Below are 49,728 nucleotides of genomic sequence, written 5' to 3' on the forward strand. Positions count from 1 at the left end.
CTTATAAATCTGGTGATTATGGCATGAAGGTAACACCCCTTCCCATACCGAACAGGTCGGTTAAGCTTCAATGCGCCAATGGTACTGCAGGGGTGACCTTGTGGAAGAGTAGGTTGTCGCCAGGTAAAAACATATGGATCTTTAGCTCAGCTGGTTAGAGCTACCGGCTCATAACCGGTCGGTCCGGGGTTCGAGTCCCTGAAGGTCCACCATATGTGGGGATATAGCTCAGCTGGGAGAGCACCTGCCTTGCACGCAGGGGGTCAAGGGTTCGATTCCCTTTATCTCCACCAAAAAACAGTCCAATATGGGCTGTTTTTTTATTTATAAAATTATTAACTAAAATGGATTATAATAATATGGATACAAAGGAGAGTCTAAATGTCACTATATAGAGTAAAGCAGTTTTATTGGTCCTTGGCATCTAAAATTAATGATAAAGACATAGATCTTCTTAAAATGTATTTAGATAATGATGAATTACAACTATTTAATCAATTACCTATTTATGAGCAAAAACACTGTATAAATGTAGCTAGGGATGTGAAATTAACTTGTAATCAAAGAGGGTTACAATCAAAGGATTTAACAAAGGTTGCACTACTACATGATATAGGTAAAATATATAATATAATGAATCCAATAGAGAAAGCTGTTATGGTTATAATGCATAAATTAACAAGTGGAAAGATTAGAAAATATAAGAAAAATAAAAATGTAAATGTATATTACAATCATGGAGAAATAGGATATAATCTCTTAAAAAAAGATGGATATAACGATAGATTTCTATTTTTAGTTAGAAATCACCATAATGATAATATAATGGGAGATATAGAATTAGACGTGCTAAAGGAAAGCGATAATAGAAATTAGGAAGCTAGAAAGTAGTTTCTTTTTTTGTTTCTAATAATATATTAATAGTGATAGAATATAATTAAATACAATTGATAGGAGGGTAAAATGAATTCAAAAGAAAGAAGAGAATGTATTGAAAATTTACTAACTAAAAATAATATTACATATAAAGGTCAGCTACTTGCAAAGGAGCTAGGTGTTACAAGGCAGGTTATAGTAAAAGATATTGCAATTATAAGAGCCACGGGAGTAAATATAATTGCTACACCAGAAGGTTATTTAATGCCTAGTGAAGAAAATAATTATGTAAAGAGAGTAATTGCAGTTTCACATGGTAAAGAGGACATATACAATGAGCTTGAGTGCATTGTTAAGTTTGGAGGGATAGTGGAGGATGTAACAGTAGAACACTCTTTATATGGCGAGATAAGAGCCATGCTAATGATAAAAACAATTATGGATATTGAAGAATTTACGAAGAAGCTTGAAGAATTTAGTGCCCAGCCATTATCTTCTTTAACTAAAGGGATACATTTACATACAATAAGAGCTGATAATAATGAAATTATAGAACTTATTATAAAAGAATTAAAAGATAAAAATTATCTGGTTTGTGATTAATATATTTTGATTAGATTAAGTGAGTTATACTTCCAGAGGATATAAACATACTTGGCGAAAAGATAGAGTCTATGAAAATAAAAGGTTTTAAGTTATGTCGAAAGGGTTAAAAATCGAGACATATTAAATCCTAAATGGAATATGTATGAATGTATAAGATGTTTTTGTTGTCAGGAATTATGACCTGTGTGTAATTGAAACAAAATATTTAAGGTTAGGTAAATTACTTAAACTAGATAAGAGGTGATTTTTATAAAAAACAAAAAAAAGATAGCTGTTTTTTTAGTATTAATTATAATAATCATAGCGTTCTTAGGGAATATAGTTAATTTAGCAATAAATATACAATGGTTTAACGAAGTAGGATATATATCGGTGTATTTTACAAAATTGTTAACAATTTTAAAGCTAATGTTACCTATATTTATATTAAGTTATACTGTAATATGGGTATATTATAAATCATTTAAAGGCAGTTTTTTAAGATTACGAAAGTACTGTGAAGTGAGCAAAAAGAAAGGGAAATCAGAAAGTATAATTAGTGTTTTAATAAATATTACAATTTCTTTTACAATTTCTTTTACTTTTGCAACGAATTACTGGTATAAGATACTTCAATTTGTAAGTAGTACAAATTTTAAAGTAAATGACCCATTATTTAAAAAAGATATTTCATTTTTTATATTCAAACTACCGTTAATTGAATCACTAAATAAGGCACTATTAACAATACTTATTGTATTAATAAGCATTACTATAATAATATACATCGTACTAACCGCAAAGGATCATATAGTACATCATAATAAAGAAAGCGATATATTCAAATTTAAAAACTTTAAAAAATTTAGTAGTGGAGTTACAAAATTTGCAGGGAGGCAGTTTGCAATAATAGCTTCATTAGTAATGTTATTAATAGCATTAGGCTATTTAATAAAATCATGGAATTTAGTGTATTCACCAAGAGGATTAGTATTTGGTGCAAGTTATACAGATGTACATGTGACCTTAAGGTTTTATCGGGTAATAGCAGGGGCATGTTTAATGGCCGCAATTATAACATTTATAAGTATTTTGACATATAAAAAAAATCTTATGATAACATCTTATATTGTAATATTAGTTTTAGTTTTTGGAGAGCATTTAACATCAACCGTAGTTCAAAAATATGAAGTTAATTCAAATCAAAAAACTTTAGAACAACCATATATTAAGTATAATATAGACAGTACAAGAAAAGCTTTTAATATTGACAACGTACATGAAATACCATTTGAAATAAATAATAATTTAACTAAAGAAGATGTTAGTGAAAATAAAGATACTATTGATAATATAAAGGTTAATTCTTATAAGCCAGCACTAGAATTCTATAATCAATTTCAATATTTAAGATATTATTATGAATTTAACGATATAGATATTGATAGATATAATATTAATGGAAAGAGAGAGCAAGTATTTATTGCGCCAAGGGAAATTAATTTAGATACATTACAAGGTAATTCAAATACTTGGCAGAATAGACATTTAGTATATACGCATGGTTATGGAATTGTTATGAGTAAGACAAGTTCTGTAACTAGTGAAGGTCAACCGGATTTTATGATTAATAATATACCTTTAGACAATAAAACAAACATAAAATTAGATAATCCCAGAATATATTTTGGTGAAAACACTAATGATTATAGTATAGTTAATACAAAAATTGGAGAATTAGATTATCCTAGTGGTGGAGAAAATAAAATGAATAACTATGAAGGTAGTGCTGGAATAAAGATGAACATTATAAACAGGATTCTATTTTCAATTAATAAAAAAAGTACTAAGTTTTTATTATCTGGCGACATAACTCCTGATAGTAAAATATTAATTAATAAAAATATAATTGAGAGAGTAAAAAAGATTGCTCCATTTATAACGTATGATAGTGATCCATACGTTATAATAAATGAAGGTAAAATATATTGGATTATAGATGCGTATACAAGTTCCAATAGATATCCATTCTCACAGCCACAAAATGGTGTAAATTATATTAGGAATTCTGTTAAAGTTGTTATTGATGCAGTAGATGGAAAACCAGAGTTTTATATAGTTGATAAAAAAGATCCTATTGCTAGTAGTTATTTAAAAATATTTCCAAAACTGTTTAAAAACTCCGAGGTAATTCCTTCTGGTATAAAGGAACACTTTAAATACCCAGAAGGTTTATTTAGCGTGCAATGCAACCTACTAAATAAATATCATATAACAGATTCAGGAGTATTTTATAATGGAGATGATGTGTGGTCTATAGCAACAAATCAAGAAAAGGTTGAGGATGAAAACGAGAAAAATGAAGCATCTCACTTAATGATGAAACTACCTAATGAAGATAAACAGGAAATGGTTTTACTTGAATACTTTAATACTAAAGGGCGAAATAACATGGTATCTTTATTTGGAGTTCGAATGGATGGCAATAATTATGGGAAAATGGTTCTGTATAAATTGCCATCAAAAGAAACGATATATAGCCCGGTACTATTTACGCAAAAGATAAATCAAGATACTGAAATATCAAAAGAATTATCACTTTGGAATACGCAAGGGTCAGAAGTTCAATTTGGTGAAACATTAATTATACCAATTAAAAACTCCTTGATTTATGTGCAACCTATGTATCTAAGAGCTAAAGGAGAGAAAAGCATTCCAGAGATGAAAAAAGTTATAGTATCTTATGATGATAAAATAATTTTGGATGACAATATTAAATCAGCTCTAGAGCAAATATTTGATGCTAAAGATAAAGCTTATATAACAAAATATGTAGATAATTTCGGTAAAGATGAAGAAATTCTTAAAAATGTAAGAAGTGCTAAAGATTTATATAACAAAGCATTAGAAGCTCAAAAAAGTGGAAAGTGGACCGAATATGGAACATTTATAAAAGAACTAGGTGATATACTAAATAAAATAAGTGATTAGAACGTTATCATGGGACATATATTATTATATGTCTTTTTTTTATAGTATAAATGATTTATATTACTAAAAGAATGTATAAAACCTAATACATATTGTATAAAACAAAGGAAATTAAGATAATATGTCGAATAAATTATATATGCGTGATTATGAAGGGTATAGGTGTATTTTATGAAATATATAGATAATAATTTATATAAGTTCAGTGATTTATTTCAAACATTAATTATTATATATATAAATAAAGAAATTCAATTTACTGATAAAAATGAAATAGATAAAGCTATATGGATGCTCCAGTCTAATTCATTATTAAAACACCAGAATAAAAAATTAGTTTTATTTAATGACATTTTTTCAAATATAGCTAAAAATATAGATGTAAATAACTTTAGAGAAATTGTAATGAGTAAAGTTAAGGATGTTTGTGACATAGGTTTTTGCATTTTTCATAGTTCAGTTAAACACCGAGAAAGTTTAAAGGATATGGATAATTATTATAGTATATCTAAAAATCATAAATATTGTTTGATTAATAATATAGAAACAATTAAACACATTAATAATTTAAACGATTTTTCAGCAAATGATGATGACAATATATTATTTAATCTAAGTGAAATAGATAATTTAGAACTTTTAGAAAAATTCGAGGCATTAGGTATAGTAAGTTATATGGATATTAACGTAGAATATTACGATGTATCTAAAGGTGTGAACCGTTTTTTACAACCAAAGGGAATAATGGTTCAGGACTGGGGTTAAGTATTTCCTATAATATAATACTTTCACATAATGGAAGTTTGGAAATAAAAAGCGAAGAAAAGGTAGGAACTTCTTTTATTATAAAATTGCCAATATGTAAAAAAATAATTAAGAAGAATGATAGTATATCAAACTATGAGGTTTGTTTTGAAGGCAATATTCTTGTTATTGATGATCAAGAGCAAATAAGAAATGTAGTCTCTAGTATGATAAAATCAATGTCAAAATGTAAAATAAAAACATGTGGTTGTGATAACTTAGGTTCTGAGCTAAAAAGAAGAAAATATGATATAATAATATGTGATTTTACTATGCCAGGTATTAATGGATTCCAAGTTGCGCAAAAAGTTAAAGAAATAAATGTAGGTACTTATTTCTGTTTAATGACGGGTTGGGTAGGATCTTTTGAAGGTCAAGAAATGAATAATGTTGATTTTGTATTAAGTAAACCTATAAATAAAGAAACTTTAAAGCAGATGTTTTTTTGTTATAATACAAGATATTAAAATCTACTAGATGTGAATAATTATGGCTAAAGCCATTGTGAAAAGAAGAATATATGGCTGTTCTTCTTTTTTTATTGAATTTTTTTAAAAAAGTTCAATATAATGCGTCGTATGTTTAAAAAAAGGATATAATAACAATATGAAGTAAAATAGTTTTATTTAGGGTGGAGGGTTTCGATGGATTATGATGTACTTATTTTGGGCGGGGGCTTAATTGGATGCGCAGTAGCTTATGAAATATCTAAATATAATCTTAATATAGCTGTTATTGAAAAGGACTACGATATAGCAGATGATGTGGCAGTAATAAATACTGCTATGGTATATGATGGCGTTGAAAGTGAAGATACTTTAAATGCTAAACTTGAGCGTATGGGAAATAAGATGATGGATGTTATAAGCGCTAAATTTAATGTTCCATTCAAAAGGTGTGGTTCTCTTACAATTGCACAAACAGATGAAGAAGTTTCAATAATTGAAAAAATATATAAAAGAGCAATAGATAGAGGAATAAAGGATGTAGCTATTTTAGATTCTGAATATATATATGAAATGGAACCAAATTTAAATGTGGATATAAAAAAAGCATTATATTCTAAAAATACAGGTGTAATTTGTCCATTTGACTTAGCGTTATCATATGGCGAAGTAGCCTTTGATAATGGTGTTAAATTCAAATTAGAGGAAGAAGTCATAGACATTCAAAAAATACCAAAAGGATTTAGTGTTATTACAAACAAAAATAGATTCACTTGCAAGATGGTAATAAATACAACTCCATCAGAAAATTATAGTATAATGAATGAAAAGAAACATGATATAGATAGTAATGAAGGAAAATTAAAATATATACTTTTAGATAATAATGAAAAAGTAAGATTTTCTCATGCATTATTTATGATTAATTCTAAAGGAGAAAGGAGCTACATGCTTTCAACAATGGAAGGAGATACTTTAGCTGGTATTAGTACAAGAGAGGATATCAGTTATAATTCAGTAGTAGATAGAGTATCTAAGATAACAAGTGGCGTTGATGATATAGATGTTAAAATGTTTCTTGAACTACCTTTTTTTGAGCAACCTATGGTAATTGATGATAGTGGGATAGATGATGGACTTATTCAAGTTAGAGGAAAACATTATGGACAGGTAACTATGACTCCGGCTATAGCAAGTATGGTGTGTGAGAGTGTTGTTAGCATTATGAAATGTAAACTCAAGAAGGATTTTAATGATAAGAGGCGTGAGTATTATAAGTTTAGAGAATTAGGTGATGCGGAAAGGAAAAGAATTATTAAGTTAGACAACAAATATGGTAAAATAATATGTGGATGTGAGAAGGTAACTGAGGGTGAGATTGTGGATGCTATAAGAAGACCACTAGGCGCTCGAACAGTAGAAGGGGTTAAAAGAAGAACTGGTGCTGCCTTTGGAAATTGTCAAGGATCGCATTGCTTAAACAAAATTGTTTCTATTTTAGCGAGGGAAACAAATAAAGAAATGACAGAGATAGCTAAGGACTCAAAGAATTCTAATATTGTATTACATAGAATAAAGGAATTTGATAGTATGTAGGTGGTGAATTTATTTGGTAGAAGAAATTAGTTGTAATTTTAATAAAGATGAAGATATATTTACAAGTTTAGTTAGAATAAAAGGTTCTGATTTGTGCAACATAGCTCCAGTGAAAAGCAGTAAGCCTCTTAACAGGAAAATATGGATTGAATGCTCAAAAGCATTAAGTAGAATACATGTGGGTCCACCTATAAAAATAGGGGATGTAGTATGTAAGAATGTACTTAATACTGGGGTTGACATTATATGTACAAAAAACATTGAAAGAAATAAACAATAAATATAATTTTGAAATTTACTTAAATTTAAAATATTGGTTAAATTTACAAGGTTACTTAATTAATAGAGGTCATTAAAAACTTAAGGAGGAATAATTATGTTAGATTTAAAAAGAATAAGAAATAATCCGCAAGAAATAAAAGCACTTATGAAAAATAGAGGGGAAAATTTTAATTTATCAATAATTGATGAAGTGGTATCGCTTGATAAAACAAGAAGGGACATTCTAGTTGAGGTTGAAGAATTAAAAAACAATAGAAATACTCAGTCTGCACTTATACCAAAACTTAAAAAAAGTGGAGAAAATGTTGATGAAATCATGGAGAAAATGAAAAAACTTTCAGATCAAATTAAAAATTTTGATGTTAAACTATTTGAAGTTAATGAAAAAATAAAAAATGTTATGTTAAGTATTCCTAATATTCCTAGTGTTAATGTACCAGAAGGAAATACTGAGGAAGACAATGTTGAAGTAAAAAAATGGGGAGAGCCTAAAAATTTTAGTTTTGAAGCTAAAGCTCATTGGGATTTAGGAATAGACAATGATATTTTAGATTTTGAAAGAGGCGGAAAGATTACTGGTTCAAGATTTACAGTATATAAGGGCCTTGGAGCAAGACTTGAAAGAGCATTAATCAGTTATTTTTTAGATCTTCATGTGGACACAAATGGATATACAGAAATATTGCCTCCATATATGGTTAATAGGCAAAGCATGATTGGTACGGGTCAATTACCTAAATTCGAAGAAGATGCATTTAAAGTGGCTAATACGGACTATTTCTTAATACCTACTGCAGAAGTACCGGTTACAAATATTTATAGAGATGAAATATTAAATGGTAAAGATCTTCCTATAAAACATGTTGCTTATAGTGCTTGTTTTAGACAAGAAGCGGGTTCAGCAGGTAGAGATACCAGAGGACTTATAAGGCAACATCAGTTTAATAAGGTAGAACTTTTAAAATTTACAAAACCTGAAGATTCTTATGCAGAACTTGAAAAATTACTTAAAGATGCAGAGTCCGTATTACAAGGACTTGGATTGCCTTATAGAATAGTTAAGATATGCAAGGGTGATTTAGGATTTACAGCATCATTCAAATATGATATTGAGGTTTGGATGCCAAGTTACAATAAATATGTTGAAATTTCAAGTTGTAGTAATTTCGAAGACTTCCAAGCAAGACGTGCAAACATAAGATATAAAGATGATAAAAAAGATAAAGCACAATACATTCATACATTAAATGGATCAGGAGTAGCTGTTGGAAGAGCACTCGCTGCAGTACTTGAAAATTATCAAAATGAAGATGGTTCTGTAACTATACCAGAGGCATTACTATCATATATGGGTGGAAATAAAATCATTAAAAAATAAATGAATAGTTATGTATCATTAATTGCATAATAAATAAGTAGCTAATAATGTTAGTTTTAGGTTGTTTATTTATTATGCAATTATAATAATTGGTTATGTAAGATTATTTATGTAAAAGTTGTAATAATAAACTTACAAATATGTTGACAGTTACTATGTATACTGATATAATAATATTTGTTGTTGTATGGAGGGATGGTCGAGTTGGTTTAAGGCACCGGTCTTGAAAACCGACGTACGTGAAAGCGTACCGTGGGTTCGAATCCCACTTCCTCCACCATTATTTTTAAAAGTATAAAGAAACAAAATCCATGGAGAAATACTCAAGTGGCTAAAGAGGTGCCCCTGCTAAGGGTATAGACTGGGCAACCGGTGCGAGGGTTCAAATCCCTCTTTCTCCACCAAAAACATTTAACAATTGTTAGGTGTTTTTTTTATTCTAAATTTTGTTTGAAACATAAATATAACATAAGTAATAAAAATATATTGACAGGTTATAAACATGCTGATATAATAAGTCTTGTCGTTAGGACGTGGAGGGATGGTCGAGTTGGTTTAAGGCACCGGTCTTGAAAACCGACGTACGTGAAAGCGTACCGTGGGTTCGAATCCCACTTCCTCCACCATTATTTTTAAAAGTAGTAAAGAAACAAAAGTCATGGAGAAATACTCAAGTGGCTAAAGAGGTGCCCCTGCTAAGGGTATAGACTGGGCAACCGGTGCGAGGGTTCAAATCCCTCTTTCTCCACCAGAAACATCTAACTACTGTTAGGTGTTTTTTTACTTTATAATATAGATACTTAGCTTATTAAATTACAGAATTAATTGTTTATTTATCTAAAGATATAAAACTTATTTAACGACATTTCAGCTCCGCAGGAGATGATTTGATTTAATCAAAGATAAATGAAAACAAAATTATTATAATATATAAGGAGAGAATATGCTTAAAGGTAATAAAGTATTATTGAGGTGCGTAGAGAGAAGAGATCTAAATATATTTTTTAATATTTGGGCTGATGCAGATGTTAGAAGACTTGATGGTAGTTTTAGAATGCCTCCCTCAAAAGAGGATATATTAAATAATTTTAATAAATTTGTAAATCTTGATAAAAAATATCTTAGTATTATAAATGAAAAAGGGGTAGTTGTAGGATATGTAACATATAAAGAAATTGGTGATAGTAAAAATGTATATATATTAGGTATAACTATAGGTCAACCTTTTTGGAATAGAGGATATGGACAAGACTCCGTGAATGTATTATTAAAATATTTATTCATGGATATGGCTGTGCATAGAGTAGAACTAGAAGTACTAGATTTTAATTTAAGAGCAATTAATTGTTATAAAAAATGTGGTTTTATACAAGAGGGAAAAAAGAGGAAGGCATGCTTTTCAAATGGTGATTATAGGGATGTAATTATTATGGGAATCTTAAGAGAGGAATTTATAAATCATAGTTTATAAATAAAACTTTACTCTTAGTATATAATATGTTAGTATAGTAATGAAGTTTATGCGTTGGTAGCTCAGTTGGATAGAGTAGCTGGCTACGAACCAGTTGGTCGCAGGTTCGACTCCTGTCCGACGCACCATAGAAACCCAGTAACTGTAATGGTTACTGGGTTTTGTCGTCCCTAGAATATCTAAGAAAATGGCATTTGCTAACATTTTGCTAACATGAGTTTTAAATTATTATGAAAAGGATATGTACTAGTTATTAAATTGAATAAGGTAGTACCCTAATGGTGATATAAAATAATTACTCGTATTATGAATTGTATTAACGATACTATCTTAAATTTATAGTACGATCTTCCAATTCTTTTAATAACTGTCCTAAATTAATTATCGCAGAATAATTACAACCTCCATGATTTTTGTCAGTAAGGTATGCGTCTAAGAGGTCTTTACTATCATACGATAAACCCTCAATATCATTTAAAACTCTTTTACATATACCATTACAACTAGCTATATGAGTATTGAATATTAATGATTTAAATTTAAATTGACTCATAAGTTTCCTCCTCTATACAACTGTGTGTACTAATGAATAAGTTATTTAGGGTATCAGCGGCTTCCTTTTGCATATCGGGTAACACATGGGAATAGGTGTCAAGAGTAATGCTTATACCACAGTGGCCTAGTCTCTCAGAGACTATCTTGGGATTAACATTTCGGCTTAATAATAGAGTGGCATGAGTATGCCTCAAATCATGAAATCTTATCTTAGGTATTTCTAACTCAGCACTTATTACGTCCATCGTTCTCAAAAAGTGTCTTGAAATATAATCAGGATCATAGGGAGTACCATTTACTTGGGGGTATACAAGATTAAGCTTGTTATATTCAGAGCCTAGTAAAAGCTTATGTTCTATTTGGAGTTTTCTAAGATTTCTTAAGATGGGTATTGTATAGGGTAATAAAGCTATTTTTCTCTTACTCCCTGCAGTTTTAGTAGGAACTAGCTTAAATACACCATCGATTTTTTGTAGTTGGTTCACAACATATATAACACCTCCATCAAGGTCGACATTCTTCCAAGTTAATCCTAATATCTCTCCACGTCGCAATCCAGTAGTAACAGCTAATAATACCGGAATATAGAGAGAAAGGTTCTTTAATCTTTCTAGTAACATATTCGTTTGTTCAGCCGTAAGAACAAGCATCTCTTTCTTAGCTTTTTTAGGTCGTTGTACAGAAGTAGCAATATTTCTATTTAACATTTGCCATTGAACAGCATGCTTAAGTGAAACATTGATGACCTCATGGCAATGTAAGGCTGTTGTACCTGATAGGTTTAAATCGTTTTGGAGGTAGTTATAAAATGATTGTAAATCTAAAGGCTTTAGCTTATCTATCTTGATATTACCTAGCTTAGGAGCTATATAAGTTTCTATAAGTTGGTTATAGGTTTTTATAGTTTTAGGAGTAAGATTATTAATACAGTACTCATTTACCCACTTTTCGAGATAATCCTTAAAGAGCATATTTTCTGAAACAAAGTAATCTCCCTTTTCTATTTTAACGATGAGTTCACTTAATGCCTTCTCAGCTTCTTTCTTAGTTTTATAACCGCCCTTTGTTGTCTGTTTACGCTTACCGTTATCATCTCTTCCAATGTCTAGAACTATAGTGTATGTCTTGCCTCTTTTAGTAATGTTACCTCTCATAGTCTAGCCTCCTACAATTTGAATTTTACATAAGTAACTTTGCCTAGTACTTCAATACAATCTTTATTTAAATTATCTCTAGTTAGTACAAACGGTTCAAACTTGCTATTATCTGAGGTAAGAACAACATAATCTTCTTTGATGAAAACTCTTCTTAAAGTAAGCACCTTATGCAATAAGACTAAGAATATTTTAGTATTCTCAAGCTTCTCTCCATACTTTATAGTTAGTATGTCATTTTTACTAATCTTGGAATTAATCATTGAATTATCAGGAGCATAGTAATAGAAGAAGGTAGCATACATTGTATCAGCTTTATTTTCATAACCGTACTTGAGAATATTATTTTTATTAAACATACTCCTATTATTTGTCGTTATGTTTTTTAAGAATGGAATCATATCAACATCATCTAATGACTCATGAACACTACAACAATTAGAACTTTCTAGTAAGGTATCTTCTTCCTCGATAAGTTCATCCAACTCATCATTCTCTTCTGATAAGGTTTCAATATAACCTGCAGTACGCATTAGGTCATGCAAGCTTATATCGTTACGAGATGATGCTGCAATCTTGTTTAATATGTTCATAGAAGGTGGGGTTGATCTTTTAAGATTTATTAGTTCGGATATGTAACTGCTGCTAACACCACACTGTAAAGCAAACTCATTAATTCCCCTCGTTCCCTTTGCTGTAATCAATACCTTTTGAAAAGCTTCTTTATTAAAATCATTCATAGTTAAGCCTCCTAATATATAATAAACAAAGTATAACACTTATTCTCAATAATGAATAGATGTTAATAATGATTATAAAATATGTGTTTACTTTAATGAATAGTTATTGTATAGTATAGATATAAACAAATGTTAAAGCATATTAATTGTTTTGTTCCTTGTATACGTACCGGTGTCAATCACGACATCTCTATAATAATAATTTTATGAGGTGATATATTTATGTCAAAGCTATTAACCGTATACGAGGTTTCAGATCTATTACAAGTCCATTTTAACACTGTGTATGAACTTGTGAGGCAAAACAAAATTAAACATATAAGAATAGGGAAACAAATAAGAATTCCTGAGAATGCATTCAATGAATTCATTGAATGCACCAGTTAAATATAAGCGTGTTCAAACTTGGAGATGCTTATACAGTTATTTCAAGTAAGGATGTTTACTATGACTAGAAAACTTATATTTACTACAAGTAAGACTATGGAGATAGCGTTGAATCAAATTATAAATTTATCAAAATGTGAACAGGTCTAACAATTATTGTTGGTCTAAATAAGGAGAGGGATAATGTGAGTAGTATTAATGTAGAGCTTACCCAATTAATAGCAGTTACTTTATTTAAGGATAAGGTCATTGATTATCTAGAACGTGAAAAATCACTACTTAAGGAGGGCCATAAGAAATTTTTATATAATACTCATTATATGGATAGAATTTTAACTGATATCATTAGTATAAGTAAGTTAGAGGAGTTTGGGATTATTGGCTGTGGTGTGGACGATGATGAAGATATACCGTTTTAACCCTATAACACACTACTAATCTTCTTGTAATATAGTGAAGTTATTGTAGAGTTTTTATATTGATTTGAGGAGGTAAAGCTTGTATTAACAAAGCCTTGCCTCCTGTTTTAAGAAGTTAAAATGAAGTGGTGAAAAATAGGTATATTATATATATTAAGAGTATAAATATAATTACTTTACTTAGTGATAAATCATTATGGAAGACATGTTCATCAGAGTCTTTTAAAGACCGTGCATCCCATTAAGTGCATTATCAATTACCTATGTAGATGTTCTAAACATGGATAGGTATCTATCAAAAAAGACATGTATAGTAGTTAACGATGAAAATAAAATTTTAGTTAGTATAGAGAATCTACAAGAATGATTTGACTTACTTAAAAAGATAATGATACCTTGTGCAAACATAGAGTATGCTCTATCGTACAAAGGAACTACCATTGTATAGAGACTGGCAGCCATAGATTTAAAGGATTAGATCAGGAACTTGATAAACTTAAAAGTAAATAATTTAATTTAAGGAGGCAATGGATAAAGTACATTGTATATGGCCACTTAGTTTGCTTATAATAATGTGTAACGAACTTTTCTTTTAGTACTATGTGTAAGTCCTGTAGGTCTTTGTTTATAAGGCCTACAGGACTTACGTAAGGGAGGAATCGAAATGGCTAAAGATAGATTAGTTTTATTCATACAAGGCGTTGATATTAATGAAGTAAAGCAACTATATAAGTTTAGGAGAGTACAGAATGATAACACTTATTACATAAAGAGATATGGTATGAATTTAGCTAATGACGATATTCATATAGGCTATAATATGATAAACAACGATAGAGGTGATATAAGGTTATCACTAAATGTTCCCTACTTAAGCTTTAAATATGGTATGCATGGTGTTGAAACAACAACAAATGGGTTTCTTGATATATTGGCCAAAGCTATAATAGACTTCATAGACCTAGATAAGATCTCAGACTCCCATAGTATTAAGATATCTATTGATGAAACTAATTTAGATATTATACTTCCACAACAACAAATTGAGCAGATGTTGAATCTTTTATCAAAGACACAGGTACCTAGAATGAAAGTAGATAATAGGTTATTAGATAAAGGAACAGTGTATTTTTATAGTGGTAATAATATTGATAATCCAGGTTTCAAAATAAGAATCTATGATAAGACTAAAGAACTAAGGGAGAAAGGTAAAGATATTAATGAGCTTAAACTAGAGGGCAATGGATTGTTACGAATTGAACATAGTTATAGAAGGAGAAAGACCTGTAGAGAACTAAAAAAACAAGACTACCTAATTCGTTTAAGGAATAGCCCTATTGTATTAGGTACTACAAATACTAAGATACAACAGGACGCTAAAACTAGTGTAAACCGTTATGATAATATATTCAAATTAGTTAAAATGAATCAATACAAGGACAATAGGTATGTTAATAACCATAATAAATATAGTAAAGGTATTACTGAATACGTAAAATTATGGGGCGATAGTAATGAGGAACAAGTGAAGATAGCTTTTGTATCGTCACAGTTAATAGTGTTACAAAGGCAAAATAACCTTAGGGAACTAGGTAGCATATTAAGCGCTGGATATCAATCGGAATTAAGAGATACTCTAATACAAGTATTACATTTAGATAAAAAGGTTCTTACAAGAGCTGGATTAATGAACTGTATTGATAACAATGCAAAACTGTCGCCAAATGCCAAGAAAACAGCAAGAAGGATAGTAAGATACTTAAATAAAGAAATAGAGACTATAAGTGTTAGCCAGTCAACACTTGATAAATATAAGAAGCTTATACTTAGTCAGGGATACCATTATATATATTCAAAAGATGAAATAGAACCACAAAATTATACGTATGATAGTGAAATGAATCAAGTTAATAATATTAATGAATTTATTAACGTTAAGGATGACAGTAAAAGCATACAGGAGGAGCAAGAAAAGATTGTTAGTATGGTCAAGTGACATGATTGTTGATACAACTTAAGGGAGCGGTTGGTATATAAATTAGTATGCTAGAGCATTTTAGAAAAAATTTAGTGTAGTAATGTATAAGCCATTTATTTCACCTCCGAGAACTTATATGTGAGTCTGTAAGAAGCCAAATATAAGAAAGGTTGCCAGCCTTGTAGATACTGTGGCATCTTTAGTATTAGAACAGTTATAGTATCATTAGCTTATTACTCATCATACATTTCAGTTAATACGTTAGAAAAGAACTTAGACGATTCAAGCAACATAGGTTTAAATTCAGCTAGTTTTAATTTTAACTTTCGGTACCTAATTCAGTAATAGCTTAGAACTTCCTAGATGGAGTGCTTTTAGCATTTTCAATGTATCCTGCGTTAAACATCCTCTCTAAAAGTGGATAGTAGGTTCCGTGTGAAGGCCCCAAAATATTAAAACTAACACCTCTTCGAATCTCTGTTAACATTTATCCTATTGTACTCAGCCTTATAGTCATTATTAGTATTCCTTGTTAAGTGTGAAAGGTTATTTAGAAGTAATAAGAGTCCCTATACCACAGGAACTCCTCCTGAAAAGGATATTGTGTCAACACGTATGTATTATGACTATATAATTGAATTGAAAGATGAGGGTATACACATTGTTACAACCTCCTCTAATAATAACCTTATTCCAATCAAGTCACTAATTATAGGACAGCACAGATGCTACTCTTAACATCTTATTGCTAAGTATATTATATCAACAATACCTTTGGATATCAATGGTTTAGAGGTGTTTAAGGCTAGTTAATAGGAATGAATAGGCTTGTATACCACATACATTGTTGGTTACAATACTTCGTCTTAGTCGGTATATACAATTACCCTTTATACCCATAATACCAGCCTCCCTTTATAATTAATTATGCTACATTTTGTATCACAGTGTTTTTAAACTCTCACAAAACACCATCTAAAGGTACTACTGAGGGAATGACTACTAAGTCACTCATATGAGAACCGCATAGGTAGATCATCTAAATTGGCTTATAAATAATATCTTATATACATTTGTACTACTACATTTATAGTACTACAAATGTATATAGCGTTGTACTACTAATGATTGTGCTACTATAGTCGTAGTACTATATAAATCCTATTTACTTCATTGTATTATTCTTAACCAACCGTCTTATCATTGATTTGAGAGCGTTATGGCAATAGACATAGTAGAAAGCCTCTATCAAGCTTGGATTGCTTGATAGAGGCTTATTAAATACTTATAACCACTCCTTAATAATATATTGTTTGTCAAAAGTAAAGAACATACTCCTACAAGAAGTATGTTCTTTGATCTGCGTTATTAAGCGATAATAACTTTATAGAAACCTAAACAGTTCCTATAGATTTAGTATACCACATTTCTTATTTCGTGTAACTCTAAACATACAAGCCTATCGTCGATATAAACACCCATGGTAATCAAACAAAGAAGTTAGCCTCTTCTAAGCTTAGATTACTTCATAAGATGCCTAGAGGTTAATGCTGTTGTATACATCAGTTATAACTTCCTTAGTAATACCAATATACCTAAGTGTTATGGCTTGGTTACTATGGTTTAACATCTTCTGTAGTGTTGGCAGTATTAGAGGGTTATCCTTAGCATTGTTCATGTATATGTGATAGGCCCATGTCTTACGAAGACTATGAGTGCCATAGTTCCCTTTAACATTCAGATCCCTAAGTGTCCCCTTAATAATCTTATGGGTTGCCTCAACAGTCAAGTGTCCTCCTCCCTTCTGACTTCTAAATAAGTAGTCCTCTAAGGTGTATTCTTTAATGCTAGAAAGATAATACTTGATTGCTCCCCTTGCAGCTATATTAAGTGTAAGGTCCCTACTCTTACCTGTCTTCTGTTCCTTGATAAGAATTGAATCAACCACCTCTCCATTTTCAAGGACATCCCGTACCTTAAGTTCTAATAGATCCCCAGCTCTAAGACCAACATTGATCCCTACAACGAATATAATATAGTCCCTCTTATTCTCCTTCCCCTTAAGATACTGCTGAACCTTCTCAATATCCTTTAACTTCTTAATTGGTTCAACCTCCATAGGCTTTGGAATACCTCTTATGTTTAGATTGTTATTCATTTGGACCACCTCCCTATTTAGTTAAGTTATATTCAAATACCACCGTTAGTTGGCATTATGTTTATGAATTCTAGGACTGTCTTGGCTTGAATACTCTTGAAAGCTATATACACCAATACCTCACTACATTTAGATAAATGCCAACTTATATCCTTTGTTGGCATTATGCTACCCTATATTATCATTGTAATCAATGACAGTACACTTAAATCTTATAACATTGTAATATTAGCATGACAGCATACACAACCTATATTTAATAACCTCACTCATAAATTCAGTTAGAGTATCACCACCTCCTATGGAGTAGGATTACCAACTCCCCCCCTTTATCCCGTTAGGGATTAGCTTTAGCTATAGGTTTCATCATCAACCCTAATAATGACTAATATACCTTAAAGGCTGGGCTCCTTAAACTGCTTACCTGGTGTTATAACCCTCACCTCAATACATTGATCCTCAACCTTTGTAACAAGATCCTTAACTTCATCATAAATTTTAGTTAACATCTCAAGTACTTCAATGTTAGGGTTGTCCAGTTTCTCTTCAACACTTTGAATGGTAGTTGCAACAACCTTCTCTTGCTTCTCATTGTATATTTGACTTAGTATGTTAGAAAAGAACTTAGAGGACTCAATAAGCATAGTTCTAAATTCACTTCGTTTGAATATCAATTCTTGCCTTCCTATATCAGTAATGTCATAGAACTTCATAGAATTAGTAGTCTTAACATTATTAATGTATCCTGCTTTCACCATATCATCTAAGAGAGGATAGTAAGTACCATGTGAAGGCTTCCAAATATCAGTACTACCAGCCCTCTCGATCTCTGTTAGCATCTCTTTGCCATATAGAGGTTCATCACTCTTGTCTAGTAAAAACAGAGTATATATCAGTAGAAGATTTGAACTAGACATCTTAGTAGGGAACAACTTATTATACTTAGCCTTGTAGTCATGGTCAGTGTCTATCTTTACAAGCTTATACCTCCCTTTTAAACTTAACCGCTTACTTGTTCTTTTTTTATTGTTCATAATATAATGACCTCCTTCTATAATCAAGCAGTTTAAGGTCCTACTTAGGACCACTAGAAATAGACTATCCCACTAAGGAATAGCCTACAGTTATAACAGTATTGATACTAACTACTTATGATTTGAAAAAAGATATCACCCTTGCCCTGCTAAGGGCTCTTTCTCTAATAAGTCTAGGGTTAATAGTATTAGTTATTGATATATAGCTTATGTGTTGTAGCAACTTAGCGAATGTCTAAATATTAAATCTCTCTGCTGAAGGAGGATCCGTTTTGGACACCTCTTTATCTCGATTAACCAAGGGGTACGTGTTTTACGGACCCCTTGGTAATGGCTTGATACTGAATCGATTGGATTAGTATATACCAATGCTTCCACTATATAATCTTTTGCATCTAACTTAAGTCATCTCATATTGAACGTATAAGTGTTAATATCCTATCAAATTTATCAATCTACAGGATATTAGCTACAGACACATTCTTTATTTAGTCCTAGTTGACTAGAAAGGAAAAGAAAAATCACCCTTGCCCTGCTAAGGGCTCTTTCCCTATCAAGACAACGATAACCTAGACATCTGATGGAAAAAGACCATATAGGTAGCAGTATCAGTAACTATACTGAAGGCATACAAGTAGTACTAATGTTCCTATTAGCTGGCCTCTTGTATTCTCAACACTATGCTTTAAGGGTTCACATATTATTAGTTATAGATGCATTCTTAATCCAGGTGTAGTTTTCTAAGAAGTAATAAGGAGAGAGTGCCACAGCACAAAGAGAATAGCCCCCAAAGTCACTGGTAGAAGGACTGTACAACATATAAGGAAATAATATATATATATCATCCTCTAGGTATAACAGCTGTAACTCTTAGCTGAACGTTACGTTTTGTAACGTTCACACAGATCTAATAGTAGTCTACAAAGTGTTTTCAGTCATTATTGTAGTTCCATCGTTAGCTATAACCTTTAATACGCTGTCACATGAAATGAAATATAATCATTCAAGGTAAGTGGGTTCAAGGCTCTAGAGCAAAGCGATACGTTCTTTATCTAGGTGTAGTTGACTTGGAAGTAATAAAGAGAGAGTGCCACAGCACAAGTATAATAATCCCCTGTCAGTGGTTTCAAGACATACATCATAGGATTAATGCCATTATGTAGCTGTATCAGCAGATGTACCGAAGGATTACAATAGATCTATTTCTTATATATATCTCCCCATATTAGAGCACAACAGTTCCCTTTTTATAGATAGACCTATAACAAAGTGCCTATTGCATAATATAAGACACTCAAACAATAACAGGGGATAATCATCTCCACCCTCTCTAACTTTCTTTCTACAAGAGGGGTGGGGCATGAAACTAAAGAATAGTATTTATTATATATAACCTGGTACCGAGAGAAATTATATGCTATTTTTCCATGTATATAGATGTTCTTTTGAACGTAAAGTACTGTGTAGGTAGGTCTAACAACCTATGTTTAATATGCTATATGTTTTGCTACAGGGTAATTAGCGCTAGGGTATACAGGCCACCGCCTAGAATCTATATGTTAACCTTCTAGCTCATGATTCCACAATGACAAAAGACACCTTACCCTATGGGATTATAATATAAGATGACTTGATTATGATGCTTTATATGGCTAGTTCTAATGGACTGTACCTTGTCGTAACATTAATTTTCACAAAAGTTTTAAATTACATCATAGTATTTACCAAATAAATGATATAATTGAATAAACATAAGAGAGAACAAATGGAGGTCACAATACAATGGCAGAAAATACAACAACAGTAGGGTTTGAAGATAAATTATGGTTAGCAGCGGATAAGCTTAGAGGAAGTATGGATGCATCTGAATATAAGCATGTAGTACTAGGACTAATATTTTTAAAGTATGTATCAGATTCTTTTTCAGAAAAACATGATGAGCTTCTAAAAGAAGAAGAAGGATTCGAAGAAGATAAGGATGAGTATTCAGCTGAGCGAATATTTTGGGTACCGTTGGAAGCCAGGTGGAATGAGATAGCGGCACATGCTACTTCTGTAGATATAGGCAAAAAGATAGATACAGCGATGGAACTCATAGAAAAAGAAAATCAATCTTTAAAAGGGGTATTAACCAAGAACTATTCAAGACCAGAACTTGATAAAACTAGATTAGGTGAGCTAGTAACATTATTCACTAATTTTGATATAGGTAGTGATAGTGCAAAGGAAATGGATATGCTTGGACGTGTATATGAGTACTTCCTAAGTAAGTTTGCTAGTGCTGAAGGTAAATTAGGAGGAGAGTTCTATACACCGTCCTGTATTGTACGTACTTTAGTAGAAATCATAGAACCATATTCTGGTCGTGTATATGACCCATGCTGTGGTTCTGGTGGTATGTTTTGTCAATCAGCAAAATTCGTACGCGAGCATCAAGGTAATATTAATAATATATCTGTATATGGGGAAGAAAGTAATCCTACAACATGGAAACTAGCTAAAATGAATCTAGCTCTTAGGCAAATAGAAGCAGACCTTGGAACTCATAATGCTGATACATTTCATGAAGACTTACATAAAACACTAAAAGCAAATTTTATACTAGCAAACCCACCGTTTAATGTATCAGATTGGGGTGGGGATAGGATAGAAGAAGATATCAGATGGAAGTATGGTGTGCCACCAACAGGTAATGCTAACTATGCTTGGTTACAACATATGGTACATCATCTTGCACCTAATGGAGTAATGGGTTCAGTACTTGCAAATGGTTCATTAAGTTCCAATACATCTAGTGAAGGGTCAATAAGAACTGCTATGGTAAATGATGATATAGTAGATTGTATTGTAGCGATGCCAGGACAACTATTTTATTCTACAGGTATACCGGTATCATTATGGATATTACGTAAAGATAAAGGTGAAAACACTACAGGGAAAGTATTATTTATTGATGCTAGAAATCTAGGCTATATGATAAATAGGAGATTAAAGGAGCTATCTGATGATGATATTAAGAAAATAGCTGAGACGTATCATAATTGGAAAAATGATAATGGATATGAAGATACACAAGGTTTTTGTAAATCTACCAATATAGATGAAATAGCTGAACATGGGTATGTATTAACCCCTGGTAGGTATGTTGGGATAGAAGAGGTAGAAGATGATGGAATATCTTTTGAAGAAAAGATGGAAGGTTTAACAGGCGAGTTGAGTAAGCAGCTTAAAGAATCCAAAGAACTAGAGGATAAAATTAGGAAGGCTCTAGGAGGAATTGGGTATGAAGTATAGTAAATTTGAAAAGCGTAAACTAGGAGAAATACTAAATTTTAGAAGGGGACATGACTTATGTAAAAAAGATATGATACATGGCATTTACCCTGTTGTAGGTTCAAATGGTGTAATAGGTTATCATAATAAGTTCACTACAGATGCACCTTGTTTGACTATTGGTAGAAGTGGAAATATAGGTACACCACACTTTTTAAATCAGAAATGTTGGGCTCATAACACTACGCTATATGTTGATGATTTCAAAGGCAATAATCCAGAATATATATATTATTTATTGAAAACACTTGATTTAGCTCACTATGGAGGTGGAAGTGCCGTCCCAACATTAAATAGAAATCATATACATCCTGTAGACGTAATTTTTACAACCAACACTAAGGTGCAAATTAAAATAGCACGTATTCTCTCAACCATTGATAAAAAAATAGAAATGAATAACAGCATTAATGAAAACTTACAATCTATATCTCAACTACTATTTAAACGTTGGTTTGTAGATTTTGAATTTGAAAATGAAGAAGGGTTACATTATAAATCTTCTGGGGGAGATATGGTTGATAGTGAGTTAGGCATGATTCCTAAGGGATGGAAGATAGACACTATTTTTAATATTGCAGAAGTTATAGGTGGTGGTACACCACCTACTAAAAATGAGGAATACTATACTGATAACGAAATTGCATGGATAACACCAAAGGATTTATCAGGATATACTTTCAAATTCATTTCTAGAGGAAATAGAGATATAACAGAAAGTGGATTTAAAAACAGTTCAGCAAAGTTAATTCCTAAAGGTACAGTTCTTTTTAGTTCAAGAGCACCTATAGGATATATAGCAATAGCAAAGAATGAAGCTTGTACTAACCAAGGATTTAAGTCATTGGTTCCAAAGGAAGGATTCGGAACAGAGTTTATTTATAATATATTAATTTCAAATAAGGATAAAATAGAAGGATTAGCTAATGGTTCTACGTTTAAAGAAGTTTCAGGACAAACAATTAAGGAGTTTAAAATTACTGTTCCTATAAAACCAATTCTAGATAGATTTGAAGAACTAGCAAAAGACTTGAGTAAGAAGATATTAAATAATGAAGAAGAAATTATTACATTAACAAATCTTAGAGATACCCTTCTCCCAAAACTAATGAATGGAGAAATAGACCTAGATAACTTAGAAATAAATCTTTAAAAGTGAGGTGATACCAATGGCATTTACGGAAGACACCTTGGAAAAAGCAATAATAGAACAGTTTCAATCTGCAGGCTATGAACATCTATATGGACCTAGTATTGAACGTGATTATAGTGAAGTTATAATTAAAGATGAATTCTTTGAATATATTGCCAGTATAAATAAAGGAATAACACAAGATATATTAGAAGAAGCTTATAAGCAGGTAAAGAACTTAGGGTTAATTAAGCTGGTAGAAATTAATCAAGCTTTTCACAAGCGTTTAGTTGAAGGCGTTTTGATTCCTTATAAAAAGGGAGATGAGAATAAAACCTTTCAAGTTAAGCTTATAGACTTTGAAAATGTTAATGCTAATGATTTTAAAGTAGTTAATCAATATACCATCAAAGAATTTAAAACAAAGAGACCAGACATAATTATATATGTTAATGGAATCCCTTTGGTTGTTTTTGAACTTAAGAACGCTATGAAGAATGATACTACTATAGAAAATGCTTATAATCAGATAAAGAACTATCAGTTAGATATACCATCGTTGTTTTACTATAACGCCTTTAACGTTATATCAGATGGAGTGACTGCAAGCGTGGGAACTATATCAGCTGATTTTTCTAGATACATGGTATGGAAGTCTAGAGATGGAGAAGCACCTGAAGGCGTGTTTAATCCCATTGATGTGCTACTTGATGGTGTATTTAGAAAAGATAGGTTGCTAGATATTATTAGAAATTATATTTTATATCAAGATGTAAAAGGTAATAACGTAAAGATTGTGGCAGGGTATCATCAATATTTTGCTGTGACCAAGGCAATTAGCAGAACCAAGGAATCATTAGCTAATCATGATAAAAAAGTAGGGGTAGTTTGGCATACTCAGGGCAGTGGTAAAAGCTTCTCTATGGTGTTTTATACAGGATTACTTGTAACAGATCCAACGCTAAATAATCCTACAGTTGTAGTGTTAACGGATAGAAATGATTTAGATAACCAATTATACTTAACCTTTGCAGCTTGCTCAAAGCTATTACTTAGACAAGAGCCTAAACAAGCTAAGGATAGAGAACATCTTAAGGAGCTACTAAGTGTAAATGCTGGTGGAATAATATTTACAACCATTCAGAAGTTCGAGGAGAATCCTAATGAGCTATCTCTGAGAAGTAATATAATCTTTATAGCTGATGAAGCTCATCGTTCACAATATGGATTAGAGGCCAAGCTTAATAGAACTACAGGTGAATGGAAGTATGGATATGCAAAAAATATGCGTGATGCGCTTCCTAATGCTACGTTTATAGGGTTTACAGGTACACCAATAGATTTTAATGATAAATCTACAAGAGATATTTTTGGAGAATATATTGATGTATATGATATGACACAAGCTGTTGAAGATGGAGCAACTGTTCCCATTTACTATGAAAATAGAACTGCTAAATTAAAACTAGATGAAGTAGTTTTAAAGCAAATAGACACGGAGTATGCTAGAGTAGCAGAGGAAACTACTCAATATATTATAGATAAATCCATGCAAGACCTATCTAAACTAGAAACTATAATAGGTTCAAAGCAAAGACTTGAAATGCTGGCTAAAGATATAATAAAGCACTACGAGGAACGCCAATACGTACTTACAGGAAAAGCTATGATAGTATGTATGACCAGAAAGATAGCAATAAATCTTTATAATGAAATATTAGCCGAAAGGCCAAATTGGATTAACAAGGTAAAAGCGGTTATTACAGAAAGTAATCAAGACCATGAAAATTGGCATGATATCATTGGCAATAAGGAATATAGAAAGAATTTAGCTATTGAATTCAAGGATGAAAAAAGTGAAATGAAGATAGCCATAGTAGTTGATATGTGGCTAACGGGATTTGATGTTCCATCTATGGCTACTATGTATATAGACAAGCCTATGAAGGGACATAACTTAATGCAAGCAATTGCCAGGGTTAATAGAGTATATAAGGATAAAGAAGCAGGGCTTGTGGTCGACTATATAGGCATGGCAGCGGAACTTAAAAATGCATTAAACCAATATACCAACAGAGATAAAGACAAGGTGCCTGATGTGAGTATGGCGTTAAACGTAGCACTAGAGAAACTAGAGATAATGAAAGACTTCTTTTATGGTTTTGATTATAATGAATTCTTTGGAGAATCAGTTAAAGCAAGACTAGATATTTTGTTAAAGGGTATTAACTATGCCCTAGGATTTGGTGAAGAAGATTCTAAGCTATTTATTAGAGAGGCAACAGCCTTAAGTCAAGCTGAAACATTATGCAAGGCCTTGCTTAATGAAAATCAAAAGAAAGAGATAGAATATTTCAAAGGAGTAAAAGCTGGTGTATGTAAGGTAGCTAATAGAGGTAAGCTTACTGCTAATGAAGTGAATGCAAGAATAGAGGTAATAATAGAACAAGCTATACAACAAGAAGGAGTATTCAACATTTTTGAAGCTTCTAATCAAGCTAACCCTGAAATATCAATATTATCAGAGGAATACATGAATAGTATCAAAAACATGAAGCATAAGAACATAGCTGCCGAGTTGCTTAGAAAGTTACTTGAGGATAATATAAAAGTATTCCAAAGAAGCAATGTTGTTAAATCGGAGTTGTTCTCTAAAAAATTAAAAGATTTAATGAAGAAGTATAATAATAGAATGATTACAAGTGCGGAAGTAATACAAGAACTACTTAACCTTTCTAAAGACATCGTAACCGCCGTAAAAGAAGGGGAAGAGAAAGGTCTATCAGTAGAAGAATATGCCTTTTACGAGGCGCTAGTGGCTGACCCTAAAGTGCTAGAGGAGATGCAAGATACCACCTTAATAGCAATGGCTCATGAGTTAACTGAAATGGTAAGAAAGAATAAGACAATAGATTGGGACAAAAAGGAATCAGCAAGGGCCGCTATGAGAAGAATGGTTAAAAGATTACTTAGGAAATACAAATATCCCCCAGAAAGAGCAGATGGAGCTGTAAGCATAGTTATCAAACAAGCAGAGCTGATGAGTGCTGGAATATAGAGATAACGATATGATGTTATTCAGAGCATAGCAAGAGGCAAAATTGAATTTGATATCCATAAACAAAAATATTTTAACAGTCATTGGATATGAGGTGTAGTGTTACTTTAATAAAATGGAGGTACTATAAGATGGATAAACAAAACTTATCATTGATTAAAAATAGATTTGATTCAATAGTTCATAATTTAGATGAAAACACTGAGTTTTGGTATGCTCGAGAATTGCAAGGATTACTTGGATATAAGCGTTGGGAAAATTTTGAAACTACAATTAAAAGAGCATTGACTTCCTGTGAAACAAGTGGGATTGAGGCTAAAGACCATTTTCGTGACGTCACGAAAATGGTTGAACTGGGAAGTGGAACAAAAAGAAATATAGCTGATTACATGTTAACAAGATATGCTTGTTATTTAATAGCTCAAAATGGTGATACAAAAAAAGAAGAGATCGCATTTGCTCAAAGTTATTTTGCAGTGCAAACAAGAAAGCAAGAACTTATTGAAGATAGAATGAACTTTCTTGTAAGAATGGAGGCTCGTGATAGGCTAAAGGAGTCTGAAAAGCAGTTGTCTCAAAATATTTATGAGCGTGGCGTGGACGACGCAGGTTTTGGACGGATTCGTTCAAAGGGTGACAATGCTTTGTTTGGGGGCTATTCTACACGAGAAATGAAACAAAAACTTTCAGTTAAGGATAATAGGCCATTGGCAGACTTTTTACCAACGCTAACAATTGCAGCAAAAAATCTTGCAAATGAAATGTCAAATTACAATGTTAAAGAAAGTGATTTGCAAGGTGAATATAAGATTACTGTTGAACATATTCAAAACAATAAGAGTGTTAGGGATATGCTTGGTAAGAGGGGAATACAGCCAGAAAAGCTACCACCATCTGAAGATATTAAAAAATTGGAACGTAGGGTGAAGTCAGAACAAAAGAAAATAGCAAAGCAAGCGGGTAAATTACCTGAAGATAGTGAGATAGATGAATGAAGCGTGGTAAAATTTTTGATGATATCTAACAAACAGTTGGTGAGTTGAGAAAGCACTTAACTCTAAAAGACCTATTGTAAATAAATTAGTTATTATTAATGGGAGGGATGGAATATGGGTGACGTACAAATGGAAATCTCTGTTCCAACAGATAGTGATGGATTTGTCTTATTAAGATGTAGTCTATGTGGAGAATATTTCAAAATGAAACCTAGTGAAATGGAGGCCGATGACGTTATTGAAATATGGTGTCCATGTTGTGGATTAAAAAGTGAAAATTACTTGACTGATGATGTAATTGAATTGTCATTGAAAATGGCAAAGAATGTCGCAATGAATATGATATTTGATGAGATGAAAAGATGGGAAAGACAATTTAGTAGTAATACTCTTTCATTTAAAGCTGGTAATCAATCAGAAAAAGAAGCAGAGACACCTATTGTAGCGGGGGTAGAAGCTTTGGAGATACAAAAATATAGATGTTGCAAGAGAGAAGCAAAAATAAAACCATTAATAAAAATGTGTGGCAGCCATTGTCCATATTGTGGGGTGAAGTATGATTAATATAAATAAGAAGGAATTGAAAATTATTAGCTATAACTTTAACTGTAGGGCAAATAGATTGCTAAGAGTGTTGTATTTAGAAATTCCGTCTGTACTTAAAATGTTTATAAGCTATATTGAAAGCAGTTCTATAATTTATGATTATGTTAAGTCTTGTAAGAGAGAGAACTTTGAAATTGATAAAGAAATACAAGAAGTCAGTAATAGCTATGGGCGAATGATATTTAGTTTAGGAAATACAATTGAAGAGGAAGTCTATACTGTATATAATATATTAAAATATATTTATGAAAACGATATAAGTATTACGTCAATAGCGAGAAGCTATTCAGATGCTAAAGAATATCAGACAATGGTTAAAGACTTCAATAATAGTGTGTCATTAGTGCTTATAAATAATATTGAAGCATATTTAACAAGAATAGGAATTGAGATGGGTTATGATGAGGAGGCAAAGTATTTGATTACAGTTAATGGTGGACAAGTTAATATATCAAAAGGCCAGTCAACAATTAATGCAGTACAGAATAATGGTACTAATTCAGATGAGCTAATAAAATTAATAGAAGTTATTAAAACTCTCCTAAATGATAATATTTCAAGTGACGAAAAAGAAATGATCGAAGAAAACATAGAAACAATACAAGGTGAGTTACAGAATGAGTCACCTAAGAAAGGACTTGTTAAGACTTGCATAATGGGACTAAAGGTAGCTATAACTAATTTACCAACAGCAATAGAACTTTGTACCAATGTTGAAAAGTTCATAGTCTATGTGAAGACGATGATCCCTCTATAAAATTGAGGCGTTAAAGTTAAATAATGCTAACATTTTGCTAACATGACTATCCATAATACATATTACTCATTGTTAATAAAAGTTAAGTTAAAAGCCTGTAGTCGTTGGTAATACTCAATATAAAGTTAATATAAGTTAATACTTGTTAAAGATAATTAAGCGGTAAAACTAACTACGAACCAGTTGGTCGCAGGTTCGACTCCTGTCCGACGCACCAAGACGAATGTAGGTACCTCAATAATTTGGGGTGCCTATTAATTTTTTGATGTTATCTATTGATTGGCTGATACGACACCTTAGTAAAATTATTTTTAATAGTCTTATTAAGGAAAAGGAAAATCTACTTTATTTAATATTGGCATTAAATAAAGTAGATCATGGCTATAATTGCAATAGAAGTTAGCAGAGTAACATGAATAATAAAACAATTATGTTAAATTATAAAATAATCTAAAATTAGTGCTAGGAACTTTCATTGTAGATTGCATAAAAGAATTAGATCCAATGGCGTAGGGTATGTTGAAAATGATGGGAACTGTTAAAGCACCTATTACACAGAGTATGGTGAAGTAGAGTTGGATTAAATTTAACTGAAATTTAACTAAGCGATGGGAGTATAACTTAGTAATGAGGTTTTTAACAAGTATCGAGGGAAAGTATTTCAATTTAACTGTAGATGACATTAGAGAGGATGAAAATGGAGTACCAACTGTAACAGAAGAAGAGGTAAATGCTCTAATGGATTTAGTTATAATAAACAACATTTTTGCATCAGCAAATGGTAGCTTAACTGACAAGAAAGATGCTCAAATAGGTGTACAGATAGAATTTATTTCATTAACTGTTTTTTTCAAGTCACAGTTACCTTAGTGGGATGCGAAGCGGCCAATCAGAATCACACGATGTATCAAACAATTATGTGAAGTTATAGAATTAGCTAAATAAAAATAATACCAATTTTCTCTTTTTGAGATAATTGGTATTATTTTAAATTTATTAAGACTAATCCTAGAGTTTAAAAACTTCCACTGCCTGTTTCATAAATCTATTGATTAAGTCATCTATCTTAAATTCATCTTGACCAATAAGATATGATAAAACAGTGTTATTGAAGTTTTTATACCAGTGCGCAGGTACTCCCTTTATTCCTACAATGGCCCCAACTATACTGCCTGCGGTTGCAGCAGTACAATCGTTATCCAGTCCCATTGCTACAATTTCAGAAAGAACCTTTGTAACATCATTTCCTCCAATCATAAGTCCAAAAACTGTAAGGCATGCATTATTATTAGTATGAGCCCCTGCCATACCTATGAAACGCTCCTCTACAGCCAGGCGAGCTTCCTTATAATTCTTTATGTTCGTGCCAACACTTAGTGCCCATTCTATATCCTTATATAGTGCGCATTCCTGAGGAATTTCAGTTAGGCCTATTTTAATAGCATCAACAGCATTGTTAGTTACGAAGGCAGCAGACTGAGTAGCACTGAAAAACATTTCACCATAAATACCGTTCCTTCTATGACTTAGATAAGCATCTTTATATGCCATTTCTGCTGCTTTTTCTGGATAACCTGGAGCCATATAAGCCCAAGGATCTGAACGTATGTCTGCACCTATGAATTGACAATATGGATTTTCTACATCCGCAGCCTCTAAGGCAGTTATACCTTTCTTTAAGTTTTTCAAAGCAACATCTTCTGCAGTACATGCATATGGAAGATATTTTATCCAACCTTTACCTACATCCTCTGTAGTAAAGTTAACTCCTGAATCCTCAGCTATTAACAGCCCTAGAAGCGTATATACTATATCATCGTCAACTGGTACACCATTAAGTCCTTTTCGAGTATAATCATAACACTTACTTTTTTCATATCTTAAAGCTGATGGATTAGTTATCTCGGACCAATAATCTACCGGTGGAAAGGCGTCTCCAATATATTCAGCCCAGTTCTCCATACTTTCAACAGTCCAAAATTCTACTGGTGCACCTAAGGTACAGCCAGCCATCCGAGAAAGAAAGGCTCCTTCAAGCTTTTCTCTGTATGTATCCTTATCGAGACTATCCAATAACTTTCTTGGTCCTTGTGACCTAAGCCTCTTGATTGCCTCTAAATCATCAGGCTCTTTTAAAGCTAAATCGTTATCTATTGCAGCCGCCTTAACTTTAGAAAGAGCAGCATTTAAAGTCTCTTCTACTTTTGATACAATTTCTGATAAATCCTCCGATCCATATTCGCATTTGAGTCTACTGTACTCGCAAATACTATCGCTTAGAGCTTTAATATTTTCAAATTTAGAAATATCTACATATGGCATATAACTCATCCTCCCTTTATATTTTTAATATTAATTTATTCTAGTTTAACTAAGTTGCAATTTACTAGTAATACTATTATAATAAATTTAATTAATTAATTCTCCTCAGAAAGGAGCATGACTATGCATAATCAACCAAAAAATAAATATATATTTGAATATGAGCCAATAAATTTACCACAAAACTTTCCAATAGCTATATTAGATCTTCATAAACTTAGTGAGGAGGTTACCGGGCTTCATACTCATAATTGTCTTGAAATAGGATATTGTTATGAAGGTTCAGGAATTTTTATAATAAATAATAAGGTAATTCCCTTTTCTAAAGGCGATATATCAATAATTTTTAAGAACCAATTTCATAAGGCTCAGAGTGAGAAAGGTAAGGCCAGTGTATGGCATTTCATATCCTTAGATCCAGAGAAGCTTTTATCAGAAATCAGTATTAACGAGCTTTCGATGATATCTAATATTGTAAAAGGCAGTGCTGATTTTATAAATATATTATCTCCAGATAAATATCAAGATTTAGTTTACATAGTAAAAGTAATAATATCAGAGCTTACGGGATGTTCAAACTCCTATCGTTCAGTAATAAAGGGGCTTACCTGGGCATTTTTAAAAAGTATAGGTCGATTAATAAAAGTTGAAGATACTACAAGCGTTCATTCTCAGCACTTTGATATATTAAAGGTTATACCTGCAATTAATTATATTTCTAAAAACTATATGAATCAAATACAGATAGATTACTTGGCCTCCTTGTGTAATACTAGCCTTACAAGCTTTAGAAGACATTTTAAAACTGCTTTGAAGGTTTCTCCGCTTGAATATATAGTAACCCTACGGATTCAAACTGCATCTTCACTATTGGAAAGCACCGATTATTCGGTGCTTGATATTGCTCTTAAGGTGGGTTATAATTCTCTATCCAGTTTTAACAGGCATTTTAAAAGACTAAAAGGTGTAGCCCCACTTGAATGGCGTGCTGCCCATCACACTATAGGTGTAGTTTATTAACATCTCTTTGATTACTTTAGAAGAATAAATTTAATATGGTAACAACTAATAAATATAGTATATTATTAGTTGTTACCATATTTTTATATATCTATAGTCGTTTTCTGTTCTTATTACTACATATACCCCTAATAATAACATAATCTCAGTTGATTTGAGATATATTTTAGTTGATTCTAGAGATATAAAATAGTAGCTAAATGGTATATTATAAGAGTGTAAATGATTTCATAAAAAAATCTAAGATAAGAGGAAGGTGATATGAATATGAGACAAGAAATTAATGTAAAACCAAAAATGAATGGTCAAATGAAAAAAAATATCCCCTTTTCAAAAAGATTTCTCAAACAATGGGACTTGCAAATTATGGTAATACCAGCCGTAATTTTGCTTATAGTATTCGCCTATATACCTATGTGGGGTGTACTGATGTCTTTTCAGCAATATAATCTATTCAAAGGATTTACTGGAAGTCCATGGGTTGGCTTGATGCAATTTAAAATGTTGTTTAATGCTCCAGAATTCCCTATTATTATGAGAAATACACTTGTTATAAGCATATTAAAGCTTATATTTGGATTCCCAGCACCAATAATTCTTGCTTTAATGTTTAATGAAGTTAAGTCAAAAAGATTTAAAAATGCAGTGCAAACAATAACATATATGCCATATTTTATATCGTGGGTTGTTGTTGCAGGATTTGTATTTAATATTTACGGAACTTCTGATGGGATAATTAATAGTATGTTGACATCTAGTGATCTTATACATAAACCCCTTGAGTTCCTTACTTCTCCAAAATACTTTTGGGGAATACTTGTTTCAACAGGCATATGGAAGGAGATAGGATTTGGAGCAATAATATATTTAGCTGCCATAGCTGGAATTGATCCAAGTTTGTATGAGGCTGCAAATGTTGATGGTGCAACTAAACTTCAAAAAATATTCAATATAACGCTGCCATGTATTGCGCCTACAATTGTTATACTTTTAATCTTAGCCGTTGGAAATATACTTAATTCAGGTTTTGAGGATATTCTATTGTTAACCAATAACGGTAAAAATGCTATTCTCGCGGATGTAGCTACGAATTTAGATGTATATGTTTATAAGCAGGGTCTGACGAATATGAGGTATTCCTATGCCACTGCAGCAGGATTGTTTAAATCAGTTATAAATATAATAATGCTAGGAATTGCTAACTATACTGCAAAAAAAATAAACGATACAAGTTTATGGTAAGGAGGATATTATGAAAGAATCAGGAAGTGAACGAGTAATTCAAATATTTATAATCTTTTGTCTAATTATATTATCATTTTTATGTATATTTCCAATATATAACTCAGTAGTTTTGTCATTTAATGATGGCAAGGATGCACTAAATGGAGGAATATATTTTTGGCCCAGGAAGTTTACCTTAGATAACTATAAAGTAATTTTTTCGGATAATTCAATGTTTCGTGCATTTGGTATTACGGTTGCAAGGACTGTAATTGGAACAACTATTTCCGTAATTGTAACCTCCATGTTTGCATTTGCTATGTCAAAGAAGGAACTGATAGGTGGGAAAATTTACATTAGAATGTGTATCGTAACCATGTATTTTGCTGGGGGTTTAATCCCAACATATCTTTTAATTAGGGGTCTTCATCTTAATAATAACTTTTTAGTATTTATACTTCCAGGGATAGTAAGTGTTTGGAATATGATTATTTTCAGATCGTTTTTCTCACAAATACCTGAGTCCCTTGAAGAATCAGCTAGAATAGATGGTTGTAATTATATCACTGCTTTTTTCAAAATAATAATTCCAGTATCAAAGCCAGTATATGCTTCATTAGCTTTATTTACTGCAATAGTACACTGGAATGATTGGTTTACAGCAAGTATATATATTACCGATAAAAATCTTCTTCCAATACAGACATTGTTAAATCAAAAGATAAATGCTGCATCTGCCATGGAGCAGCTTGCATCACAATCCAGTAACGCAGCAGCTTTTGTCAGCAGCTTTGGTGGAGTTACATCAAAGGCTGTAATATTAAGCTCCATGGTTGTGGCTACTTTACCAATAATAATTGTTTATCCCTTTGCACAGAAATATTTTGCTCAAGGGATTATGCTTGGATCAGTAAAGGGTTAGGTTTTATTTTATTAAATTTATTCATTATAAGCTTTAAAGCTTTATTATGATATATTACAAATATAAGAGGGGGAACGAGAAATGAAAAAAGGTTTATTAAGTAAGTCTCTATTAGTATCATTAGCTTTAGCTCTAAGCTTGGGTACCATAGTAACAGGATGTAAAAAGAAAGTGGATTCTACAAAACCAGCAGATGTTACTCAAACTTCTGCATTAAAGGATTTTAAAAATACAGAACTTACGTGGTACATTAACTATGATTGGGCAGGAGATACAGGCTGGGGTACTGACACAACTACAAAATATCTTCTTGACACCTATGGTATCAAGGTGAAGTGGGTTACCTCTAATGGTGCTTCAAAGCAAAAGCTTGCAACAATGATTGCTTCAAGTGAGTTACCAGATATTATAACACTTGAGAGAGGTGCTGATACTAATCAGCTAGTTTCAGCAGGAGTGCTACATCCTATAGATGACTATGTTAAAAAGTATCCAAACTTAATGAAGTGGTCAACACCAAAGGGATTGAAGGTTTTAGCGTCTCCGGTGGATGATAAGTTATATGGAGTACCGAATTGGTATACAAATGAAAAACATCCTTTGGGAAATTCAGGTTTTGTACTTAATGAAAAGTATTACAAGGAATTGGGACAACCAAAAATTAATAATCTTGATGATTTTTATAGCTATTTAAAAAGTATAAAAGCAAAGTATCCTGATGTGATTCCGATGTCCTTTGGAGCTGGACTTACTGGAGGTGACGTATTCTATAGTCTTTTTGCAGAAAAAAGAGATAAGGAAGCTGCGAAAAGTTTTTTCTATAAATCAGGGAACGAGCTGAAATCAGTATTTCAGGATCCTGCATATCAAGAATACCTTCTATATGTAAATAAGCTTTATAGAGAAGGCCTTATGTCCTCAGAAGACTTTACCATGAAGCAGGAACAGTGGGCTCAAAAAGCTAATAACGGTAAAATAGGAGCCTTTGCTGCAGATGATGCTTTAGGTGGAACCCAAGAAATTGATCAAGCATATAGAAAGAATGACCCACAAGGTGGATACGCACAGATAGAACCACCAGCTAAGGCAGGTATAGATAAGAGTAAAGTTACACCATCAGCTTACAGTTCGGCTGGTTGGAACCATACCGTAATTACCAATAGTGCCAAGGATCCAGAAAAAATTTATGCATTACTTGATTGGCTCACAGGACCAGATGGACAGATGATTTCAAATTATGGACCAAAGGGTCTTTACTGGGATGAAACTGTAGACTATGAGGGTACTAAGGTTCCGGTACTAACCGATAAATGGAGAAATAAAGTAGATTATAGTGAGATTGGTGAAATTAACTGGGTTGCAAACGGGGCATGGAATGCAGTAGCATCAGCTTATGACAACGAAAAGAATCCACCTAAAGCAGGGACTTGGGATGTTGCAAAAGAAACAAAAATTTCTCAAAAGTTTTCTTATAATACTGATGAGTATTTAAACATTACGCCTGATCCTACATCTCAAGAAGGCATAATATATCAATCAGTTAAGGATGAACTCACTAAGGATATAGCTAAGGTTGTCCTTTCCAAAACCGAGGCAGACGCAAAGAAAGAAATTGAGTCTGCAGATGCAAATGCAACTAAACTTGGCTTTGATAAAGTACTAAAGGTTATGACTGATAGTTGGCAGAAAAATCTTAACACTAAATAATTAAGAATTAACGGGATAGTATGGAAACATACTCTCCCGTTATTAATATCTGAAACTCCCATTAGGTTAAAAGTTTAAAGAAGGACGTGATTAAATGAATAATAAGATGTATTTAAATGTAATACACCGGGTTGACTCGGAAGAGAAGGATATAAATGCTCTGAAATTTCAACTGCAGGAAGCGCATAGACTCAATCTTAAAGTTACAAATCTGGTTACCTACCCTGCACTTTTCAAAGGAGAAATAGTAAGTTACATAAAAGGTCAGAGAGCAATATATGGAGATGAAATAGGGATACACTTTCACTGTATGGTGAATGAGGAATTTAAGGAACAATTTAAAACTGAGGAACAAGCAATATATTTTTATTCTGTGGAAGATAAAAAAGCAATTATAACAAGTTTTTTCGAGAAATTTAAAGAAGGATTCGGTTTTTATCCAGAGTCAGTAGGGTCATATATATTCGACGCACAGACAATAAACATTATTAAAGAAAAATATCCATCTGTGAAAGTGTCTATTATAAATTGCTTTGAGGAAGGCGTAAAAATGTATGAGGGAAACAACCATAGCTGGTATCTTTTTAGTGACGGCGGACCTTGGGGGGCATACTATCCCTCTAAGACAAACAGTTTGTGCCCTGCACTCAGCAAAGAAGATGACGCTGGAATAGTTGGGTTACCTCATCTTAATAGGGATATGCTTCTTGCCTTAACTAGTAGAGATGATTATTTTGCTAGCCATCCTATAAATCTTATGAGAGCAAAGATTAATAATGGTAATGAAAGCATGTATATGTATAGATTTATTGATAAATGGATAGAACAGGCAAAGTATAATGGTTATTCTTATTATAGCTTTTTTGTTAGTTCTCCATGGATAGCACCTGGACAGGGGTTTGTTGATTCCTTAGAAGATGCCAAGGAACTTTACACAAAAGCCCTATGCTATCTGAAGAAAAAAATTGATGAAGGTAAGGTAGAATCATTAACTATGACAGAGTTTGCAGACTGGTATAGAGAAAATATTGAAATAGCAAAACCTGAAGTAAACCTTTGGGAGGATATTTTATGTGGTTCAAAAAGGCAGATGTTTTGGTTTGTGGACCCATATTTGCGTGTGGCAGTTGATCCTAATATGGGTGGTTCTATCTGTGATCTTAGGGCTTATTCAGGTAGGCTTGAGAGAAATATTGGACCTGATACAGATCATCTTTGGAATGGCAATTATCCATTTTTGATTAGTACTGAACATCGAGGAGGTCCTGGAGGTACTATACACACTTTTAGTATTTCATGTAATGGAATAACCAAGATGATACATGAATATCGTACAAAATGTAACCCGGTCACAAATGCTGAAGGCTACACTGGTGTTGTAATGGACCCTATTGAGGTTTACTTTGGTGATATTAAGGTTACTGCTCAATCTAGTTACTCATTTTATGGTGGTGGGAAAATACTTATCGAGAGAGCCATTAAAGATATATCATCACCAGATGTGAGTGTTACACTTACAGAAATACACAGAGGCGGATTTGGAACAACACAGTATCCTGAAGATATGAGAGGTATAGAATTAAGTATTGCAAATTCTAGCGGCATGAAGAAAACTATAAAATATGATTATAAGTGTCGCTCTAGTAAGGTGGACGTGCCATTATATGTAGAAGCTGTTATACCTCAGATTAATTCAAAGGTTACTTTGATGCCATATGATCCTGTTGATGAAGGAAGTTTTAAGGAAGGTTATTTATTTGCACCCTTTTACACTCTTTCCTTAAATAAATTAGTAACGAAGGGAGGGACACTTAAATCATGGCTGAAGATAGAAAAGATATAAAACAATATTTATGTCCTGCATGCTTTGCCCGGGAAATAGATGTTTTTTTAAACTATGATAACAAAGATGATGAATATTACTGCATAAAGTGTTGCTACTGCGGTAATAGTAAAGATATTGAGAAGTTTTATAATTCATACCGACAGAATAAATTTAAGGATGCAGATAAACCCATATTATAAAAGTTTTATAAGTATGTAAATATTTCTAAAAATTGGAAGTATTGCAATATATATAAACTTATAATATCATTAGTTTATCAGAGTATATTTTATTTAAGCTAATGAGGAAGGGAGAACATCATGTTGAAAGTATTACTTGTTGATGATGATAGCATTGTTTTAGAAGGTCTAAAACAATTAGTTCCTTGGTCGGAATTAGGTATGGAACTAATAGGAATAGCCTTTGATGGGTTTTCAGCCATTGAAATTGTTGATAAGGAAAAACCCGAAATGATAATTGCAGATATTGCAATGCCTGTAATGTCAGGACTTGAGTTTGCTAGGCGAGCCAAGGAGTTAATACCTGATGTATTTATTGTATTTTTAAGTGGACATGCAGACTTTAACTATGCAAAACAAGCTATCCAAATGAATGCTGGGGATTATCTTTTAAAACCCGTTAATTATAACGAGTTAAGGTTAAAATTGAAAGAGTATGGAAAAATAGTTTCTGAAAGAATGAAAATAAAAAACAAGATTAGAAACTCAGCAAGATATTTAAATAATGAGTTGATGAGGCAATGGCTATATGGAGAGAGTGAAGCAGATAGTGTTGAAACAGTTCTAAAAGATAGAAAGCTTTTAACAGATGAATTTTCACTTTGTGTAGCCATAATAGAAATAGATGATATTGAACTTAAGTTTAGTGAATATGACCAAGAGGAACGTGAAAAGGTTTTAACATATACAAAAAAGATAATTATTGATTGGTTAGATAGTAGACATAAGGATTTATATTGTAAAACAGATAATGACCACATAGCTATAATCAGTATAAATGAAAAGGAGAACCTTACTACAAGCTTAGAGGAACTCATAGAATATGTAACTAAAAAAATCTCACTTTCAATTACTATAGGACTAGGTCTTGAGGTTAAAAGGTGGAAGCAGGCTGGAACTTCCTTTTCTCAAGCAAAGAAAGCATTGTCATTTAAAATGTTTAATGGGAAGGGAAAAGTAATACTATATAGTAATACAGAAATTAAAAAAGATAAGAATAATGAAAAGTATCTAAAAGAGATACTTGAGATTTTGTTCGCATCAGTAAAAGATTATCGTATTGATGATATTCAGATACAGCTTGATAAATTATTTATATTTTTGAAGGAAATACATGATAAAATGACAGTTTATAATACTACACTTTATCTTGTGTCCAAACTAGATGATTTTTTGAATACATTAAATGAAGACCTATTCCTATTATTGAATTTCAATAGACAGAGTTTAAATATTCTGTATAAGTTTGAGACTATTGATGATGTCGAAATTTGGATTAGTAATATTATGAAAGCAGTGGCAGAGCAGATAAAATTGAAGTTACAATCAGGAAAAAGCCTTATTATAGATAAAGTGGAGAAATATGTTACCATACACCTAGAAGAAAATGTAACGCTTAAGGAGGTTGCTGAGAACTTTTCAATTTCCCCTAATTACCTTGGATCTTTATTTAAGGAGGAGACTGGTGAGAACTTTAGCAATTATATGGGGCAGATGAGGATAAAAAAAGTGGGCGAGCTGCTAGAAGACACAAGTCTAAAAATTTATGAAGTGGCGGACAGACTTGGCTATAAAAATATGACTTATTTTAATATGAAATTTAAAGAGTATTTTAGTGTTTCACCAAGAGACTACCGTAAAAAGAGAGGCGACTAGGGTGAAAACAAAAACAGATAAAAATATATCTTTTAGACTAAAGCTAACACTATCATATTTTATTATTGTTCTTTTACCAATTGTAATAGTTGGATTTTTTTCCTATAATATTGCATTAGAAGCTCTAAAAAAACACACCAATGAAAATTTGGATTTAACTAGTAAGCAAATAAATGATAACATTGAATACAAACTTAAATCAATAACCAGCATAGCGGATTATATGTTTAATGATCTGTCCTTCCAAAAGGTATTGAGCAAACAGTATAGCGATTCACAAGGAGTGGATATTCAACAATACCTGAGGAGGTATATGGTACCACTTATTAATCTACCTGTTACTTCAAATCGGTTATTCTTATTTTTGAATAATGCAACTATACCGGAAAATTACGCAGTTAACAAAGGGTTAGAAAAAAAACCAGTAGTAATGGAGAAAAGCATCAATATTCAACATGTTAGCTCCGTTATGAAATTTGATTGGTACAATTCTCTCCAAAAATTAAAAGGAAATTCAGCTTGGATTCAGATAGCTAATGATAAGGAACTTAAAAGTATATCATATATAAAAAGACTTTATAATTTGGATGATGTACTAAAACTTGGTGCTAGCAATGCTCAGTTGGGATATATTTGTATTACTATAAAGTTTGAGGATTTGTTCGATATAAATCAGTTTTCAAAAATTGGTAAGGGTAGCTATCTTATTGTTCGAAATAGTAATGATAATATCGTATTCAGTAATTCTGATTACAGTAAAGCTGAACTCCTAAGAATAAGCAATTCAAAAGAGTATTTGGTAATAGAAAATAAAATTCCCCAAATGAACTTACGGTTTATGATTCATGTACCTGTAGCGCAATTGGAGGAAAGTGCCGCTAGAGTAAGAAAGCTATCCATCATTGTTTGTAGCATAAGTTTATTAGTTTTTACATTAATTAGTATATTGATTTCAAAGCATTTTTCTAAACAGGTATCAATGATTGTAAGCTTTATAAACTCCTTTAGAGATGGAGAATTTAATAAAAGACTTAAGACTTCAAATAACGATGAGCTTCATCAGATTTCAACAGCTATGAATGAAATGGCAACTACTATCAATAATTTGATAGAAGAAATATATGTCACAAATACACGAAAGGCTCAAGCGGAGCTTCAAGTTCTTCAATCACAAATCAACCCTCATTTCCTATATAATACTTTGGCATCAGTCAGCACCTTGGCTCAATTAGGGAAAGTGGATAAGCTAAATGATGTAATTGATAGGCTTGTGTCCTTTTACAGGCTTACTTTAAACAAAGGAAGTTTTATAATAACTGTGGGAAATGAAATTCAGCAGGTAAAAGCTTATATTGATATTAAGAAGATGCAGCACAGTCAGCGATTGAATGTGTTCTACAATATTGAACCTGGTATACTCCAATATAAAACTATTAAGATAATTCTCCAACCCTTTGTAGAGAATTCACTGCAGCATGGTATGTTCATGGGAAGAAAAATAAATATAAGAGTACTCGCTTATAGAGATGAAAACAAAATCATATTTAAGATAATTGATGATGGTTTGGGAATGCGACCAGAAACCCTTAATCAAATATTAAGTATTAATGAAAATTCCATTGGGTATGGTATCAAAAATGTTAATGAACGAATAAAATTACAGTTTGGAAAAGAGTACGGTGTAAGCATATATAGTAGGCTTGGAATAGGTACAACAGTAAGTATTGTTATCCCGGTTTTTAAGGAATAATTGTTATATAACTGTAGGGTTTTAGTTGATATAGAGGCAATCTTAAAGTACTGGGCAATTGTTTAAATAAGTATAAAAATAAAAAATAGGGAGTGACTATATGTATAAGGTAGAGCTAAATAATGAGAAACTAGTGGTATTTTATAATGATGAAATTATTTTATCAGGAGTATCACCAGTTATTTATTTCGATGATAAAACAGTGTTAGAACCCAAACTTAATAATTTTTTTTCTCAGGACGATATGACTAAATTAGGAGAGTCTAAAAAATATGTTTTTGAATATATAGATGAGAAGGATGAAGTGAATTTTCAGCTTAATTTCCATTGTTTTCATGACTTTTTATATACAACTATTGAATTAAAGGTAAAAAGTGAGGATATAGGTGCCAAGTATAGGTGTATTGAATCTATTGGTGGTGTAAGGCTTAAAGTAGAAAGTCTAAGTAGTATTCAGGGACTAATGGCAAACTATATGCATTCGGATTGGTGGACACGTCCTCATTTTGATAAAGATATTTCAAAGCTTCCACCAAGGACACAATCATTACTTTGGAAGGATGAAAAATCCTATAACTATTTATTACCTGTGTGTGATGATATATTTAAGACTGAACTATGCGGTAAGGAAAAGCATATAGAAATATTGCTATCCCCTTATGACAGTGGGCATACAAATTTTGTTGCTACTAGCTTTTTTATTGGCACTGGTGACAACCCTTTTGATTTATCTAAGAAATTAGTAGAAATGGGACTAAAGCTTTTAGGCTCAGGTGGTAAAACTAGAGGCCAAAGGCGATATCCAGATATGTTAGAGTATTTTGGCTGGTGCAGTTGGGATGCGTTTTATTACGATATTAATGAGAAAGGCATCATGGATAAAGCTGAGGAATTTAAGAAGCTAGGGGTACCAGCAAAGTGGTTTATTGTAGATGCGGGTTGGTCTGATGATGTAGATTATCACTTAAACTCATTTAAACCTAATAAGGTTAAGTTTCCTGAAGGCTTCGGTGGTATAATCGAGAAACTTAAGGAAGAATATGGATTAGAATGGGTAGGTGTGTGGCACACTATGATAGGTTATTGGAATGGTATATATGATAAAGGCCCAATAGCAACAGAAATGCCCCAAAGTTTATATAAAACAAAGGCTGGGAAACTCATTCCGTATCCAGAAGCAAGTAGAGCTTTTGAATTTTGGAATAAATGGCATAGCTATTTGAGAAATGAAGGTGTTGATTTTGTTAAGGTGGATTATCAAAGCTGCTTAGTCAACATGCTAAAGAACAATGTGTCCATAGGAAAAGCAACAAAAGAAGCACATGGGGCTTTAGAGGCTTCTGTTGGGAAAAACTTTGATAATAGAATGATCAACTGTATGGGTATGGGCTCTGAAAATCTATGGCACAGGCCAATGTCTTCTATATCAAGAAACAGCGATGACTTTTTTCCAAGTAAAAAGGACAGCTTTAAGGAACATGCACTGCAAAACGCCTATAACTCCTTTTTCACTAGTAATTTCATCTGGGGTGATTGGGATATGTGGTGGACCAATCATGAACAGGCAGTTAATAATGGAGTGCTTAGAGCTATAAGCGGAGGACCTATATATGTAAGTGACCCTGTTGGAACTACTGTTGCTGAGCAACTGTGGCCAGTTATGTTAAAGGATGGACGTATACTAAGATGTGATCAAAATGCGCTACCAACAGTGGATTGTTTGATGGTAAATCCCCTTGAAGAGAAGATACCTTTAAAGTTGTGGAATAAGGTAAAAGAAACTTATGTAATTGCATGTTTTAACATAAATATTAGAGAAGAAGAAGTCGTGGGAAACATAAGTCTTAAGGATATCCCAGGTTATGAATCTTCAAGATACTTAGTACATGAGCATTTTACGGGTGAAACTAGAATTATGGATGAAGAAAGTCAGTGGGAAATTAAACATAGTAATAATGAATTGTCATTATTTACTCTTGTTCCTGTAAAAGGAAAGTTTCTGCCTTTAGGTCTCATTAATAAATACATAGCTGTGGCAGCTGTAGACTTTTATTACAGTACTGAGTATAAATTATTAGTAAGACTTAAGGAGGGTGGCTTATTCGGGTTCGCATCTGAAGTAATGCCTAAAAGTATTTTAGTGAACGGTAAAAAAGGTGCATTTACTAAAGAAAAAGGTTTATTGATTGTAGATTGCAGTGATGAAGAAGGAAATGTCATAATAGAAATACAGTAGAAAACAGTTAATTAAAGGAGGTTTTTTATGAAAAAAACTATTTCTATTAATGAAAACAGTATTAATTTGGTTATAGAAGTTACTGAAGACGGTGATGTAAATTTATTGCATTTTTCACCATTACCATATGAGGTAACAGTAATAAATGAAAATAATAAAAGATGGTATAGGTTAGTTGAATTACAGATAGCAGGAGAAGATCATGATGATCATCATGGTTCTAAACACACAGGTTCAAAACCTGGGAATTTGCTTAAGTATAAAGAACATAGGGATTATAGGAATGTTTATGGAAGAAAGCTTGAAATAATGATGGAAGATTCATATCTAAAAGTAAAGTCAAACATACAATTTTATGAGGACATTTCTGTAATAAGATCATGGACAGAGGTTACTAATATAAGTATTGAAAATAAAGAAATTGAATATATTTCTTCATTTTGCCTAACCGGTATTTCTAAAGAAGGAATTACCCAGTGGGATGAAAAAAGCAAAGTGCATATTGCCCATAACACCTGGCTTGGTGAAGCACAATGGAAAAGCTCCAGTTTGCAAAATTTAGGTCTATCAAGATTAAATGACTTTTCTATGAAACGTGTATCCTGCAGTAGTACTGGAACTTGGTCATCATCAGAATATCTGCCCATGGGATGTTATGAAAATACTGAATGTGGTACTAGTTTACTTTGGCAGATTGAGAATAATGGTTCATGGCATTGGGAAATAAGCGACATTGCAGATGAGTTGTACCTACAGTTAAGTGGTCCTACAGAAGATGAAAACCATTGGTGCAAGAGACTGGAACCTGGAGAAAAATTTATATCAGTTACGGCTGCAATAAGTATTGTTAGTGGAGATTTTGAAAAAGCTGTGGGCGAAATTACAAAATATAGAAGAATATTACGAAGACCAAACAAAGATAACGTAAAACTACCGGTAATATTTAATGATTATATGAACTGTCTTATGGGGGATCCCACAACAGAAAAACTTCTTCCATTGATTAATGCAGCTGCTGAAGCAGGGTGTGAGTATTTTTGCATAGATTGTGGGTGGTATTCTGATGGTCCATGGTGGGATGGTGTTGGAGAGTGGCTTCCTTCTAAGGAAAGATTTCCTGGCGGTATAAAAGAGCCAATAGATTATATTATTAAAAAAGGAATGGTCCCAGGGCTATGGCTCGAGATAGAAGTAATGGGAGTAAAATGTCCTTTAGCGAATAAAGTGCCCGATGATTGGTTTTTCAAACGGCATGGTAAAAGAGTAATAGATCATGCGAGATACCAGCTTGATTTTAGAAATGCTGAAGTAGTGGAGCATGCAGATGAAGTAATAAAAAGATTGGTTAATGAATACGGTATTGGATATATTAAGATGGATTACAACATAAATGCTGGGATAGGAACAGAAACTGATGCATACAGCTTCGGGGATGGACTTTTGGAGCATAATCGTGCATATTTAAAATGGCTGGATAAGGTATTTGAACGTTATCCTGATTTAGTTATTGAGAATTGTGGCAGTGGTGGTATGAGGATGGATTATTCTCTTTTAAGTCGTCACAGCATCCAATCAAGCAGTGATCAGACAGATTATATTAAAAATGCAAATATTGCTGCATCTGTACTTACTGCAGTTACTCCTGAGCAATGTGCCGTATGGTCTTACCCTTTAAGGGATGGAGATTCAGAAGAGGTTATATTTAATATGATAAATGCAATGCTCATGAGGGTACATCAAAGTGGACAATTAGCTGAAATTTCAAGAGAACGTTTTGAACTTGTAAAAGAAGGAATAGACTGTTATAAAAAAATTAGAAAATATATACCTAACTCACTCCCATTCTGGCCTATCGGCTTTCCAAACTTCTCTGATGAATGGATAAGTTTAGGAATGAAATGTAACAATAAAATATACCTTGCAGTGTGGAGACTGCAAAGTCATACAGATAGTTTAATTATTCCAATCAAACAATTAAAGGGTAAGATGGCAGAGGTGATGTGTGCTTATCCATTCTATAAAGCCTGCACTTATAAATGGAACAAGGATAGTGGGTTATTAACTGTAAGATTACCCCAAAATAATTGTGCTAGGCTCTTTGAAATTATTTAACATAAGTAATTGATACTGATATAGGTGATGCATTTATATAGAGAAACTATATTTGGCTAAAGAAATTGCTGAAGAAAATAAAGAAATATTGGAAGAATTTAAAGAAAGAAATTAACAATTGCAAGGGAGTTATAAGGACTGGAGAGTTTTCTACGTTTTCTAACTGTATTTTGCAAATAGGAGTAAATTTTAAGGAGTAGATTATGAAAATATTGAATTTTGGTTCGCTTAACATAGATATGGTTTATGATGTTATTAATTTTGTCAAACCTGGAGAAACTATATCTTCAACAAAATATAGTGTTTTCTGTGGTGGTAAAGGGCTTAATCAATCAATAGCCTTAGCAAGGGCTGGAGTTGATTTATATCATGCAGGTAAAGTTTCAACAGATGGTAGAAGTTTAGTGGAAATTTTAAATGAGAATAGTGTAAAAACTGATTTTGTTTCATTAGATGGAACATATACAGGACATGCAATTATACAAGTAGATAGCAAAGGCCAAAATTCTATTCTGTTGTGCGGAGGTGCAAATAAAGAATTAACAAAAGAATATATAGATTTTGTGCTAAATCATTTTGAAGCTAATGATATATTAGTTCTGCAAAATGAAATAAATCATTTAGAATACATTATTAATAAAGCTAATAAAAAAGGAATGAGAATTGTACTTAATCCTTCTCCTATCGATAAAAAAATTATAGAAATTGATTTTAATATGATTAATTTGTTGGTATTAAATGAAATTGAGGGTAAAGCTATTGCAAATGTTTTGCAAGAAGAAGAAATAATAGATAAATTAATTTACAAATACCCCAACCTTAAAATAGTTTTAACCTTAGGAGAAAATGGATCAATGTACGGTGAAAATAATTTTCGTCTAACCGAACAAATTTTAAAAACAGAAGTAGTAGATACAACTGCTGCTGGAGATACATTTTTGGGTTATTTTGTGGCAGGGTTAATACTTGATAAATCGCCAAGTGAATGTTTGAACTTGGCGACTGTGGCTTCAAGTTTAGCAGTATCCAAAAAAGGTGCATCAATTTCGATACCATTTATGAAAGAGGTACTGGAAAGGAACGATAAACATGATGAATAAAGGTTATGGAACAAGGATAGTAGGTTATTAACCATAAGATTACCCCAAAAATAATTGTGCTAGGCTCTTTGAAATTATTTAACATAAGTGGGGCAGAAACATATCCAAAAACATATTTAAATTTTGGTTGATTCCGCATAGTCATGATCATTTCTGCGAAGAATTAATTAATTAAATTTAATATAATAGTATTAATAGTAAATTGAAACTTAGTAAAACTAGAATAAATTAATATTAAAAATATCTATTTAGAAAACGATGCTCAAAAGGTAATTGACCAAAGAATATAGAAAACAAAGTAATTATTTAATTTAGGAGGCTACAATATGAATAAAGAAATACCACAAGACTATTTACAAAGACTATATGCCGGATGGCTAGGTAAAATTATAGGAGTACGCCATGGTTCTAATACAGAAGGTTGGAGTTATGATAGAATACAGAAAACTTTTGGGGAAATCACAACATACCCTTATGATTTTAAAAATTTTGCTGCAGATGATGACACTAATGGTCCTATGTTTTTTTTAAGAGCATTGGAGGATTACACTTATAATAGTGAAATTACTGCGGAACAAATGGGGCTTACATTAATAAATTATGTAGCGGATGGACATGGATTTTTCTGGTGGGGTGGGTATGGAAATTCTACAGAGCATACAGGCTACTCCAATGTTAAATCTGGTATTATGGCACCACGTTCTGGTTCTATACAGCAAAATGGTGTAGCTGTGGCAGAGCAAATAGGTGGACAAATATTTAGTGATGTATGGGGATTAATAAACCCTGGTAATCCAGAGCTTGCAGCAGAATACGCAGAAAAGATGTCAAGTGTAACTCATGGTGGAAATGGCATATATGGTGGCCAATTTGTGGCAGCTTGTATTGCTGAAGCCTTTGTAGAAAAGGACATAGAAAAAGTAATATTAAAAGGCTTATCTTTAATTCCAGCTGATTGTGAATACACGAGAATGGCTACAGCAGTTATAAAGTACTTTCATACTAATCCTGAAGATTGGAGAAAAGCATTTAAATATGTTGAGGAGAATTTTGGATATCATTTATATCCAGGTGTATGCCATATTATTCCTAACTCAGCAGTAATGATTCTTGCAATGATGTATGGAGAGGGTGATTTCTCAAAGACTATAAATATAGGCAACATGTGTGGATGGGATACTGATTGTAATGTTGGAAATATAGGCACTATACTTGGCGTTTTAAATGGTCTTGAAGGAATCGATAAGTCTTGGAGGGAGCCAATAAATGATTTCTTATGTGCTTCTAGTGTAATAGGTTCATTAAATATTGTAGATATTCCATCTTTAGTAAGTTATACCGCAAGCTTTGCTTATAAAATAGCAGGAGAGGAAATGCCTGAAATATGGAAAGATAAATTTAACTTAAAGGAAAGATATTTCCACTTCGAATTGCCAGGTTCAACCCATGGTTTTCGATCTGAAAACTTAGACGGCAAGGATTGTAAAATGTTCTTTATAAACACTGAAGAAGCCTCTCATAGCGGTAATAGATCCTTAAAGTTTATAGTTCCTAAAGCTAATAGTGGTAGTGAATATAGGGCGTTTTATCAGACTTATTATGCTCCTGAGGATTTTAATGACAATCGTTATGAACCAGAATTTTCACCTGTATTATATCCTGGACAAACTATAGAGGTTTGGACTATGTTACCAAGTCAAAATATTGATATCAGAGCCGCAGTTTATATAAAGGATAGAAATACAGGCAATATTTACAAAGGTGAAATAGTTAATTTAGTTTGTGGTGAGTGGACAAAATTAACTTATAGTATTCCTTATTTGAAAGATGCTATTATCTTACAAGCTGGAATAGAATACTTTGTGGTTGAAGAAAAAGATCGTAGTTGGGATTTCGCATTAACAGCATATATCGATGATATGCGTATTTATGGAAAAGCAAATTACTCAATAGATTTTAGAAATGAAAGAATGGAGTGCTGGGATGCCTTCCATAAGCTTCCTTCTCAAATGACTTACGCGAGAGGAATATGGGGGTTAGAAGATGGTGAACTAAGCGGCAGCTATTGTGGTGATTCAGCAGAAGCTTATACTGGCGATTTCTATTGGGAAAATTATAGTTTTGAAGCTAATGTAATACCTAAATTGGGGGAATATCATAATATAAATTTTAGAGTACAAGGAGCAATACGTTCTTATGCTATAGGATTGTCACCTTTTAACAAAATAGAACTCTACAAGAATAATAATGGGTATTTATCACTAAGTGAATCAGAATTCATATGGGAAATAGGAAAATACTACAACATTAGAGTAGATGCATTTGAAAATGAATTTAAAGTTTATATTGATGGTAAGCTTATAATAACATATAAAGATGAAGATAAGCCATATTTACACGGAGCTGTTGGATTTTCAAACTTTAAGGGAAGCCATACACATTATAAAAGCTTTAAAATTCAAGTAAAATAAAATAAAAGGTAATTCTTTTAATGGTTGGGTAGTTGAATATTGTTATTGGATATATAAATTTTTTAAAATAGGTTTCTTAAAGCTCAACCTAAAATGTATGATGTTATGTATATGAAAAAGGCGATAAATTTGAGGGTTGAATGGGAAATGTATATAAAGAATCTTGAAAATATTAAGTTTTCAAGATTCTTTTATTTTTCTAAATTTGACAAACATAAAAAGAGTAAAAACTTAATTTAAGTGGCAAATTATACTTAAAGTTATAATAATATTAAATTTTAGAGATAGTGTTAACTAGCCTATGAAAAAACTAGATTAAAAATTTTCAGATTTAAATTGTACTTTGAAAAGTGAAAATATACCTTAAAGGAATGAAACATTAGTTTTGTTATCAACAAAACTTTTGGAT

The 49,728-nt window shown here is 32.1% G+C and carries 37 protein-coding genes, 7 tRNA genes, 1 rRNA gene and 1 pseudogene; 40 read left to right on the forward strand and 6 right to left on the reverse strand.

Features of this window, described 5'->3' with window-relative positions; all coding sequences use genetic code 11:
* The first annotated feature begins 8 nt into the window (after positions 1-8).
* The 17 genes and pseudogenes from rrf to ACREVX_RS00085 all read left to right on the forward strand — a co-directional run bounded on the left by rrf (position 9) and on the right by ACREVX_RS00085 (position 10,557).
* Positions 9-125 (forward strand): 5S ribosomal RNA (gene rrf / locus ACREVX_RS00005).
* Between the two features lie 10 nt (positions 126-135).
* Positions 136-212: transfer RNA gene (locus ACREVX_RS00010), tRNA-Ile, on the forward strand.
* 5 nt (positions 213-217) lie between these two features.
* Positions 218-293, forward strand: a tRNA-Ala gene (locus tag ACREVX_RS00015).
* A gap of 88 nt (positions 294-381) precedes the next feature.
* Positions 382-876, forward strand: a complete 495-nt coding sequence (locus tag ACREVX_RS00020; RefSeq protein ID WP_431541975.1) for an HD domain-containing protein — start codon at positions 382-384, stop codon at positions 874-876.
* An 87-nt stretch (positions 877-963) separates the two neighbouring features.
* Positions 964-1,479: a transcription repressor NadR gene (locus ACREVX_RS00025; RefSeq protein ID WP_431541976.1), complete on the forward strand. Its 516-nt coding sequence runs from the start codon at positions 964-966 to the stop codon at positions 1,477-1,479.
* Positions 1,480-1,731: 252 nt separating this feature from the next.
* Positions 1,732-4,452 (forward strand): UPF0182 family protein, encoded by a 2,721-nt coding sequence (locus ACREVX_RS00030; protein WP_431542021.1) that lies wholly within the window; start codon positions 1,732-1,734, stop codon positions 4,450-4,452.
* A gap of 171 nt (positions 4,453-4,623) precedes the next feature.
* Positions 4,624-5,217 (forward strand): hypothetical protein, encoded by a 594-nt coding sequence (locus ACREVX_RS00035; RefSeq protein WP_431541978.1) that lies wholly within the window; start codon positions 4,624-4,626, stop codon positions 5,215-5,217.
* A 38-nt stretch (positions 5,218-5,255) separates the two neighbouring features.
* Complete coding sequence (locus ACREVX_RS00040; protein WP_431541980.1) at positions 5,256-5,723, forward strand: response regulator; 468 nt, start codon at positions 5,256-5,258, stop codon at positions 5,721-5,723.
* A 177-nt stretch (positions 5,724-5,900) separates the two neighbouring features.
* On the forward strand, positions 5,901-7,298 hold the full coding sequence (locus ACREVX_RS00045; RefSeq protein ID WP_431541981.1) for an NAD(P)/FAD-dependent oxidoreductase: 1,398 nt from the start codon (positions 5,901-5,903) through the stop codon (positions 7,296-7,298).
* A gap of 40 nt (positions 7,299-7,338) precedes the next feature.
* Positions 7,339-7,578: pseudogene (locus tag ACREVX_RS00050) on the forward strand (DUF1667 domain-containing protein); the annotation flags it as partial.
* A gap of 96 nt (positions 7,579-7,674) precedes the next feature.
* Entirely contained in the window at positions 7,675-8,958 is a 1,284-nt protein-coding gene (gene serS / locus ACREVX_RS00055; RefSeq protein WP_431541982.1) for a serine--tRNA ligase, read from the forward strand.
* Positions 8,959-9,147: 189 nt separating this feature from the next.
* Positions 9,148-9,238: transfer RNA gene (locus ACREVX_RS00060), tRNA-Ser, on the forward strand.
* A gap of 33 nt (positions 9,239-9,271) precedes the next feature.
* Positions 9,272-9,362: transfer RNA gene (locus ACREVX_RS00065), tRNA-Ser, on the forward strand.
* 131 nt (positions 9,363-9,493) lie between these two features.
* Positions 9,494-9,584: transfer RNA gene (locus ACREVX_RS00070), tRNA-Ser, on the forward strand.
* Between the two features lie 34 nt (positions 9,585-9,618).
* Positions 9,619-9,709: transfer RNA gene (locus tag ACREVX_RS00075), tRNA-Ser, on the forward strand.
* A 192-nt stretch (positions 9,710-9,901) separates the two neighbouring features.
* Positions 9,902-10,429, forward strand: coding sequence for a GNAT family N-acetyltransferase (locus ACREVX_RS00080; protein ID WP_431541983.1), 528 nt, complete (start codon positions 9,902-9,904; stop codon positions 10,427-10,429).
* 51 nt (positions 10,430-10,480) lie between these two features.
* Positions 10,481-10,557: transfer RNA gene (locus ACREVX_RS00085), tRNA-Arg, on the forward strand.
* Positions 10,558-10,754: 197 nt separating this feature from the next.
* Here ACREVX_RS00085 and ACREVX_RS00090 read toward each other — a convergent pair.
* The 3 genes from ACREVX_RS00090 to ACREVX_RS00100 are packed head-to-tail and all read right to left on the reverse strand — an operon-like array spanning position 10,755 to position 12,878.
* Positions 10,755-10,982: a hypothetical protein gene (locus ACREVX_RS00090; RefSeq protein ID WP_431541985.1), complete on the reverse strand. Its 228-nt coding sequence runs from the start codon at positions 10,980-10,982 to the stop codon at positions 10,755-10,757.
* Positions 10,969-12,138, reverse strand: coding sequence for a site-specific integrase (locus ACREVX_RS00095; protein WP_431541986.1), 1,170 nt, complete (start codon positions 12,136-12,138; stop codon positions 10,969-10,971). The genes ACREVX_RS00090 and ACREVX_RS00095 overlap by 14 nt, the downstream gene beginning before the upstream one ends.
* An 11-nt stretch (positions 12,139-12,149) precedes the next feature.
* Positions 12,150-12,878, reverse strand: coding sequence for a LexA family protein (locus ACREVX_RS00100; RefSeq protein ID WP_431541987.1), 729 nt, complete (start codon positions 12,876-12,878; stop codon positions 12,150-12,152).
* 222 nt (positions 12,879-13,100) lie between these two features.
* Between ACREVX_RS00100 and ACREVX_RS00105 the strand changes: the two genes are divergently transcribed.
* The 3 genes from ACREVX_RS00105 to ACREVX_RS00115 all read left to right on the forward strand — a co-directional run bounded on the left by ACREVX_RS00105 (position 13,101) and on the right by ACREVX_RS00115 (position 15,680).
* Positions 13,101-13,265, forward strand: a complete 165-nt coding sequence (locus ACREVX_RS00105) for a helix-turn-helix domain-containing protein (protein WP_431541989.1) — start codon at positions 13,101-13,103, stop codon at positions 13,263-13,265.
* 185 nt (positions 13,266-13,450) lie between these two features.
* Positions 13,451-13,684, forward strand: coding sequence for a hypothetical protein (locus ACREVX_RS00110; protein WP_431541990.1), 234 nt, complete (start codon positions 13,451-13,453; stop codon positions 13,682-13,684).
* Between the two features lie 664 nt (positions 13,685-14,348).
* Positions 14,349-15,680, forward strand: a complete 1,332-nt coding sequence (locus ACREVX_RS00115; protein ID WP_431541991.1) for a hypothetical protein — start codon at positions 14,349-14,351, stop codon at positions 15,678-15,680.
* Positions 15,681-17,199: 1,519 nt separating this feature from the next.
* Here ACREVX_RS00115 and ACREVX_RS00120 read toward each other — a convergent pair.
* Together ACREVX_RS00120 and ACREVX_RS00125 are read right to left on the reverse strand one after the other, a co-directional pair.
* A complete protein-coding gene (locus tag ACREVX_RS00120; RefSeq protein WP_431541992.1) occupies positions 17,200-17,820 on the reverse strand; it encodes a tyrosine-type recombinase/integrase in 621 nt (206 codons plus the stop codon).
* A gap of 395 nt (positions 17,821-18,215) precedes the next feature.
* Positions 18,216-18,854, reverse strand: coding sequence for a PadR family transcriptional regulator (locus tag ACREVX_RS00125; RefSeq protein WP_431541993.1), 639 nt, complete (start codon positions 18,852-18,854; stop codon positions 18,216-18,218).
* Positions 18,855-20,636: 1,782 nt separating this feature from the next.
* Between ACREVX_RS00125 and ACREVX_RS00130 the strand changes: the two genes are divergently transcribed.
* The 7 genes from ACREVX_RS00130 to ACREVX_RS00160 all read left to right on the forward strand — a co-directional run bounded on the left by ACREVX_RS00130 (position 20,637) and on the right by ACREVX_RS00160 (position 29,605).
* Entirely contained in the window at positions 20,637-22,148 is a 1,512-nt protein-coding gene (locus ACREVX_RS00130) for a class I SAM-dependent DNA methyltransferase (RefSeq protein WP_431541994.1), read from the forward strand.
* Positions 22,138-23,340, forward strand: a complete 1,203-nt coding sequence (locus ACREVX_RS00135) for a restriction endonuclease subunit S (RefSeq protein ID WP_431541995.1) — start codon at positions 22,138-22,140, stop codon at positions 23,338-23,340. Before ACREVX_RS00130 ends, ACREVX_RS00135 begins: the two co-directional genes overlap by 11 nt.
* 16 nt (positions 23,341-23,356) lie before the next feature.
* On the forward strand, positions 23,357-26,377 hold the full coding sequence (locus ACREVX_RS00140) for a type I restriction endonuclease subunit R (RefSeq protein WP_431541996.1): 3,021 nt from the start codon (positions 23,357-23,359) through the stop codon (positions 26,375-26,377).
* Between the two features lie 131 nt (positions 26,378-26,508).
* Entirely contained in the window at positions 26,509-27,372 is an 864-nt protein-coding gene (dinD, locus tag ACREVX_RS00145) for a DNA damage-inducible protein D (RefSeq protein WP_431541998.1), read from the forward strand.
* Positions 27,373-27,486: 114 nt separating this feature from the next.
* On the forward strand, positions 27,487-27,936 hold the full coding sequence (locus ACREVX_RS00150; protein WP_431541999.1) for a TFIIB-type zinc ribbon-containing protein: 450 nt from the start codon (positions 27,487-27,489) through the stop codon (positions 27,934-27,936).
* On the forward strand, positions 27,929-28,735 hold the full coding sequence (locus tag ACREVX_RS00155) for a hypothetical protein (protein ID WP_431542000.1): 807 nt from the start codon (positions 27,929-27,931) through the stop codon (positions 28,733-28,735). The genes ACREVX_RS00150 and ACREVX_RS00155 overlap by 8 nt, the downstream gene beginning before the upstream one ends.
* 627 nt (positions 28,736-29,362) lie before the next feature.
* The gene (locus ACREVX_RS00160; RefSeq protein ID WP_431542002.1) at positions 29,363-29,605 is read left to right on the forward strand and encodes a DUF2922 domain-containing protein; all 243 of its coding nucleotides are present in this window, start codon (positions 29,363-29,365) and stop codon (positions 29,603-29,605) included.
* A 138-nt stretch (positions 29,606-29,743) separates the two neighbouring features.
* Here ACREVX_RS00160 and ACREVX_RS00165 read toward each other — a convergent pair whose 3' ends face one another.
* The gene (locus ACREVX_RS00165) at positions 29,744-31,057 is read right to left on the reverse strand and encodes an ADP-ribosylglycohydrolase family protein (protein ID WP_431542003.1); all 1,314 of its coding nucleotides are present in this window, start codon (positions 31,055-31,057) and stop codon (positions 29,744-29,746) included.
* A 123-nt stretch (positions 31,058-31,180) separates the two neighbouring features.
* Here ACREVX_RS00165 and ACREVX_RS00170 point away from each other — a divergent pair, with 123 nt between their 5' ends.
* The 13 genes from ACREVX_RS00170 (at position 31,181) to ACREVX_RS00230 (ending at position 49,319) form a co-directional block, all read left to right on the forward strand.
* Positions 31,181-32,077 carry a helix-turn-helix domain-containing protein gene (locus ACREVX_RS00170; protein ID WP_431542005.1) on the forward strand — a complete coding sequence of 299 codons (897 nt, stop codon included), beginning with the start codon at positions 31,181-31,183 and terminating at the stop codon, positions 32,075-32,077.
* A 261-nt stretch (positions 32,078-32,338) separates the two neighbouring features.
* A complete protein-coding gene (locus tag ACREVX_RS00175; protein WP_431542007.1) occupies positions 32,339-33,319 on the forward strand; it encodes an ABC transporter permease in 981 nt (326 codons plus the stop codon).
* 10 nt (positions 33,320-33,329) lie between these two features.
* Positions 33,330-34,223, forward strand: a complete 894-nt coding sequence (locus tag ACREVX_RS00180) for a carbohydrate ABC transporter permease (RefSeq protein ID WP_431542008.1) — start codon at positions 33,330-33,332, stop codon at positions 34,221-34,223.
* Between the two features lie 81 nt (positions 34,224-34,304).
* Positions 34,305-35,930 carry an extracellular solute-binding protein gene (locus ACREVX_RS00185; protein ID WP_431542010.1) on the forward strand — a complete coding sequence of 542 codons (1,626 nt, stop codon included), beginning with the start codon at positions 34,305-34,307 and terminating at the stop codon, positions 35,928-35,930.
* 94 nt (positions 35,931-36,024) lie between these two features.
* The gene (locus tag ACREVX_RS00190) at positions 36,025-37,773 is read left to right on the forward strand and encodes a DUF3863 domain-containing protein (protein WP_431542011.1); all 1,749 of its coding nucleotides are present in this window, start codon (positions 36,025-36,027) and stop codon (positions 37,771-37,773) included.
* On the forward strand, positions 37,749-37,955 hold the full coding sequence (locus tag ACREVX_RS00195) for a hypothetical protein (protein ID WP_431542012.1): 207 nt from the start codon (positions 37,749-37,751) through the stop codon (positions 37,953-37,955). Before ACREVX_RS00190 ends, ACREVX_RS00195 begins: the two co-directional genes overlap by 25 nt.
* 120 nt (positions 37,956-38,075) lie before the next feature.
* Positions 38,076-39,650, forward strand: coding sequence for a response regulator transcription factor (locus tag ACREVX_RS00200; RefSeq protein ID WP_431542013.1), 1,575 nt, complete (start codon positions 38,076-38,078; stop codon positions 39,648-39,650).
* Between the two features lies 1 nt (position 39,651).
* On the forward strand, positions 39,652-41,400 hold the full coding sequence (locus ACREVX_RS00205; protein WP_431542014.1) for a sensor histidine kinase: 1,749 nt from the start codon (positions 39,652-39,654) through the stop codon (positions 41,398-41,400).
* 100 nt (positions 41,401-41,500) lie between these two features.
* Positions 41,501-43,636 carry a Sip1-related alpha-galactosidase gene (locus ACREVX_RS00210; protein ID WP_431542015.1) on the forward strand — a complete coding sequence of 712 codons (2,136 nt, stop codon included), beginning with the start codon at positions 41,501-41,503 and terminating at the stop codon, positions 43,634-43,636.
* A 27-nt stretch (positions 43,637-43,663) separates the two neighbouring features.
* Positions 43,664-45,748 (forward strand): glycoside hydrolase family 36 protein, encoded by a 2,085-nt coding sequence (locus tag ACREVX_RS00215; protein WP_431542016.1) that lies wholly within the window; start codon positions 43,664-43,666, stop codon positions 45,746-45,748.
* A 65-nt stretch (positions 45,749-45,813) separates the two neighbouring features.
* A complete protein-coding gene (locus tag ACREVX_RS00220; protein WP_431542018.1) occupies positions 45,814-45,948 on the forward strand; it encodes an RbsD/FucU domain-containing protein in 135 nt (44 codons plus the stop codon).
* A 3-nt stretch (positions 45,949-45,951) separates the two neighbouring features.
* Positions 45,952-46,848, forward strand: a complete 897-nt coding sequence (locus ACREVX_RS00225) for a ribokinase (protein ID WP_431542019.1) — start codon at positions 45,952-45,954, stop codon at positions 46,846-46,848.
* Between the two features lie 326 nt (positions 46,849-47,174).
* On the forward strand, positions 47,175-49,319 hold the full coding sequence (locus tag ACREVX_RS00230; protein WP_431542020.1) for an ADP-ribosylglycohydrolase family protein: 2,145 nt from the start codon (positions 47,175-47,177) through the stop codon (positions 49,317-49,319).
* Positions 49,320-49,728: the final 409 nt, after the last annotated feature.

It is taken from the genome of Clostridium sp., from assembly GCF_050717545.1.
In the GTDB taxonomy this organism is placed as follows: Bacteria; Bacillota; Clostridia; order Clostridiales; family Clostridiaceae; genus Clostridium_AD.

Bases quoted from the DNA above. Each gene is read 5' to 3' on its own strand.
- ACREVX_RS00020 (WP_431541975.1), top strand. From the start codon at position 382: ATGTCACTATATAGAGTAAAGCAGTTTTATTGGTCCTTGGCATCTAAA.
- ACREVX_RS00025 (WP_431541976.1), top strand. From the start codon at position 964: ATGAATTCAAAAGAAAGAAGAGAATGTATTGAAAATTTACTAACTAAA.
- ACREVX_RS00035 (WP_431541978.1), top strand. From the start codon at position 4,624: ATGAAATATATAGATAATAATTTATATAAGTTCAGTGATTTATTTCAA.
- ACREVX_RS00045 (WP_431541981.1), top strand. From the start codon at position 5,901: ATGGATTATGATGTACTTATTTTGGGCGGGGGCTTAATTGGATGCGCA.
- serS (WP_431541982.1), top strand. From the start codon at position 7,675: ATGTTAGATTTAAAAAGAATAAGAAATAATCCGCAAGAAATAAAAGCA.
- ACREVX_RS00080 (WP_431541983.1), top strand. From the start codon at position 9,902: ATGCTTAAAGGTAATAAAGTATTATTGAGGTGCGTAGAGAGAAGAGAT.
- ACREVX_RS00090 (WP_431541985.1), bottom strand. From the start codon at position 10,982: ATGAGTCAATTTAAATTTAAATCATTAATATTCAATACTCATATAGCT.
- ACREVX_RS00095 (WP_431541986.1), bottom strand. From the start codon at position 12,138: ATGAGAGGTAACATTACTAAAAGAGGCAAGACATACACTATAGTTCTA.
- ACREVX_RS00100 (WP_431541987.1), bottom strand. From the start codon at position 12,878: ATGAATGATTTTAATAAAGAAGCTTTTCAAAAGGTATTGATTACAGCA.
- ACREVX_RS00105 (WP_431541989.1), top strand. From the start codon at position 13,101: ATGTCAAAGCTATTAACCGTATACGAGGTTTCAGATCTATTACAAGTC.
- ACREVX_RS00115 (WP_431541991.1), top strand. From the start codon at position 14,349: ATGGCTAAAGATAGATTAGTTTTATTCATACAAGGCGTTGATATTAAT.
- ACREVX_RS00120 (WP_431541992.1), bottom strand. From the start codon at position 17,820: ATGAATAACAATCTAAACATAAGAGGTATTCCAAAGCCTATGGAGGTT.
- ACREVX_RS00125 (WP_431541993.1), bottom strand. From the start codon at position 18,854: ATGAACAATAAAAAAAGAACAAGTAAGCGGTTAAGTTTAAAAGGGAGG.
- ACREVX_RS00130 (WP_431541994.1), top strand. From the start codon at position 20,637: ATGGCAGAAAATACAACAACAGTAGGGTTTGAAGATAAATTATGGTTA.
- ACREVX_RS00135 (WP_431541995.1), top strand. From the start codon at position 22,138: ATGAAGTATAGTAAATTTGAAAAGCGTAAACTAGGAGAAATACTAAAT.
- ACREVX_RS00140 (WP_431541996.1), top strand. From the start codon at position 23,357: ATGGCATTTACGGAAGACACCTTGGAAAAAGCAATAATAGAACAGTTT.
- dinD (WP_431541998.1), top strand. From the start codon at position 26,509: ATGGATAAACAAAACTTATCATTGATTAAAAATAGATTTGATTCAATA.
- ACREVX_RS00150 (WP_431541999.1), top strand. From the start codon at position 27,487: ATGGGTGACGTACAAATGGAAATCTCTGTTCCAACAGATAGTGATGGA.
- ACREVX_RS00155 (WP_431542000.1), top strand. From the start codon at position 27,929: ATGATTAATATAAATAAGAAGGAATTGAAAATTATTAGCTATAACTTT.
- ACREVX_RS00160 (WP_431542002.1), top strand. From the start codon at position 29,363: ATGAGGTTTTTAACAAGTATCGAGGGAAAGTATTTCAATTTAACTGTA.
- ACREVX_RS00165 (WP_431542003.1), bottom strand. From the start codon at position 31,057: ATGCCATATGTAGATATTTCTAAATTTGAAAATATTAAAGCTCTAAGC.
- ACREVX_RS00170 (WP_431542005.1), top strand. From the start codon at position 31,181: ATGCATAATCAACCAAAAAATAAATATATATTTGAATATGAGCCAATA.
- ACREVX_RS00175 (WP_431542007.1), top strand. From the start codon at position 32,339: ATGAATATGAGACAAGAAATTAATGTAAAACCAAAAATGAATGGTCAA.
- ACREVX_RS00180 (WP_431542008.1), top strand. From the start codon at position 33,330: ATGAAAGAATCAGGAAGTGAACGAGTAATTCAAATATTTATAATCTTT.
- ACREVX_RS00185 (WP_431542010.1), top strand. From the start codon at position 34,305: ATGAAAAAAGGTTTATTAAGTAAGTCTCTATTAGTATCATTAGCTTTA.
- ACREVX_RS00190 (WP_431542011.1), top strand. From the start codon at position 36,025: ATGAATAATAAGATGTATTTAAATGTAATACACCGGGTTGACTCGGAA.
- ACREVX_RS00195 (WP_431542012.1), top strand. From the start codon at position 37,749: ATGGCTGAAGATAGAAAAGATATAAAACAATATTTATGTCCTGCATGC.
- ACREVX_RS00200 (WP_431542013.1), top strand. From the start codon at position 38,076: ATGTTGAAAGTATTACTTGTTGATGATGATAGCATTGTTTTAGAAGGT.
- ACREVX_RS00210 (WP_431542015.1), top strand. From the start codon at position 41,501: ATGTATAAGGTAGAGCTAAATAATGAGAAACTAGTGGTATTTTATAAT.
- ACREVX_RS00215 (WP_431542016.1), top strand. From the start codon at position 43,664: ATGAAAAAAACTATTTCTATTAATGAAAACAGTATTAATTTGGTTATA.
- ACREVX_RS00225 (WP_431542019.1), top strand. From the start codon at position 45,952: ATGAAAATATTGAATTTTGGTTCGCTTAACATAGATATGGTTTATGAT.
- ACREVX_RS00230 (WP_431542020.1), top strand. From the start codon at position 47,175: ATGAATAAAGAAATACCACAAGACTATTTACAAAGACTATATGCCGGA.